This is a genomic window from Microcystis sp. 49638_E5, from assembly GCF_021300285.1.
Taxonomy (GTDB): Bacteria; Cyanobacteriota; Cyanobacteriia; order Cyanobacteriales; family Microcystaceae; genus Microcystis; species Microcystis aeruginosa_C.
Genome location: NZ_JAJTDH010000009.1, coordinates 1 through 50,703 on the forward strand (window position 1 = coordinate 1; position 50,703 = coordinate 50,703).

A 50,703-nucleotide genomic window follows, 5' to 3' on the forward strand; every position below is an offset into this window, starting at 1 on the left:
GGCGGAAGACCCGGAATTTGAAACCTTCTACACTAAAAATATTCTGCTTAACGAAGGTCTGAGAGCTTGGATGGCTCCCCAAGACCAACCCCACGAAAACTTTATCTTCCCTGAAGAAGTATTACCTCGCGGTAACGCTCTCTAAAGATGGCAAGAAAATTTACCGAATAGGGGGAAGGGTGAAGTTAAATCACCCTTCTTTTTTGTTGATTAACGCATCTCAGGCAACTACTACTCATTTTCTGGATACCCATGTAGGATAAACTAGAGAATTTCTTGGAGATTAAGACAATGTTTCGCCAAATTTTATTATCTAGTCTCGGTTTGTTGCTAATTTATCCCCTAGGGAGCGAGCCAGCAGCGGCCAGAACCATGAGAATTAATTGTGAAAGTCAAAGCGGTCGCACTACTCGCTGTCCCGTGAACGCTAGATGGGCCCAAGTCAGATTAATCCGCACTCGCTCCGCTGCTCCCTGTGAGGGTAATTGGGATTTCCAAAACGGCAATATTGTGGTCAGAAATGGTTGTCGGGGCGAGTTTGAGGTACGCATGGACGACCATCACGGTAATGTTGGTGGCGGTTGGGAAGGTAATGTTTATGAAGAATTTCGCCTCCCCAATATCGGTCGTTTTGTCGTTGATCGCCGCAGTTATTATGATAGTGGCAGAATTAGAGAATTTGATGCGATCGTTAATGGCAGTCGCGAGCGTTGGTGGGCCAATTGTCGTGGTGGCGAACTCGGCAGCGGTAGTCGTCGCATCCGCTCATCCCGAGAAATCGATCGAGTAGTGGACTTTGTTTGTGAGGATCGGGGTTAAATATAGAAACCAAAACTCTATCTAAAACCTTGTAAAGTTACTTATTTATATAGCTAGATAGCTAAAATGAGTAACTTTTGCCGAAGATAGATTTTAAGAACGTTATCAGGTAAGCTAAGATGCACTTTAACCGCCTATCCTTAGATTACCTGAATTTCTCCCAATCTCTTGACTTGCCTCGAATAGTGGCTTGAGAAAACTAAAATCCTTAAGATAGCTGCTGTAAGAAACCCGTTTTCTTGATCTGCTGCTACAATTCAAGTAGATTGGAGGAAAATATATGGAGCCGGCAAACACCTTAGATGCTCTAATGCTCAAAACCATCATCAAGGAAAGCGTCCGCGAAGTTATGCGGGAAGAATGGTTTAAATTCTTCGAGATGCTGATTCCCTATGTTGATGATATAGAACAAGCTGACATAGAAGCAACCTTTAATCCTGTTGATTACAAAGACGACGGCTTCGTTGATATTACAGGCTGGTTTAATCGTGAAGATCAGGATCAGTAGATCAGCCAATAAATTTTTGGAGAAACTAGATGCCAATAGCCGAAAATCTGTTTTGACTAAAATTGGTATTCTCAAAACCTGCCTTGAAACTCAAAACGTTTATCCCCCTGAAGAACTTGATATCAAAAAACTTAAAGGTGAGTTAAAAGGATTCTCCAGAATTCGTGTTGGCAAAATGCGAGTTATTTTTGAAATCGGCAAGGAGACAGACGAAATCTTTATTTATGAGATTAACTTTAGAGGCAATATTTACGATTAATTAAGCGATTAGCAACGTTCGGATTTACCAATTATTTTCGATACTTCTTTCCGCAGCCATCTAACTTTCATGAGTTAATTTAGCAAATACTGCTTCTTCTTTGTTAGCAAAGTCTCCAGCTTCGACTGGGGCCACTGCTTTCTTAATTTTCTCGCCAGCAGCCAGAATAATCACCCGATCTTGACGATTACTAGACTTCTGACATAATTAACTTTTGAGAGTTCAAAAATGGGAAAATAGGGATGAAGTTGCCTAAAATATCTTTATACTTAGGGTCTGCTGAATAAATCTAGAAACCTTGTTGGATAAGACTTTTGGACTTTTTTGACCTCAAAAAGTGCCAGCCATTGGAGGGATCGGGGGTAAAATTCAGGTACTTTTTCCCTGAAAATTAGGTAACTGACTACCTCAAAATCGGTAAAACCCCACACCCCACACCCCACACCCTGCCCCCACCAACAAACTTTTTCAGCAGACCCTACTTAGTTCTCCTGACTACTGACTACTGACTACTGGCTCCTCTCTCTGAGGATTACCGGTCACTGATTACTGATTACTGATTAGAGAATACCCGCATTAGAAAGACCGAGAACCAGTCCCGCACCGAGAATATGGCCAAAACTCATGGTAGCCAATAATTCCGGCAGACCGAAGCTTTTTTTCGAGGCTAACTGCGGCAAGGGTAAAGCAGGGCCGGCCCCAGTATTTTGGATAGCAAAATAACCGATAACGAAGGCTACTAGGTTAGCTAACGTCATGGTAATGCCGACGGATAAATTCCAGGGAATGGTTTGAGCAGTGGCTAAAAGTAAGGCGGAAGGGATCATTTGCGCTCCAGTCTTGATAAGATTTTGTTAACCACAGGGCATTATAAAAAGCTCTTGACCCGAAACTGCTTTTTGTTTGAATACTTAACAGTTTTTGTAACGTTTTGCGAATAAGATTAAATGCGAATTAAAATTTGCGGCATTACCCAACCGGACCAAGGACGAGCGATCGCCAATTTAGGAGCAACGGCCTTAGGTTTTATCCTCGTACCGAGTTCGCCTCGTTACGTCAAAATCGAGCAAATTAACGCTATTACCGCCGCAATACCCGACAAAATTGATTTTATCGGGGTTTTTGCCGACGAGCAACCGGAAATTATTCAGCAAATAATTATTAAAACCCCCTTGACAAGTGTGCAGTTACATGGTAAGGAATCTCCCGAATATTGCCAAAGGTTGCGGCAATTATTACCCGACCGGGAAATTATCAAAGCTTTGCGGATCAAAGACAGAGAAAGTTGGGAAAAGTCGGCAATTTACTTCAATAGCGTCGATACTTTACTTTTAGATGCCTACCATCCCCAATTGCTCGGCGGTACGGGACATACCTTAGACTGGCAAGCCTTAGCCAGTTTTTCGCCCCCCTTGCCCTGGTTTCTGGCCGGAGGACTCAACCCCGATAATATTAGTGAAGCTTTAACTCGGCTGCACCCCCAGGGTATTGATGTCTCTAGCGGCGTTGAGCGATCGCCTGGTGATAAAGACATCAAAAAAGTCGCCCTCTTGTTAGAGCGACTGCAAACATTCAGTGATCAGTGATCAGTTAGAAGGTTTTAGGGTGTTGGGGTTTTAGTTGAATTCCCCCATTTCCCTGACTAGAAGAAATTGGGTTTATGACGGATCAGGTTAAGATACTCCTCGCGGGTTTTCTGCTCGTCTTGGAAGACTCCTAACATGGCGCTGGTGACAGTCCAGGATCCCGGTTTCTGCACCCCGCGCATTACCATGCACATATGAGTTGCTTCCATGACTACCGCAACCCCTTGGGGGTCGAGAATTTCTTGAATCGCTTCGGCAATCTGACGGGTGAGGCGCTCTTGCACCTGTAAACGACGGGAATACATTTCCACAATGCGGGCCAATTTACTTAATCCGACCACCTTTTGGTTAGGAATATAGGCAACGTGGGCCCGACCCATGAAGGGTAACATATGATGTTCACAGAGACTAAAGAAGTCAATATCGCGCACTAATACCATCTCATTATGACCTTCATCGAAGATCGCACCATTAACGAGGGTTTCCAGGGATTGTTGATAGCCTTGGGTGAGAAACTGCATCGCTTCGGCCACCCGTTTGGGGGTTTTTAATAAACCTTCTCTTTCGGGATCTTCCCCCACCGAGATCAGGATATTTCTGACCGCATCCATCATCTGTTCTTTGTTTTCGTCGGAAGTTGGATGAATTTGAGCGGTTTTGCCATTGTGGGTGTTGCGATCAGGGCGACTGGTTACGCGTGCTTGGATAGCGTCGGTTAGATTACCGTTTAAACCGTTAGAAGAAGCTATGGTCATAATGAGGATGCCTGTAGGCGAATTGATCGATAAATAGGAGTATTTTGGGTTATAATGCCCCCGCACTGGGCATAATGGTCATCGTGTCCACTACGGCCTGTTTGGGCAGTAACACCGCTTGCAGAATGGCCTGAGCGATGATATCCGGGGTTAACATGGCCGAGCGATCGAAATCTGCTTTGACGCTATCGCTGTCCCAGATGGGAGTATTGACAGCCCCGGGGGTGATAATCGTGACGCGAATGGCGTTAGCCCGCTCCTCGAGGGCTAAAATGCGAGAAAATGCCACTAATCCCGCTTTGCTGACACTATAGGCCCCCCAATCGGGGAAAAAATTATCGGCGGCGATCGAGGAAACATTAACGATCATGCCTCCCCCCTGTTGACGCATGGCAGGTAAAATTCCTTGCACACACTGATAAACGCTGGTTAAATTCAGATCGATCACCCGCTGCCAGTCTGACAAAGGTGTTTCGGCCAAGGGATTTGTGTAACCCATGCCGGCATTATTGATCAGAATGTCGATCGGTCCGGATTCTTGGGCGATTTTAGCGATACTAGGAGCTACTTCCGGGATATCCGCCAAATCTAAGGGGTAAGCTTGGGCTGATACGCCTAAATCTGCCGCCATTCCCGCCACGGTTGCCAATTTTTGCCGATCACGACCGATTAAAACCAGATTAATTCCCGCCTTGGCGAAAGCGAGGGCGGTTTCTTTGCCGATGCCGCTGCCGGCTCCGGTGATCAGCGCTCGCTGTTGACGAATAACAGAGTTCATGGTATAGTTTGAAGTCTCTTAATTCTGGGTAGTTAGGTCAAAATTTTGGCGGTCAGGGGAACCCTAGAAAAGTTTAAGGGAGTTGGGTTGGATCGGAGCAATTTTTCTCGCACCAAAACTGCTGCGGCCACCCCAGGCGGGGGGGAGCATTGACTATCAAGTAGGTTCAAGATTAAGAATCGTTACAAAATTTTACCTAGCCAATTATAGCACTGTTAAGTCAGGGATCACTAATCTTTGTGTATATTCAGATAGATATCTAACCAGGGAGAGAAAAAAGCGGCCTGGTGGGCGAGAATTCTTGAGGCTGTCTTGGTCGAAAACTCCCTCTCCCGGCGCTCAAAACTACTCACCAGAGGAGATGACGGCACTGGGTTGAGTGCGATTGACAATCACCACTCGATCGCCGATAACGGGACTTCTAGCGAGGAGAATTCCCTCGTTATCCTTCATTTCCAAGCGGCGAAAATCGAGACTTTGGCAACGTTGAAAAACCGAATTAGCCAATTTATCCTGTTGTGATGCCTCCAGGCTATACCAATTATTGCCCAAAATAACTACTAGACGACTGGCCAAAAAATCTGCCTCTACGGTAGAAATAATCCCGGCGGGATAACGAGTAGTTAAATCGGTAATTTCCTCTTGAATGGCTGCGACTAAACTTTGTTCGGGAGTTAATCGGGGTTTTGCTTTAGTAATCGGGACGGGAATCGGTGCCTCTGGTGCGGTTAATTCTGGGGGAGTTTCGATAATTTCCCTAGCTGCCGGTGGGGGACTAGAGACAACTTCAGGCATATTTTCGGCAATTTCCCCTGGATTTTTCGGTAAACTGATCACGGCGACTAAGAGGATAGTGACTAAACTTCCTGTTAACAAACCGGTGATTAACCAATCGGGAATTTTTTCGCTAATTCCCCCGGGTAAAAGTCGGCGAATTTTGTTCAAAATTGCCGTCCACCACCCTTCCACCTGCTCGAAATCTGGTAAAATATCGTCGATTCCCTCGACTGCTTCGATGGGAGAATCTGGGGTTAAACTTTGCTCAACTCCTGCAAATTCGTCTGGTTTTAAAGCAGCGGCTAACTGTTGCGTTGAGTTAAGAAGATTATCAACAGCAACTTTTGGGGGTAACACTGTCCCCGTTCCCGTGTTAAGTTGGGAAACGATCAAATTTAACTGCTCGATCGCCTCTTGTAGTCGGATCACCGTTTCTGCTTGGCTGAAATTCTCTCGCTCGTTTGGTTGAGTCATAATCTTTCTTAACCCGCTGCCATTCTTTTTCAAAATATCATTCTATGCGTCGTTTTCTCGGTTTTTTAACCAGTATTTTCCTTGTCTTCCTGACTGCTTGTGGTAGTGTCGCTCCCCCGCAAGAATTTGCCCCTGACGGAGAAATCGTCGCCAAAGCCCTTTTATTACAATTTCGTCACACATCCGATCGCCTTAGTCAATCTTTACAGATCGATGATCCGCAGGTAAAAATTGCTAAAATTAATGTCACCAGTCTGGAACCGATTTATGTGGGCAAGTTACCCGCTTATCACTTGCAGGGGGATTACGATCTAACTCTGCGATTGCCCCATCAAAAAGATACCAAACAACACAACAATTTTGATCTTTATTTACAAAGACAGATCGAGGGTAAAACTTGGCGTTTACTGGAAGAAGTTGCCTCACAATGGCGCAGCTATTTAGTCAAATAACCAGAAAAAGCCAGGGGGTTTTGCTATAGTCTATGATTATCAGCAATGACAATCCTCAAAGGGAAAATTTAGCGATTATGATTACCTGTCCTCGTTGTCAGCAGAAGGTCGATAGTCAAGCCTTGCAATGTCCCTACTGTGCTAATATTTTAAAGGCCTATGGTCATCCCGGCATGACCCTGCATCAAGCTGTCACGGGCGAGTTTTTATGTCAAACTTGTCTCTACCATGGCGATGATAGCTGTAATTTTCCCCAACGTCCCTACGCTACCAGCTGCACTTTATACAAAAATAGCCAAATAATAGCCGAAAAAATTCCTCCTCTCCCTCTCCCTAGGGTTTTTAAAAATTGGTGTCTCAGGAATAAGGGATTATTGCTATTATTAACCCTGATTTTGGGCAGTATTGCCCTGGCTTTTATAAACTCACGTCGTTAATTTTCTTGCTGGCGATCAAGCCTTGATATAAATCTAGATCGAACCAGAAAGTTGTGCCAATTCCCACTTCACTAATCAAATTAATTTGACTATAGTGTTTTTCAATAATATTTTTGACGATCGATAATCCTAATCCCGTCCCTTCTAGAGTATGAACGCGATTTTCTACCCGATAGAATCGATCAAATATGGCACTTTGATCCTCGGCATCAATGCCAATACCAGTATCGGATACTTCCACGCGAATTTTGGGAGTTTCTTGGGGATTATCTCTGCTTATTTTATAGGCACGAATCACCACTTTACCGCCGGCAGGAGTAAATTTTAGGGAGTTACCGACTAGATTAGTTAATACCTGTAAAAGTAGATCATAATGACCTAAAATTGGTAGTAAATTGGCTTCAATTTCCGAGCTTAATTCTAGTCCTTTATCCCTAGCATTGAGTTGATAGGTTCTTAGGGTTTGTTCGATTAATTGTCCGATATCGAGCGCATCTAAGTTATAGTTACGCGAGGATTCTAACCGAGAAAGATCGAGAACATCATTAACTAAACGAGTTAAGCGATCGGTTTCATGATTGGCGGTTTCTAAAAACTCTCTTTTTTCTGTATCGCTGAGATCCTCACCAAATTCTGTCAGGGTTTCAATAAAAGATTTGATGTTAAATAAAGGGGTTCTTAACTCATGGGAAACATTGCTGATAAATTGACTTTTTGCCTCATTTAATTCTGTTTCTCTAGTGATATCCTGTAGCGTCATGGCAATTCCCCGGACATTCTCCCGATGCTGATCGAATACCTGAGTTAACAAAAGGCGAATTGTCCGGGGTTTCGGGTTAGTTAAAGATAATCTAAATTCTGCTGGGGAATAGTTATTATTTTCCTGATCAGTAACAGCATTTTTCTGATTTTGATTAGCCGATTCTTCTGGCTGGAGGGTTTCTCCTGCCGCAATTTGATAGAGAGGTTTAGTTAGTCTAACCGTTAACTCCGAAGGAAAAAGATGTAGAACATTTTGACCGATAATTTCCCGATCTTCCCAGCCAAATATCTCCCGAGCTGCGGGATTAATTAATAATAATTGAAAATTAGTATCTAAGAGAATTGCTCCATCAGCAATAGTGGACATTAACGTATCTAATTTGGCTTTTTCGGCGGTCATTTCTTCGATATTTTGTTCTTCGTATCGTTCTAACTTTTCCGCCATTTCATTAAAACTGAGAATTAATTCTCCTAACTCTCCTCCCAGGGGTAAATCAACGCGCTGCTTAAAATTTCCCGCTGCAATATTTTTGACCCCGACTAATAACTCCTTGATCGGTTTGGTGATAGTTAAAGCATTAAAAACCGCCCCGAGAATCACCATAGCCCAGATCGAGACAAAAACGGCAATAGTCACATCACGGGTTAGATTAGAAGAAGCCACCACAATAGCGTTAGGATTGATCCCGATCGCTAATACTCCCAAATATTTGCCCTCATGATTTAAGGGAACAAAGACATCGGTTACTTCACCGTCGGGGGTTTTATGCTGACGGATGAGGGGAGTTTCCCCATTTTCGCCATAATTTTCCGGTAATTGAATGCGACGCTCGATCGTCAGGGAGTTCTTAACTTCGGCGGTAGAATAGGGAATACCGAAAAATATTTCACCCTCCTCGTTAGCGTAGATCAAATAACGCACACTGGAGGTACTACTATAAAAACGGGCTGAAAAACGGGCTAAATCGGTTAAATTGTCCTCAGCAATCAGAGGGGAGACATTAGCGGCTAATAACAGCCCTAAATCCCGGCCAAAACGGGTATCATTGAGACGGACATCCTGCTGGATCGTGTTAACCGCCCAAAAGGTTAAACCACTCATCAACAAAGAAACGGCTAAAGTAGCCGCGGCCATTAATTTAGTTTGGAGGGTGAATTCAGACCACCAACGGGCGATCGCTTCTCGGAGAATGGGCAGAAAATTAAACACGGTTAGGGAGGATTAATCGGTGTTCTTGAGGAGTCTATCGCTCAAATCGCGGGTTAACACGATCATCTTAACTCATTATTAAGCTGGTAGCGGTTAAGCTGGCAGTAATCTCACCTAAGTCTCCGAGAAAGTCAAGAAATGTCCAAAAGCGCCAAGAGTTCTAATTTTAGCTACCCCCGGTACCTCTGTGGTGTAAATGCTGAACACACCTAAATTTTGCCGTTGACTAGAGGTTTCGATCGCTGGTTTTAAGATTTGATTTTTGATCACATTTCTGGCTGCCACTGGTAAAGAATCGATCGAGTCACAGAGACTGATTTTTTCGCAAGCGATTTTGTCGGCATGAGCGAGAAGTTTTTCCGAGGCGTATTCGCTGTAAAGTTCTTGGGGTGGATTGGTAAATCCCATAATCCCCGCTACCACCCCCAATGCGATCGCTCCCTTGAAGAAATTACCCCCCATAGCTACTTAGCTCCTTGATTTTGTCTTCTCCACTCTATTTTGACAAGACATTTTCGATCCGGCTAGGGGGCAGTGTTAATTTCTTAAACCAATACCGGGTGCATAGCACTCTAGTACATTTCCCGTGAGACTGCAACTAATTAACAGATAATCGCAGTGAGAACAGGCGGTGCTAACGAGATGGTGTTCTAAAATATGCTGTCTTTCGGCAAAATTTCCACAATTAGGACAGCGTACTTGTTGCAGGGTGATCATAGCAAACCTCGTTAATTAGTTATCTTTTGTATATAAAGCTAGTTTTTCTTGATCCCAATCGGTTTAAGCCTATTTTTTCCTTGATCCCCATTATGGAGTCGCTAATCTGATCTGGCTAGTAATTTTTACTAAACTTTGCAATTTTTCTTGAAAAATTTAATAATTTCTTTCTAGGGTTTTTTACCGTGATCGGATATGTGTCGGTAATTTTGGGGAAGAGAAAACCAGAAAATGAACTCTTAAACTGCCGATCCCTTACTGCTATAATTACGGCTGATATTATTGATTATCCTATGAAGTATGCTCTGGTTCACGAGTGGTTAACCCCAAAGGCGACGGGGGGATCGGAATTAGTGGTTAAGGAGATTTTACAATGTCTAGAGGCGGATTTATACGCTTTGGTCGATTTTGAGTCCACTAATCCCGATAGTTATCTCTATGGTCGCTCGATCGGGACAACTTTTCTGCAAAACTTCCCGAAAGCGAGAAATGGCGTACAAAAATACTTACCTTTTCTTCCCCTGGCGATCGAGCAGTTAAATTTAGAGGATTATGATGTGATTTTATCCTCCTCCCATTGTGTGGCTAAAGGGGTGTTAATTCGACCGGATCAGGTGCACATTTGTTATTGTCACACTCCGATGCGTTATGCTTGGGATTTAACTTTTGACTATCTGGCTAATAGTAAGTTAGGACAGGGATTACCCGGTATTTTCACCCGTTATCTCTTGCATGGGTTGCGTCAGTGGGATGTGATTTCTGCTAATCGTGTGGACTATTTTCTGGCTAATTCCCACCACACCGCTAGACGAATTTGGCGCTGTTATCGACGGGAGGCAAAAGTTATTTATCCTCCCGTACAAATCGAGCGTTTTCCCTACCAAGAGAAAAAAGAAGATTTTTATTTAGTAGTCTCTCGTTTGGTTAGTTATAAAAAAGTCCCTTTAATTGTGGAAGCGTTTAATCAATTGGGATTACCCCTAGTGGTTATTGGAGATGGTCCACAAATGGCTTTAATTCGACAGTTAGCCAAGGATAATATTCAGATTTTAGGGGCAGTATCCGATCAAATGGTAGCAGAATATATGTCGAAAGCAAAAGCGTTTATTTATGCTGCTTGTGAGGATTTTGGTATTGCTTTAGTGGAAGCGCAAGCTTGTGGTACTCCCGTGATTGGATTTGCTGCCGGAGGTGCTTTAGAAACCGTGCGAGATCTGCGGGAAAATTCTCCCCAGGGAACAGGATTACTTTTTGGGGAACAAAATCCCCAATCCTTGCAGGAAGCGGTTAAATATTTTGTCGATCATGCGGATAAAATTGACCCAGAAAATTGTCGGCAACAGGCTAATAGATTTACTCCTGAAATCTTTCAAAGTAACTATAGTTTATTTGTCGAGGAACATTCAATATCTAAAAATTATTGCTAACTTTAATTAGAGCAGTTATCCTAATGGTGAGCTAGGAAGTTTTCGTTTTAGGGAGTCGGTCATCGATCGTTGATAAAAAATTAGGTTATACAATATTTTGATGAGAAACGCTGTAAAAGAGGGCGAATGCAATTCGCCCCTACAATATTTTGATGAGAAACGTTGTATTTCCTCAATGGTGGGAGTGCATCACCTGCGCTCAAAATGTAATATTATGGATATTTCTCTAACGTGGAGATCTAGCCAACGCTGATAGCTTACCGTGGTGATTGTGATGACAGAAAAGCGAGGATTATAGCCGTGCCTTGGAATCGAGTTAATCAATGGGTAGAAAGACGCTCTTTAGTGGCCTTAGAATCAGCTTATCAGAGAGCGCTGAAAATTAAAGCGATCGAAGATAAACATTTTGGGGGACAAAAAATTTCCCCGGCTGCCGTGGGAGGAAAAAGTGTTTATGATTACTTTCAAAGTACCCTAGAGCGAGAATTATTACAGATACGTTTCGATTTAACTCAAGTGCGTCTGGGTAATTTTATCAATCCGCAAACTAACCCAGAAAATAATAACATCCTAGAGACTTTAAAGGCGATCGAGGATATTATCGGTAAATATCGCCTAGATTTAGGGGAATTGCTGCCCCCATTACCGAATAATCAAACCCCAAATCTGCCTAATGCCAATCTCACCAGTGATAAACCCAGGGATAAAGATAACCAGATAATTTCTCCTGCAACCAGTAATAAATTTTTTAACTTCCAGCAAGAATTAACCCCCGAATACGAACAAACCGTTATTAAACAACTCCGTACCCTGCGACAACAACAACGGATTGCTATCCGTTTTATCCTGATTATTATTTTAGTTCCTCTCTCGGTGCAGTTTATTAGTAAAAACTTCGTTTTTAGCCCTGTCTTAAACTATTTTGGTGTGGATAGAGCGAAAATATCAGAAGTTTATATTTCTCAGGAAATTGGTGAAAAATATCTCAGGGAATTTGCTAGACTTCAAGAAATACAAGAAATCAAGCACGTTTTAGGAGTAGCAAAAGTAGGACATGAATCAGAAGAAACCTTTCGGGAACAGGTGCAAGAATTATTCAGAGAAGCGGGTTATGAAAGTCAAGATGGTTGGAAAAACTTGCTCTCCGATATTACTGGAGTAATAGCCTTTATCGCGATCTTAATTTTTGGTCGTCAACAATTGGCAATTACGCGAGCCTATCTTAGTCGTTATTTTCTCAGCTTAAATGATATCACCAAAGCCTTTATCTTTATTCTCTTTACCGATATATTTGTCGGGTTTCACTCGGCGGAGGGTTGGACGGTAATCTTAGAAACTTTGTTCCGGCACTTTGGTTGGCGCGAGAATATTACATTCATTAGCTTGTTTGTGGCCACTGTTCCCGTTATCCTAGATACCATCTTTAAACTATTAATATTTAATTATCTGACTCGTAAATCTCCCACCGCCGCAACTATCCTAGAAAAGATGAACCAGTAACGCCCTATGATCCTCAGTATTGCCGATACTTTCATTAAAAGACCCGTTCTGACCACAGTTTGCTCGATTTTAATCGTTTTGATCGGAGCGATCGCTGTTCCCTTTTTACCCCTAGAAAAACTGCCCCAGTTGGCATTTATTCAGGTGGCGGTAAATGCCAACTATTTGGGAACCGATGCCAAAACCGTACAGGATAACGTTACCACGGTACTCGATCGCCAGATTAACGGGACAGAACAGATTGTTTATATGCAGTCCCAGAGTACCAACACCGGACAAAGTACGGTGAATGTCTTTTTCCCGGTGGAAATGGATCGTAACATTGCCCAAGTCTTGGTACAAAACCGTGTCAGTACCGCCGCCGCTAGTTTACCTGAAGAAGTGAACCGGCAGGGGGTGACAACCAATACCCAATCCCCCAGCGTTACCCTTGCCTACGGGATTTCCGCCAAACCGGACGAAAAGGGCAATTATCCCTACGATACAGTCTTTTTAAGTAACTTTGTTGATCGAGTCATCGATGCCGAGATTCGCCGGATCGAGGGGGTTGGTAGTACAACCATCATCGGGGAAAGGGAATACGCCCTGCGTTTTTGGCTTAATCCCGATGCTTTAGCCGCTAGGGGCGTATCGGCGGAACAAGTAGTACAGGCGATCCGAGAACAGAATATTCAGGTGGGTGCGGGGACAATTGGCGGTGATCCCAGTCCCGAAGAGCAGCAATTCCAGATCGCCATTCGCGCCGTTGGTAGGGTTGCCACCGGGGAGGAAGCAGAAAATATCGTCGTCAAAGTCGGTGAAAATGGCGATTTAATCCGAATTAAAGACGTGGGACGGGCAGAAATCGGAGCCGAAAGCTACAGTACCGCCGCCTATTTCGACAAATCCCCCGCCGTCGTCTATATCGTCTATCAGTTACCCGGTTCCAACGCTTGGAATACTGCCAAACTGGTGAAAGAAAAAATGGCGGAACTAGAACCGAGTTTCCCCCCGGGGTTAAATATCGCCATTACCCTCGATAATACCGCCTTTGTCGCCGCTTCCCTGGAAGAAGCCTTTAGCACTCTGGTGGAGGCGATTTTACTGGTTATTCTCGTCATTTTTATCTTCCTTCAGGATTGGCGCACCACGATCATTCCGGCGATCGCTATTCCCGTATCTTTGATCGGAACCATGGCCGTCGCCCTGGCTTTAGGCTATTCTCTCAATAACCTCTCCTTGTTTGCCGTCATTCTGGCCACCGGTTTAGTGGTGGACGACGGCATCGTGATTGTAGAGGCGGTATCGGAAAAATTACGGCAGGGAATGCGGCCATTTCAAGCTGCCCTTGATGCCATGGGCGAGTTAACCTCGGCGGTTATCGCCAGTTCTCTTGTACTATTAGCGGTTTTTATTCCCGTCACCTTCTTCCCCGGTACGGTGGGGATCGTTTATCGACAATTTGCCGTCATCATCTCCGCTTCAATTATCATCTCCACCTTTAACGCCCTCAGTTTTTCCCCCACCATGTCGGCGATTATCATGAAAGCGCCCCAACGCACCCGCGGACCCTTGGGACTGTTTTTCGAGGGCTTTAATCGGGGTTTCAACGCAGTTAAAGAGGGCTATCGACGCTCGATCGAATTTCTGATCCGCATCCGTTTTTTAGTGTTACCCTTCTTTATCGCCGCCCTCTTTCTCACAGCTTGGAGTTATAGCACCACTCCCCAGGGTTTTATCCCCGAAGAAGACCAAGGTTATGCCTTCGTTTTGGTGCAAGCACCCGCCGGGGTTTCCTTGCGCTACACCGATCAGGTTATCCGTCAGATTAACGAAGAAATTCTCGACGGTATCGAAGAAATCGAACACTTTGTCGGTATGGCGGGCTTTAGTTTTGCCGGAAGTGGTAGCAACCAAGGGCTATTTTTTGTCAAGTTAAAAGAATGGTCGGAACGGCCCGGCGAAGATAAGTCGGTTTTCGGGGTTCTGCGGAAAATTAACCAGCAATTAGCCACTAAAGTCCCAGATGCTCGCGCTTTCGCCGTTAATGCGCCCCCCGTGGATGGATTAAGCTCTACCGGCGGTTTCGAGTTATTTATCCAAAACCGCGCTTCTTTCCCCATGGACGCTTTGATTGCCAACGCTAATAAAGTCATGGCCGAGGCCCGAACAAGACCGGAATTATCGGGAATTTTCACCCAATTTACCACCGACACGCCGATGCTGGAACTTTCCATCAATCGCAACCAGCTACAGGCCCAAAACGTCGATATGCAGGCCGTTTTCGGAACCCTGCAAACCTATCTCGGTTCCAACTTCGTTAACCAATTCGTCTTAGGCGATCGCTTGTATCGAGTCTTTGCCCAAGCAGAAGCGGATTATCGTTCTAATCCCGAAGATATTAACCGTCTTTACGTCCGTTCCCGTACCGGGGCCAATATTCCCCTATCGGGTTTAGTTAGCGTCAAACGCTTCACCTATCCACCGATTATCACTAACTTTAACCTCTATCCCTCGATTAACGTTCAGGGTAGTCCCGCCCCCGGTTTTAGTACGGGACAGGCGATCGCAGTGATGGAAGATGTTTGTCGGAAAGTCCTGCAGCCCGGTTTCGGTTACGCTTGGACGGGTACAGCTTTCCAAGAAAAAACTTCCGCCGGGGCTGCCCCAGTTATCTTCGGATTAGCCTTTATCGTGGTTTTCCTCGTCCTTGCGGCCCAGTACGAAAGCTACATTGACCCGATTATCATCATGATTACGGTTCCCCTAGCGATCCTAGGTGCCATGGGGGCCTTACTGTTGCGGGCGAATTTCCTACAAGTGGGTAGTCTCTTCCCGGCGGTGAATAATAATATCTATGCTCAGGTGGCTTTGGTCATGTTGATCGGTTTAGCGGCTAAAAATGCGATTTTAATCGTGGAATTCGCTAACCAGTCCCGTACTTTGGGTTTAAGTATTCCCGATGCGGCAGCCCGGGCCTCGACGGAACGCTTAAGACCGATTCTGATGACGGCTATTTCCGGTTTAGTCGGTTTCTTGCCCTTGGTTATCGCTTCCGGCGCCGGGGCGATGAGTCGTTGGTCCCTGGGAACTGCAATCTTAGGCGGTTATCTGATTTCCACGGTGTTGAGTTTATTTCTCGTCCCGGTGTTGTATGTGCTGATCAAACAGTTCGAGGCCCGATTCCTCTCCTCGAAACCCCCGAAAAGTGGCGGTTCTGGCGGCAAAAAAACCCCTTCTCTCGATGGGGAAAGAAATACATCAGAAACCCCGATAGAAGAAGGGGCCATTTCCTCTTTGAAAATCTCTCCTCAGTCCCCGAATGACTAGGGTGTTGGATTTTGGGGGTTAGGTGTTCGGTCGTCGGTCGTCGGTCGTCAGTAGTCAGTAGTCAGTAGTCAGGAGATTATTTTTATTTATTCTTCCCACTCCCCAATTCATAATTCATAATTCATAATTCATAATTCCCATATCTGATAACTGAAAATAATGAGTCTAGAATCTACTGCTAACGAGGCGATCGCTCATAATTTAGAGCAATTCCTGCTAGTTTTGACCATTTCCTTGAGTGTCGCCACTTTATCGAGAACCGTTGCCTTCCTCCGCAAAATTCCCTACACCCTGCTGTTAGTTATTGTCGGTATGGGTTTAGCTTTTTTAGATTTGCGTTTGGTCAATCTTTCCCCGGAATTAATTCTGGAAATTTTTCTGCCTCCCCTCCTTTTTGAAGCCGCTTGGAATATTCCTTGGGCTAAATTAAAGGAATATTGGGTTACTATCGTCCTTTTTGCCGTTATCGGGGTGATTATCTCCGTTTTGGGGGTTGCCTATCCCCTACATATTTTTGCCAATTTACCCCTATCGATCGCTTTTCTCTTGGGGGCTGCCCTAGCTGCCACCGATCCCGTCTCTGTAATTGCCCTATTTAAAGAATTGGGGGCCAGTAAAAAACTGACGATCCTGATGGAAGGGGAAAGTCTCTTTAATGATGGGGTCGCTGTGGTGGCTTTCGTCCTCTTGGTGGGGATTCCCTTGGGAGTCGATACCTTTTCCGTACCCGTCACGATCGCTCGTTTCTGCACCTTTGTGGGGATTGGCATCGGTGTGGGTTGCGTGATCGGTTTCGGCATTTCCTACCTTACCCAACGCTTCGATCTGCCTTTCGTGGAACAGTCTCTCACCCTAGTTTCTGCATACGGAACCTATCTCGTCACGGAAAAATTAGGCGGATCCGGTGTGATTGGGGTGGTAATTGTCGGGATTATTCTCGGTAATCTCGGTTCGCGCATTGGTATGAGTCCCCGCACGCGCCTGGTAGTTAGCGAATTTTGGGAATTTATCGCCTTTTTTGTCAATTCCATCATCTTTTTACTGATCGGCGATCAAACTCGTTTTGAGAGTCTTGGTAGTCACTTAACCGGGATTTTAATAGCGATCGCTGCTATGGTGGTTTCCCGTCTGTTCTCAATTTTTGGACTAGGGGCAATTAGTAACCTAATTACGGGCAATAACATCAATTTCAAGGAAAGAACGGTGTTATGGTGGGGAGGATTGCGCGGTTCGGTTTCGATCGCCCTAGCGTTAAGTGTTCCCACGGCTATCCCCTACCGTCAAGAAATTATTGACGTGGTTTTTGGGGTGGTTTTATTTACTTTATTGGTGCAAGGATTATCTATACAATGGCTGTTAAATGCCCTCAATCTTATCGGTGATCAACCGATTCGCGCCGAATATTCGGCCCTAATTGCTCGTCAAATTGCTTTAACTAGGGTGTCTAATTATCTGCAACAACCAGAACGTTTTCCCGATATCGATCCCGAATTTTATCGCTATAAAAAAACTCTGGTGGAAGGACAATTAAAGTCCTTGCGGGATCAGTTGCAAAAATTACTACAGGAACATCCACAATTAAAAGATGTGGTGGCCGAACAATTTCAAGATACTTTACTCGATATCGAAGCTAATACCTACGCAGAATTAATTCGAGCCGGTCGTTTAAATGAAAATCTCGTTCCCCTTTTAGTGGAGGTAGAAGAAGAAAAAGAGAGGGTTTAATGATCAAGTCATGGAAAATCAAAGAATTTTTGCTAAAAATTGCTGAGTTCGATCGGATTGGGGATGATTAAAAAATTCTGCTGGGGGGGCAATTTCCAAAATTAAACCCTGATCCATAAATACCACTCGATCGGCCACTTCTCGCGCGAATCCTACCTCGTGGGTGACACAAACCATGGTCATCCCCGATTTGGCTAAACTTTGCATCGTTTCCAAGACTTCTCGCACCATTTCTGGGTCTAAAGCTGAGGTGGGTTCATCGAATAACATCACCTTCGGCTGCATGGCCAAAGCGCGAACGATCGCCACCCGCTGCTGTTGTCCTCCCGATAACTGAGGGGGATATTTAAGCGCTTGTTCGAGAATACCAACTTTTTCGAGGAGTTTTCTCGCTATTTCCTCCGCTTGCGCTTTTTTCCAACCGCGCACCCACATCGGACCGAGGGTGACATTATCTAATACCGTCAGATGGGGAAAGAGGTTAAATTGTTGAAAAACCATGCCAACTTCCTGACGGATTGCCTCGATATTTTTGAGGTTGTGAGACACAGTTATTCCGTCAATAATAATGCGGCCTTTTTGATAGGATTCCAACCCGTTAAAAGTGCGAATAAAGGTGGATTTTCCTGAACCGGACGGTCCCATAATCACGACAACTTCCTGTTTATTAACGGTGAGATTGACTCCCCGCAAAGCATGAAAGCGGTTATCATACCATTTTTCCACCGCTTCGGCAATTATAATCGGTTCACTGTTGTGAGAGTCCATATTTTTGAGAGTTTATTGATTATCTGTATCGGGAAACCACTGTTTCTCAAGAATTTGTCTCAGAGAGTAGGGACAAATTATCGGTAAATTTTTTAATCCTGTCTTTTTTTCGGCAATTAAGCGAGCGTTTTCATAGATATTCTCTAACTCTAGTTCTAGAAATTTGCTTAAATTGGTGGTGAGCTTATCTTCTAATTGTACTCGAAAAGTGATAATGTCTGCCGCCCAATGATTACTATTTCTTTCTCTTTCTGTTGTCCAAAATTGATAGAGTAACAGATGGATTATTATTTGTAAACTTAAACTTTTAACAGCAGTTTTTTCGCTTCGTCCCAAAGCTGCCAACTCCTCGATTAAATGTTCGTAATCTAACTGATCTAACTGACGATTTTTTAATAACTCGATCGTCTCGCTTAACCAGCGATCATACTCCCGTTCATAAAGCTGTTCTAAAGCAAGCATTGTCCTTGATTAAATGGGGACAGAAGAAAAATAACCCGTTCCTAGGAATGATAGCACAAAAGATATGAACGGTACGGGATTAGTGTAAATATTTGTGAATTAATAATGATGACAGTAAAAAATGCTTGACCATGAGGTAAAAAAAAGGTTAAATTATGGTTAGGCTGAGAACCCACACATCCTAGATAATGAGGCTATCATGGAGATCGATAAACTCAAAGCAATTGCTCAAAAAGTTGAAACCTCTCGTTCTCAAATCCAAAACGAACAGGCAACCAAAACAGCTTTTATTATGCCTTTTTTGCAAGCATGGGGTTACGATGTATTCAATCCCATGGAAGTTCACCCCGAATATAGTGCAGATTTAACTGGATTAAAAGGGGAAAAAGTAGATTATGCTATTTGTTTGGACAATCAACCGATTATTTTGATGGAATGTAAAAGCTGTCATCAAAATCTTGAGCATCCTAAACATAGTTCCCAACTGCATCGATATTTTAACGCAACTGGAGCTAACTTTGGAGTTTTAACTAATGGGATTATCTATCGGTTTTATACGGATATCGTCAAGGATAATATCATGGACGATAAGCCATTTTTTGAGTTTAACATTCTCGACTTTGACGACTCTTCTGTTAACGAATTAAAACGATTTTCTAAATCTAGCTTTAATTCTGACGAACTAGAAGAGGTTGCTCGCAATTTATTGCACACAAAAGAAGTTAAAAAAGTGATTGCCCAGCAATTAAATGATCCTTCCCCCGAATTTGTTAAGTTTTTTGTTAGTCATGTGTATTCTGGGGTGAGAACTGCATCGGTTGTCGAAAAATTCAAAGAAATTATTAAGCGTTCTCTCAAAGAGTATATCAATGATATCATCAAAGAAAAATTTGAGGAAGTTTTAGGAAAAGAACCTGAACCAAATCCTCCTGATACACCAGCATTAGAAGATACTCCACCAGAAGAAACAGGGGAAGATAAAATTAATACGACCCCCGAAGAATTGGAAGGATTTTACATTATTAAATCAATTCTACGGGAAGAAATCAATACCGCACGCATTCAATTCAAAGACACTAGAAGTTATTTTGGTATCAACTTAGATGGAAAAGTAACCAAAACAGTCTGTCGTCTGCGCTTCAATGAAAAAACTGGCAAGAAATCAATCAGTATTCCCGATAACGTCGAAACTGGCAAAGAAGCAACCACCAATATAGACAGTCTTGATGAAATTTATGGAGTCGCTGAATTTCTGAAATCTCGTATCCGCTATCTGACTCAAGATATTTATAAAAGCAAGTCAGAAAAAACGGAAAGTATAGTCATTTCAGATAAGTCTGATACAGTCTAGGCCGACAAAACCCTTATGAAATCTCGGATTGATATTCTCAATCTTAATTGAAATGACTATATCTAAAATAATTAGCCCCTATCTCTTTAACGACCGATAGGGGTTTTTAATGATATAATTTTTAGTAATCGCTGATTATCGTTGTAAAATTTTATCTAGGTATAGGAAGTTACGGTTAAGTAAGTGGTCATGAAAAGGAGACGGGAAACAGGAGATAGGAAAAAGCTGATAACTAGAAGTTCATTAAAACTTCAACACATTTGAGGAGATAACTTAGTTTTTTGTCACCCTTTTCAGCTAAACTAAGTTTATGACTAAAAGCCTAGAAAACATTACCATTCATCAGTTTAGAGGACTGCGAGAGCTTGAGCTAAAGAATCTCGGACAGATTAACCTGCTTGTGGGAATTAATAATTCGGGAAAAACCAGCGTTCTCGAAGCGTTATCTATTTATTGTCATCCCCTAGATCTAAAAGTTTGGCTAAATACTGCTAGACAAAGAGAACAAGAGTACAGAGTTTCTCGGACTCCTTATCTAGATTCCCTACAGTGGTTATTTACCCACGAGGCAATGATTGAGCAAGAACAACTTAATCACGGGGTTATATCAATCACAGGAAATGGCTCCTTTAAAGTTCAGAAAATCGAGGCAATTTATGAAGAACTCGAAGGAATTATTTTAACTGACAGTCCCGAAGACAAGCTTAATCCTAATGAGATAATTAGCGAAGAAAATGAAGATTTAATTGATAATAATGAAGAGTTATGGGAAACAAGAAAAGGTATAAATTTATCGATAACAGTATTTCTTGCTGAAGAACAATTAAGTTTAATTAATTATCCCCAAAATCCCCTGAAAGAAAACTATCAACTTTGGGAAAATAGCCCTCTCTCTAGACTATCGGGAAAAAAAGAACCTAGCTTACTAACTTCTCTGGTTAGTCCCGCTTCTCATCGTTCTGATATTGGTCAATTTCGGTTACTTTCAGAAGTGAGATTTGCCAATTTTAAAACAGATGTTATCGATTTACTGCGTCAAATGGACAGTAATATTTCTGACTTAGAAATTCTCTTACCTCCTCATTCTTTATCTGCCAGATTTAATATTTATATTCAACATGAAAAATTGGGACTTGTCCCCGTTAGTACCTTTGGTGATGGGGTGCGTCGCTTACTTCATATCGCCCTCAAACTTGCCAGTGTTAAAGGTGGAATTTTATTCATTGATGAATTAGAATCAGCTATTCATACAGAGGCACTGCAAAGTTCTTTTAATTGGTTAGTTAAATGGTGTCAAAAAATGAATGTACAACTGTTTGCTACTACCCACAGTCTAGAAGCTGTTGATGCTCTTTTAGAAGTCACCGAACCAGAATCAGATTTAGTGCTTTATCGTCTCGAACCAAAGGAAAATTATACTAGAGTAGTTAGACATGATTGGACTCGATTAAAAAGCTTACGAGAAGACTTAGGACAGGAGGTTCGTTGGTGAGTCGAGAACATATATTGATTGGAGTGGAGGGTAATCATGATCAAGCTTTTCTGGTGAAAGTTATGTGTAAACTGCTGGGGTTTTCTAAATGTGAAGAACTCTCAAATCTAGAGCCAATTTGGAAAAAATTTATTCCGAAATATCCTCCTCCTAAAACTGGAAAACTTTACATCAGACTCGATATGCCATCTATTCTTTATACTGAGACTTTATCCGTGGCAATTTATGCCGGGGGTGGCAGTGAATTAATTAAAAATTTAACCAATAAACTTGCCGATATGGATTATAACAATGAATTATCAGCTTTTGCCATTATTGCCGATGCGGATAAAGATAACCCAGCAGAAGTTGCTCGCAAATATCATCAGGGTTTTCGGGAATATTTTCCCGACTTTCCCAGGGTAGTAGCTGCTACGGGAACTATTCAAGAAAACAGACCAAGAGTCGGATTATATATACTGCCTAATAATGTTGATCAAGATGTCTTAGATACCCTACTTTGTGATTGTGGAAAAATCGCCTATCCTGAATATATGAACAGAGCAAAAGCATATATTCAACAATTTTCCGAGGAAGAAATTAGTCAAATTGGCTGGAAACCTTTTGATAAAGAAAAAGCCACTATTGCCGCCATTGCTAGTATTCTTAAACCTGGAAAAACCAACACCGCAACCATTTCCGATGATCGATGGATTAGCGAACAAACTGCAACACAAATACCATCACTACAAAATCTCTTAACTTTCCTGAAACAACTACTCAAAATGGAGTCGATATAATTATATTTATCTGCTGAAAACTTGGGGAGTTACGAACTAATGCTTAATTCTCTCAATATAACTTTTGCCTTTTGCATGAGTGCCTCTTGCCTATTACATTATCTATGTCACAACTAAAGAAAAGTGGTATAACTTAATTGTGTCAAAGCTTAGAAAAAAAGCGAACTTCTCTAGGGAGAAATTCGCCGTAATTTCCAGAAACTCTGAATTTATTAATTAGGCACGAGCTTCGAGACGACCGTAGAAAATGCCGCGAATTTTCACTTCTTCAGCATCTTTTGCCCCTAAATCGGTGTCGGAAGGCTGCTCACTTTCAAAAACACCAGCAAACTCGCCGGTAGAAGCGTCAACTTTAGTTACCTGTAAAGACATAGTACCTTTACCCAGTTCCGTTGCTTTGACGTTAGCGCGTTGGAAATCTTGACTATCAGCACTAGCGGGTAAAGCGACAGCATTATCATAACCCGTCACCACACCCCGACCTTTGGGATCCAAGAAACCAGCGCCACGATAGGAAGGAACTTTAAAGTCGCCTTCAAAATCGGTGGAACTGTTAATCGAGTTAAAGCCGGCTTCGGTTTTGCCGGTGAAACCTTTAATGGTAAAGAAGAGGGGAACTCTTTCACCTCCGGGTAATTGTACGGTAATGGGTTGGAAATCGATACCGTCTTCTTCCTTGAGGGTTAAAACACCGTCTTCACCTACGGTTAAACTCGCTGTCATCTGTTCTAAACTGGTGGTATCTCTGGTTAGGAGTTTACCCTGGATAAAAGTGGCTGCTTCCCGCTTATTAACGGGTTCACCCTTGACAAAATATTCTTGGGGTTCCAAGCATAAATCTGTCACCACATAACTCTCGCCGCGTTCTAAGGGGAGAGTACCCCGGGTGAACTCGGAAATCTGGGGACATTTGTTAGCTAATCCCGTGTTTAAAATTTCATCATAGGTTAGCTCGTTTCTATTCAGGACGGCACTAGGCGCGTCGCTACAAGCTGTCAACACCCCCAAGCACAAGGCTAAAAAGGCAACTAACAAGGCACGAAATCTCATCTATGTCAACCTCTCTTTGTCAATCTTTACAATTACTACCCTTGATCCATAGCCTGATGAATTATCGAATCGGTCGGGCCAATTCACCGAAACTCAGTTTATCAAAGATCCGTGACCATTGAGAAGATGGGGGACAGGGAGAGGAGAGACAGAAGGCAATAGGCAATAGGCAATAGGCAATAGGCAATAGGCAATAGGCAATAGGCAATAGGCAATAGGCAATAGGCAATAGGCAATAGGCAGCTTTGTTCTCCCCACTCCCCACACCCTACACCCTACACCCTACACCCTACACCCTACACCCTACACCCTACACCCTACACCCTCTTTCAAGTCAGAAGGCTCTAAGAAACTCATAGCTGATGACTGATATGATCGGTGTGACTGTTTTCAGGTGCAGAAATTTCGATGAATAGCCGATTGCCGGGAGATAATAGCCAATTAGATAGCCAACTGCATTCCCTTGTAACGACGGTGACAGCGATCGCCGAAGAACAACAGGGAGATTGTAACGGTTTGTTAAGGTTGCTGCGAACTTTAGAAAATTTACATCGGCAAATTCGCGAGCAGATGTTCGAGCCATCTTTACCCAATACTCGTAAGGACTTATACGGATTACTCCGGGATATCGAGGAAACCGGGGGATGGCCCTATATAGAACGGATGAAGTTACAAATGTTAATGGAAAAATTATTAATCAGTGAAGCCGGTGCGCTCGATCCGGCGGCAAAAACCGATGATCGGGAAAAATGAGTGTCCAGAGAGTACGGAGCGGGTTACAGTATTGGGAAAATGGATATTTTAGGGGTAGTTCGTAAATCATGACCACCGTGAACCCGATTAAATTTGGAACCGATGGCTGGCGCGGGATTATCGCCGCCGATTTTACTTTCGATCGAGTCGCTCTGCTCGCTCCCTTGGCGGCTCAGGTTTTAGCGGATAATTATGGTCAGATCACGGGTTCGCGGACGATGATCGTCGGCTATGATCGGCGGTTTATGGCGGAGGATTTTGCTCAAACTGCGGCGGAATCGCTGCAAAAAGCCGGTTTTGATGTGCTTCTCTCCCAATCCTACGCTCCCACTCCCGCTTTTAGTTGGGCAGCTCGCTCAGAAAATGCTCTCGGTGCGATCGTCTTAACCGCCAGTCATAACCCAGCTAAATATCTCGGTTTGAAGGTTAAAGGTTATTTTGGTGGTTCTGTCTCGCCGGAAATTACCCAACAAATTGAAGCTTTATTATCTAATCCGCCCCAATTTAAGGCCAATGCAGGTAAATTAAGCACTTTTGAACCGTGGTCAGGTTATTGTCAGGGTTTACGCCAAAAAGTTAATATTACCGCTATTGCCGAGGCGATCGAATCGGGACAACTAAAAGTTTATTCCGATGTCATGCACGGTGCGGCGGCTACCGGTTTAGAGCGTCTTTTGGGGGTGGGGATCACGGAATTACGCGGCAATCGCGATCCTTTGTTCGGTGGCGGCTCTCCGGAACCTTTACCGAGAAATTTGACGGAAATCATCGATAAACTGGCTCACAGCGCAAATTTAGCCCCTTTGCGAGTAGGTTTGGTCTTCGATGGCGATAGCGATCGAGTGGCGGCGATCGATGGTCAGGGGAATTTTTTAAGCACCCAAAATCTCATCCCGATTTTAATCGAGCATTTAGCCGGCAAAAAGGGAATGAGAGGGGAAATTGTCAAAACGGTGAGCGGTTCCGATTTAATCCCCAAATTAGCCAGTTTATACGGTTTATCGGTCTTTGAAACCCCGATCGGTTATAAGTATATCGCCGATCGAATGTTGACCACTCCTGTGTTAATTGGTGGGGAAGAGTCGGGAGGTGTCGGTTATGGTACTCACATTCCCGAACGGGATGCTTTATTATCAGCTTTATACGTTTTGGAAGCAGTGGTAGAATCGGGCCAAGATTTAAGCGATCTTTACGCGCAATTACAGGATAAAACTGGTTTTTATTCTCAGTATGATCGCATTGATTTACCCCTAGCTAATATGGAAGCTCGCGATCAGTTAATTACTGCTTTGGATCAGGAACCCTTAAGGGAAATTGCCGGTAAACAAGTGACTGATTGTAATCCTATAGACGGTTATAAATTCCGTTTAGAAGATGGCAGTTGGTTGTTAATTCGCTTTAGTGGTACAGAACCGGTTTTGCGTCTCTACTGTGAATCTTCAACCCTCGATCGAGTTCATGAAATTCTCGCCTGGGCAAAATCTTGGGCTACTTATATCTAAACAATAGAAAAAGGGTTTCTTGAAGAAACCCTTTTTCTATTCTATTATTTTTTAACGCATTCAATAATGCAAATATCCTCTTGAGTTGGAATAATTCGATTTAATTTTAATCCCGCTTGACTCAACAATTCCTCAAATTCTTCTGCGGTTCTTTCCTTACCTCCCGGACACATAACTAACATATTTAGGTCTAACATTTTAGCGGCCGAAGGATTATTACCCGAAGGAACAACCATTTCCAAGACCAAAACTTTACCATTGCTATCTAAAGCTTGACAACAGTTTTTCAAAATAGCAATCGCTCGTCGATCATCCCAATCATGAATAATATGTTTTAATAAATAGCCATCTCCTCCCGATGGTACGGATTCAAAAAAATTACCGCCAACGGGTTGACAACGATGGAGAATGCCGTGTTTTTCTAAAGTCGGTTGACAATGGGAAATTACATATTCTTCATCAAAAAGAATCCCTTTGAGGTGGGGATATTGCTCTAAGATTGTCCCCAACATCTCACCGTATCCCCCACCTACATCTACTGGGGTTTGAAATTCTGAGAAATCATACACAGCTAAAATAGCCTTCTCCTCCGAAAAAGAAAAACTATTCATCGACTGTTCAAAAATCTCTGCATCTAGCGGATGAGTTTGAAAATATTCAAAGACTCCCATCCCAAAGACATCATCAAAGGATGGTTGTCCCGTTTTAATACTATGTAACACATTTCCCCAGGCTTGATAATGGGGGGCTTCTCCTAACATAATTGCTGTCGCTTTTACTGACCGGGGATGGTCACTAGATAAATGTTCGGCTAAGGGAGTTAGTATAAACTGTTGAGATTCAGTTTCTTGAAAAATTCCCACACTAGCTAACGCTCGCATCAGTCGGTATAAAGCAGCAGGATTAGTCTCAGTTAGGGAGGCCAATTCTTGACAAGATTTCGCTCCTTTGCTTAAATGCTCGGCTAGACTCAATTTAGCCGCAGCATAGATGGCCTGAGATAGCCAGTAACCCGAAACCATTTGGGTTAATTGAAGATGAAGAGGGAGTTCAGGTAAGGACATAAGCAACTTTTGTGGGAATATAATTAAACATTACCATATAGAATAAGCTGCCCGGGCATTTAAATCGTCTGTTGAGATGAGGCACTTTTGCAAGGGTCAACAGGAAAGGGATTGGGGGAGATTCAATTAATTTCTAAGTGCGAGTAGAGAGATAAACACAAAATTTCAATCCAAAATTTAAAGCGGGTTTCCATTCAATTAATTTCTAAACGCAAGTAGAGAGTTTTGTAAAGATTCTTAAAGCCCGGGGAATTCAGGGGTTTCCATTCAATTAATTTCTCTAGCGAGTAGAGAGTCCCTGAGTATCAAGAGGGGGTTTACTACATCGTGTCAGGGGTTTCCATTCAATTAATTTCTCTAGCGAGTAGAGAGACGGGGTCGGTCGGGTTGAGGGTTACAAGCGCTCTCTTTCCATTCAATTAATTTCTCTAGCGAGTAGAGAGCAATAAAAAACCCGCTCGGAGGCGGGTCGTGTAAACAAAACACTTTTTATATAAAAATATGCTACCACAAAACTCAAACCGTGTCAAGATCGACTTTCCATTCAATTAATTTCTCTAGCGAGTAGAGAGAAATCACTTGTTTTGATAATTTCTGGGAGGAATTCGTTTCCATTCAATTAATTTCTCTAGCGAGTAGAGAGCAGAGACTTGCCTAATTAATAAATACACAGAAAATGTTTCCATTCAATTAATTTCTCTAGCGAGTAGAGAGGGTCCTAAAGATGATTTGCGCTACTCCTTTTGTACAAAATGTTTCCATTCAATTAATTTCTCTAGCGAGTAGAGAGCAACCAAGACTGTTTTGAGGGAAACCACGGAATATTGTTTCCATTCAATTAATTTCTCTAGCGAGTAGAGAGCCTATTAGAGGAAATGATCCAACTATGGACAATCCAAGTTTCCATTCAATTAATTTCTCTAGCGAGTAGAGAGTATTATCTTCCCAGAATTCAACGAAGATGACGAAAATCCTCCTAAGTTTCCATTCAATTAATTTCTCTAGCGAGTAGAGAGCGCAGATTCCCCGGGGAAGAATTCACGATCGAAATTTGTTTCCATTCAATTAATTTCTCTAGCGAGTAGAGAGTCTAAAAATGTCCGAATTAAGAAAGTTAGCGTCTGAAGTTTCCATTCAATTAATTTCTCTAGCGAGTAGAGAGAATTAAGCTTTTTTACCAGTTGGGGAGGTGATAATGAGTTTCCATTCAATTAATTTCTCTAGCGAGTAGAGAGTGGTAGAAATTCACGACGGTTCAAACTATGAAGGTCGCAAGTTTCCATTCAATTAATTTCTCTAGCGAGTAGAGAGGACAATTGAACAGGAGGCGATCGACGTTTTTTATTGGGTTTCCATTCAATTAATTTCTCTAGCGAGTAGAGAGAAATGAAAACTCTAAAAGAAATGGTAAGAAATGCTGTCAAGTTTCCATTCAATTAATTTCTCTAGCGAGTAGAGAGAAAAGACATAAAGCAACAGCATTCTACGGATAATGGGTTTCCATTCAATTAATTTCTCTAGCGAGTAGAGAGCAATATAAAAGGTCTGCACTTCAGAAGCACTGTCAAGTTTCCATTCAATTAATTTCTCTAGCGAGTAGAGAGGCTGCAAATCTATAAAGAATGCACGGATAATCCTAATTGGTTTCCATTCAATTAATTTCTCTAGCGAGTAGAGAGTATCAATGACTTCGCCGATGCTAACGGTATAGAGATGTTTCCATTCAATTAATTTCTCTAGCGAGTAGAGAGGAAGAAACTTCCAAGTTAATGCGCGAATGGTACGAATCGTTTCCATTCAATTAATTTCTCTAGCGAGTAGAGAGTTACAGGATAGATTAGATGCTACTGAAAAATCGATCTCCAGTTTCCATTCAATTAATTTCTCTAGCGAGTAGAGAGGACTAAAGAAAAGCGGTTTGCTTTGGTGGGTGCGAGTTTCCATTCAATTAATTTCTCTAGCGAGTAGAGAGATAGCCGATTAGCTTGCGCTCGTAATTTGGGTTTAAGTTTCCATTCAATTAATTTCTCTAGCGAGTAGAGAGTCATTCTGTCTGTGAGTATATCGGTTCTATCCTTTTGTTTCCATTCAATTAATTTCTCTAGCGAGTAGAGAGAGGAGTATCAAAATGTACCGAAATTTAAGCACTGATGTTTCCATTCAATTAATTTCTCTAGCGAGTAGAGAGAGCCGGTAGGCAAACGTCCGAACAGGATTGGGGTTCGGAAGCCAGTTGCGACGGATAAGTTAATTATAGCTAGATACGGTCGCACAGTCAACCCCATAAACCACAAAACCCTTATCCTGTGGTAGATCGAGGGATTTTACCGGAAACCGAGGTTATCTGCTCCCACCCCTGTCGGTCGCTAGTCGATGATACCCTAAAAAGCCAATAATTTAACCCCTCGATCGAGCGGCTAATTTTTCCAGTCCTGATCGGATTTTCTAGCCCTCGGAGTGAAGTAAATTTATATCGGCTTTCCCCTTGACTGAACCGATTGCATCTGTATGACTCAGCACCCCAAATCCCCTAGGGAAAGAACACTGCGTGAACGAGATAGTCGCGAGTTCCAGCGACTTATGCTCCTGATCGCCACCCTCGTCCGACACCCCGGAGTCGGTTATCAAACCCTCGATCCCTCGGAAAATTACCATTCGGGGAAAGATCACAACGCATTAACGGAAGTACAGGAACGGGTGAGAGAACTCGCCGCCACCCTCGCCCTCGGTTGGCCTGCGGAATATCCCTCCATTGCCACCCTGAGAAAAGACATAACGACCCTACGGGATTACAAAATTCTCGATCGCCACATCTATCGCTGGGGGTATTATCTCGGCACCGGGGTTATGAGTCCCGACGAACTTAAAATCGCCTTTGATGCACTCCGCTCCCGGGCCCTCTATCAGGGTGATCCGAGAATCCGTCAGGTCTATCACCAACTCGATCGCCGTCTTCAAGGGTTTACACTCGGCTCCCGGGCTGACTTTCTCTATCCCGTCTGGGAACAACTCGATCGACCGATCAACTATACCGATCCCGAAGAGATGATGGAACGGGGAAAATATCGCCAAACTTTATACGAGAAAATCGACACCCTAGAACAGGCCATTGTCCGGGGAGAGGTAATCGAGATCGCCCGACCGATCGATCCCTATCAAAAGAAATTTACCGGGCCCTTCCCGATCTATCCCCTCCAGTTAATTTACCGTGACATTGGCTGGTATCTCCTCTACGAAACCTATCCCGATGGCTGTCTGGCCATCGGCCGACTCAATCGTTTCGCCGGTCATTGTCGAATCCTCCCAGAACCCTCTCGCTCCCTCGAAGAACAGCGCCACAGCCTCAATAATGCCCACAAACTGATTAAAAATGGCTGGGGCTTGAATTTGGGGGATTTAGCAGCGCAAAAATTGGAATTAGCGGCACAATTAACCCTAATTACCGTTAAAGTTCGCTTTTTTCATCCTGTGAGTTACTTTATCTGGGAGGGAGAAGCGCGTCACCCCCGGCAGCAGTTGACAAATCCCCAGATCGACCCGCAGACGAAAATCCTTAACTCGATCGATTACCACATCGCTCTCCCGTCCCGTTCCCTGGAAGAATTTCTCTGGTGGGTACAGCGCTATCTCGAACAGGCCCAGATTCTCTCTCCCCCAGAAATGGCGGAAAAACACCAGCGATCGGCGCAAATGTTGGTCGATCGATATTCTCCCCCAACAGACGATAATCATAGTAAAAAATTCATACCACCAGAAACTTAGACGGGATAAGCTTTTGAAGCTTTTTAGAAAAATCTTCAAAATATCGTGTTATCTCTAGAGGTTCCTAAGGCATATTGATATACTGAGAACATCGGTCAGCAAGGAGTTGAGGCGTTTATGGCCCTAGGATACTGGCAAGCGAAAATCTGGGGACTACTACACGATCCCGTCTTCAAGGCCCTACATAGCAACTCAGGACGCGGTGATAACAGCTTCTGGAGAGATTTAGAAGTAATGAAGTTGTGGGGAAAACATAACCCCGAAGAATCGACTAAAAAAATTCTCAAACAAATCAAACTAGCTGACTATATCACCTCAGCCAGCGATCGATCGGCGATCGGTAGTTTAACCCAATTCGTTAACTACGATCAACAAACAGGTCTAGAATTGCGTCACCTCCTCTCCGGAGAACCTTTAAATCTCAAATTAGCCGACACAACCCATAAGAAAATCGCTTCTAACCGCACAGATTACTTAAAAGAACAGGAAAAACGGCTATTTAACCAAATTCCCGACAGATTACGCACAGGAATCTCAGAAAACGAAGCTAAAGAACTATTTTGGTGGTTATGGCGCTGTCTCCCCCAAGCGGCGACGAAATTACTCGATGACGAAAATCTGCTTTTAATGCCCGCCGAAACCAGAATACCGGACGGATCGATCTGGAGTCATGCCAGTTTAACGGCGGCCATCGCCGGGACCCTAGCGGGATATGATCTCACCTCCGAGGATGTGGTCAATAAATGGCCGACGGGAAAACAATTATCCCACGCTTATCTCGTTAGTTTTACCTTTTCCCCTGTGCAAGAACTAATCAAAGCCAGCCGCAAAATGCGCGATTTTTGGGCAGGTTCTTGGATTCTGCACTATCTATCTGCTCAAGTCTGCTGGCAACTGGCCCAACAATACGGCCCCGATAGTTTGATCTATCCCTCTCTCTACGCACAACCCTTAATCGATCGATGGTTACTAGAAAAATATCCCGATTTTAAACCCTGGATCGACCCACCGAGCGATCGACAATTACTAACCGCCGGATTTCCCAACATTATTATCCTCGTCTTGCCCAAAGATAAGGTGGCAGCGGCCATGCAAACCGCTAAATCTAGTTTATTAAAAGAATGGAAAGAAATTAGTCGGCAAGTTTTCGAGGAATTGGGAGAACGTCACTGGATGCCCAAATTAAAAGAAAATAGTCATACCTGGGACAGTTGGTTAAATGCCCAATGGCAAACCTATTATGTGGGGGTCCCCATCGGTAGAGAAGACCAACTCCTCACCAGTAGCGAAATTTACCAAGAAAACGAAAATAGTGCCGAAAATCAAGCCGAAGACCCAGAAAAAGCGCAAAGCTGGCGAGATAAACAAAACGAACTTTATAATCTCTACGATAAAAAAGCTCTATTCTTAACAAAAGAGCAGGAATTTCTGCAAAAAGCTGGAAAACTACGCCTTGAGAAATGGAAAAAACATCCCTTTAGTTCTAATGTTGGTTCTTGGTGGAGTAGTGCTTTCGATCAAAACCGTTCGGCCCTTGCTGCCGTCAAAAATGCCCGCGATTGGCAGATTCCCACCGCTTTCGGCCCCCGTTCCACCATTTCTGGACTTGGCCCCGTCGTCCATCCCGATAGTAACAACGATTGGATTAGCGAAAAAGCAAGCAAAGAATATTGGCAACGAAATGCCGGATTATTCGATGGGATCGAACAACTCAACGCCACCGAAACGGTTAAACGCGGATTACACCTAATCCTGCCAAAACTCTTAAAAAATAGCGACCAAGAGCGTCTAGATGCCGCTTATCCCGATTTAACCGTGGGAGTCGCCGGTTATCTCAAAACAGGCGGTGATCTCGACCATTTTCATCACGCTTGTCGCACCATCTCGCGTAGGTTAAGAGAAGACGGGAAAAAGATTCCCCCGGCACTTACCCAACCCTGGGGAATCCCCTACATTGACGATCACATCGAACCAGAATATAAACGTTATCACCCTCGATTTCTCAATGCGGGATGGTTAGTAGAAGAACTAGAGATTACCGATGAAGAAATGGCTAATTATCGCCATCAATTAAGCCAATTAATTGACCAAAACTATCCCAACAATAACCCGGCTGATTGGTATGTTATCGCCGCAGGAGATGGTGACGGAATGGGGGAATGGTTAAAAGGCCAAAAAATGAAACCCTATCGAGAATATATCCCTAAGTCACTTCATCAATACGCCGATCATCCCCCGACCGAAACCGATACCCTAGAAAAAGAAGTACAAAAAGCTTTTGGCGATTTTGTCACCCTCAATAAACGCATGGGTCCATCTACCCATAGCGCCCTCAGTCGCGCCCTTTTAGACTTCTCTAATCAACTCGTTCCCTACCTCACCGAACAACGCTATGCAGGACGCTTAATCTATGGTGGCGGTGATGATGTTCTCGCCTATACTAATCTCTGGGAATGGGATAAATGGTTATGGGATATCCAGCAATGTTTTAAGGGAGAAAAAGACCCCCATGGGGAATTTAATAACGCCGGTGACTATTGGCAATGGGAAGGCAAAAAACCTCCCGAAAATCTCGCCAAACGTCCCCTATTTACCATGGGAAAGCGGGCGACTATCAGTTTCGGTATTGTCATTGCTCATCATTCCGTACCCCTTGCTATCGCCCTAGAAAATCTCTGGGAAGCCGAGAAAAAAGCCAAGGAACACGCCTATAAAGACTTTGACGGCAAAAAAGTCAAAAAAGACGCTGTACAAGTGCGCGTTCTCTACGGCAACGGAAACATCCTAAAATCTACAGCTAAGTTTGATGTTTTTTATCAATGGCAAAAACTCTTAGAATTGAATTTAGATGCCAGTATCTTTGAACAAGCTGCGACAATTTGGGAACAACATCCCGCACCAGTACAAGAAGCGATTTTCCCCTGGACAAAAGCCTTCTGTAACCGTCGCGAGAACTTATCAGAAAAACAAACAGAGCAGATTCAAAAAGACCTAAGCAACTTTCTCAAACATCTTTGGTTAACCACGGAAAATGATCCTAATGATCTTAACGAAGCCGTGCGTAGCTGGATGAAATTAGCGGCTTTTATGACTCGAAAAAGAGAGATTAAGATCGGAGGTTCCATTTAATGTATTGGTACACAATCACTCCCCTAGATGTTCTTCTCCTACGCGATGCCAAACCCTTTAGCCCCGGAGAAAGAGCCTGGGCCGGAAGTACATTTCCCCCCAACGGTCACACGATCGCCGGTGCTTTAAGTGCTTTACTAGATCGCTCTAAAAATGGCTATTTTAGAATCACCGGTCCATTCCTATCTTTTGCTGGAGATACTTTATATCTACCCCGTCCTTTAGGATTCGCCAATTCTGACCCATTAATTCCTATTTCTTGGAGTGATAATTTAACGATTTCAGAAAACCATATATTTTGGGATCGCTCGAAACCTGCCCCCTTAGCTAAGGCTAAACCTAACAAAAATTGCCAAAATCGAGAAAATGAAGCGGAAGAAGAGAAAGAAGGTAAATATCGTCAGTATCTACCTTTTAAAGTTATTCTCGATTATTTAAAAACAGGAGCGATCAACCCTTGCCAATGGTTAGTAAAACACAAAGGAGAAGATAAACCCTGGCGAGAAGAAATTCGTTCCCATAACGCCATGAAACCGGGAAGTAAACAGGTAGAAGATGCCGATGGATACTTTGTCGAAAAAGCGATCCGAATGCTACCCGGTTGGAGTATAGCGATCGGAATCGATGTTAATATTCCCACTCCCACAACTTTGCGGTTAGGAGGAGAAGGACACCGAGTTATACTGGAAAAATGCGATAATTTAGGTCAACAATGGCAAGAGTTAAAACAAAAATCCGAGGAGAACTTTAAACAAATAAATAAAGCGATCGCCTATCTCGTTACCCCCGGTATTTTTGAACGCCGTCACGATAATAATCAAGCCATTTGTCGCTCTTGGCCCTGGGAATGGAAACTCGCCCATACTGTTAATAGTAATCAGAAACCGGGCAATTTAGTCAGTGTCGCAACCGATCGAGCTATCCCCATCAGTTGCCGCATTCAATCAAAAGAAAATACTAGCATTCCCGCCCCCCAAGTCTTCGCCGCCCCCCCGGGTAGTCAATACTATTTAAATCAACCCGAGCGCCTATTTCAAGATCAGCCCGATAGTCCCGAATATCACCAACGCTGGCGCAAATTAGGCTACTCAGAATTACTTTGGATAAACTATAAGGAGAATAGTTAACCTACAGGATCGAGATAGAAGTGCTGAAAATTGCGTTAATGATTTTGATGACAAGCAATCAAAATGGTCATTATCTCACTTAAACAGAGACTTTTAGCTCTCTTAGGTTTGGTGGGTAAAATGTATTCTAAAATACAGTCTTGCTGGCGAGGGAGTGGAAGGAACCACTCCAGACACAGAGGACACAAAAATTGATCGCTTCTATAGTTAAGTTAAACTGATCAAACAAAGAATAAGCGAGCCGACTTTTTGCCCTTACTCGTTTGATTACTCCATGATGCCATAACTTCTGAGGCCAATGCCCTTCAAACTGGTGACAGAAATCATCTACAGGATCAAATAAAGCATCTAAACTAAATATTAGGACAGGTTATCGGAATTTTAGGTTACTTTCAGCTTACTACCCGTCCTTTTACTTATCCTGAACTCAGGTTAATTAATCATGAACTTAATTCACTTCTATCTACTTTCTCCCCTACACACCGGAGGCATGACTCAAGAAGGCAATCTAGTGGGTATTGCTCGTGAATCCCATACCACTTTACCATATATTCCCTCCAGTACGATTCGCGGGAAAATCCGTTCTTTAGCTACCGAAGAAACCCTAAAATTTAAGTTATTCGGTAATGAAATCGATAAAGGTGCAGAAAACTTGGAACAGGGAGACATCTGGATAGGAGATGGTTCGATTCTCTGGTTGCCCATCTCTTCTCTAAGTCACGGTGTCGTCTGGATCACTTCGCCTTTACTTCTCCGTCGTTGGACAAGATTAACTAATCCTCGTCTGACAATTCCCCCCGAATATAGCTGTAGTTTTAAAAGAGCTAACAGGAACGTCTATCTCAAGGATGCCATTCTCAAGGATAATGATCTAAAAGACTGGTCAACTTGGTCAAGTTTTATTCCCCAAAACTCTGTCAGCAGTGGCATTAATCAAGTCTTAGTATTGCCTGATCAGCATTGCACGACTCTCATTCAAATGAGTTTATGGCGACAAGTTAAAATTAAATTAGATGAGCATAAATCCGTCGATGGTGGACTTCGTTATGAAGAAGCTATTCCCCCCGACACCTTAATGTATTTTCCTTGGGGTGTCACCTCTCAAGCTAATCAAACCAAACAAAAATCCCAAGCTGATTTTAAACGGTTATTAGCAAACAATGACATTATTCAAATCGGTGGGCAGGAAAGTTTAGGACGCGGTTTTGTGCAACAATTGTAGAGGTAATTTATGACTGATAATCTTGCCTTAGCTAAATGGTCAGTGGTCGATTATCATCGCATGATTGCGGCGGGAATTTTAATCGATCGGCGTGTAGAATTACTGAATGGAGATATTCTCGAAATGAGTCCAGAAGGCCCTTTACATAAAGACAGTGGAGAAGGATTAGCCCACTTTCTCCGTCAACGTCTCAAGGATAAAGCATGGGTAAGAGAAGTTGGACCCATTACCTTAGAAAACTCAGAACCTGAACCCGATATCGCTGTAGTTTTTCCCCCTCGTTCTCGCTATCGAGATCATCATCCCTATGCTGATGAAATTTTTTGGTTAATCGAAATTTCCGACTCAACTCTCAGTAAAGACTTAACCGAAAAAAAACACATCTATGCCCAAGCTGGTATTGCAGAATATTGGGTAGTTGCCATCAAAAATCGAGAGATTTATGTTTTCCGTCAACCGATAAATTCTGATTATCAATATCAAGAAAAATTTACTACAGGAACTTTATCTGCCGCCGCATTTCCCGATATTATCATTTCTCTTGATGCCCTTTGGTCAGGGAATATTTTTTAACTTTTGGAGCCAAAATAACCGTGACATTCGACCCTAGAACGATTAGCAATCCCGTGTTCAATGCTTTACAAGAATTATATTTAAATACTGGTGATGATAGTCGCCGCAAAGAACAAAAAAAACAAGCTCTTGAACTTTATATCTATCTTTCTACTTGGGGAATGATGCGCCTAAAAGCCGAAGAAACTGCCCTCAATCAAGAAGGAAAAAAAGAGGTCGTTAAAAAGTATTTTCAATGCCTAGAAAAGTTATCTCAAAGAAATAATATTTCTAATTCTCAAGGTTTAACTACTCTTAAGGATTTATCTACCGATGATTATCTAGGATTAACGGGTTTAGGCTTGGAAATCGCCCAAGAATTTAGCTTCTGGGCTAATGCCATCTATCCCGATGTGGAAAGTGGGGACTAACTCAGGTAAATTGTCACCACAGTTTTTATAATTCATTGAACTAGAAAGGAAATTATAATTATTATGTCCCATAGCCCCTTACAACGTCCTAATCCCCCTCAAAAACCCACCCTAAAAAATCCGGCTATACAGCAGCAAAATAACCACCAACCCCCCAAAAAGCCTCCTAGTGGCGGCGGCGGCAATAACAATCCTCCTCAACCCTCACCCTGGTTAAACGCCGAAAACGAACCTCAACCCGACCAATCAGCCAGTTTTGTCGAATATCTCCGTTGGATGCGTGCTGCCGACTATCCACACAAAGATGCGACTAAAACCCAAATTCTGCAAACAGCCCAAGAAAATGCTAACTACACTCAGCGTCTTGAGCAACTCAATCAACGTACTCAACTGTTAGCGAAAGACGGAATCGCTTTTCAAGTCAAATCCACTTGGCGTATTCGTGTCGGTGGTCATCGCGGACCGGAAAGTATTCTTTTACCTGCCTTTGATGCCCTCGGAATGCCCTATATTCCATCTAGTACATTGCGCGGTGTTGCCAGAAACCAAGCCATCCGAGAAATCATGGCGACAAATAATCTGGAATGGAAAGAAGCGGAAAAAGAAATCGCCCCCTATTTTGGCGATATAAACGCCAAAGAGGAAAAAAATAAAACGGGTAAAGTTGTCTTTTTTGATGCCTATCCTTTACCTTCTAAAAACGGGGGGTTAGAAATGGACATGGCTAATAATATTTGGTCATGGAAAGATGATTCTATGGAATATTCTCCTAACCCTAATCCTTTTTTATCTCTCAAAGAACCAACTTTTTTAATTGGTTTACGTCTAGCTAGTAACTGTGAGGATGAAAAGATACTTGAAAAGGTAAAACAATGGCTGAAAAAAGGTTTACAGCTTGGCATAGGTTCACAAGTCAATACTGGTTATGGACAATTGATCTTATCTGGAAAAAACCAAAGATTAGAATCGGAATTTTATCGCTTGGATTTCGAGCTAGAAGGTCAATTAATTCATGGTTATCAACGATTCACCCAATGGCAATGGAATGAGCGACGCAATGAATGGCAAATGCGGAGCGCACCCGTTGCAGAAGTTCGTCCGACAGCCTTTAAATCGATGCTGCGATACTGGTTTCGTGTTTTGGCCTCTGGAGTTTTACCTATTAACGAAGTTCAAAAGATTGAAGCTGAATTATTTGGAGGTATTAATCCTAAAAAATACGGTTATCTACAAGTGAATATTCTTGAGGGTAAAGTTACCCAAAAAGAACCTCGAACCAATGCTCAGGGTAAAAATGATCCTTGTGGTGAACAACGGGGAACTTTAGTCTTATCTTTATCTTCTGAAACCCCAAAAGATAAACAAGAAGATGTTAAAAAATTAGCTAAAAATTTGCTTTGGTTTTTAGCTGATATGGGTGGTATTGGTCAAGGTGCAAGACGACCTAATTATTCTCGCAAAACTCGTGAATACGCCCCCTGGTTTCGTGGTTCGACATTGTATATTGACAGTGAAGAAGATTTTTGGGCAATTGCCAAGGATGTGCAGGGGTTTAAACAACAATTTCAGCAAAGATTGCAAGATTTTTATGGTATTTTGGATAAAATTAGTGAAACCAATATCAATACTAATAATCTCAGAACAGTAGATCAAGTTTCACAAAATCAATGGATTGATGCGGCCGATAGTAACTGTCAAATTTTTGTCTGTGCAGGAAATGAACAAAGAGGTAAACCCCATGCTTTAGCCATTCTTCACAGTGATACTTTGAAAATTACCGGTAAAAATGGTCAAAGAGAATATGATGGTAATCTCTGTGGTAAAGTCAGTGGTGGAGCTAAACCTTCTCCCGTGTGGATTGCTGATTTAGGAAATTACCAGATAGTTACTGTATTCGGCGCTAATCTGAATCCCCGTCAAGAGTTTATCAAACAATTAAGAAGTAATACAAGTCCTCAAAATTTTGCTCAAATATTCCCTTTATAATCTCATGAAATCAATTTTAGTTGCAACGATCGGAACCAGAGATTTAATGTTTCAAGTCACCACTGGTGACTGGTATAATATTGGCGATGATCGTATGAAAGGTGATATTCTCGGAGAACAGATAGAAGTAGTGTCTGATTTAGCTCTGACCGAAAAATCATCTTTTCGAGAAATATCCCAATACCTTTGGGAAAACATTGAATATTATGGCGATCAAGTAAAACCAGTCATTTTGGGTAAGCTTTTGGAAGATAAAATCAATGATCTCGAAAAAGTTTATTTAGTAGTAACTGATCAAAATGAAACAGTAAAAGAAAGAGAAAAAGATACTCTTTACTCAGGAGAATTAATTAAGTATTGGCTAAATAAATTAAATTCTGATTTGGTAGTAAATATTCTCTATATAGGTAGAAATGATGAAAACCCTTCTAACTTCGAGGAAATGTTCCGTTGGTGGCAACAAGTATGGAAAGAAAATATAGAACCTCAACCTGATCAACCCATTTTATTGTGCTTAAAAGGTGGGGTGGGGCAAGCTTCAGAAGCGTCGAGAATTTCGGGATTGAGTTTTTATGGAAACGATATTAAATTCTATGAATTTATTCCCACCCCTTCTAACAATCAAAAGGGAATTTCTTCAGATTACACCGGGCCTTTTTTAGGGACTAACTATCTTTGGGATCGCACTCGACAACAAGCCCTACAATTATTAGAACGCTATGATTATGCTGGTCTTCATAACTTAGTTAAACCTTACTATGAACAAAATAAACAAAAATGGAAAGAAACTTATGCTCTAATTAAATCTGGAGTAAGCTGGAATCAAGGACAATTTGAAGATTTTTTTCAATCCGCTTCTTTTAGTTTCAATAATCAACAAAAAGAGCAGCATCAACAATATTGGTGGATGGCCTATGAACAAGCTTATACCGCAGTAGTTAGACTAAAACAAAAAAATACAACCGAGGCTATGCTTCATAGTTTCCGAGCGGTAGAAGGCTTAATTTATGAGTGTTTAAAACATGAATTTAAAGACTATATGGTTAATTCTGAATATACTTATTCATCTTTACAATCATCTGTGTTGAATAAATATCCTGCTCTTAAAGAACTTTTTGTTAATAATGGCAATCCTGTCTCTGAAATTAAGCTAGATAGTCGCACTCAACAGAGATTAATAGAGAAGTATATTGCTCTCACTTCTCCCCAGGCAAACTTTAAGAATTTAAAAGCTTGGGGTTCTGAAGAATTGCGTAATCATAGAAATCGATTATCTCATAAATTAGGTGGCATTAGTGAGGGAGAATTATATCAAGCTTGGGGAAAAGATACTTACAATCAAAAAGACTGGGAAAAGCGAATTTTAAATTGTCTCAATCTAATCACAGAAAATAAATTTAATTATTTATGGCAAGGAAGTTTATTTGCTTCTATTCATGAGAGAGTCAGAACAGCTATCAAAAATTATAATGTTGTTTAAAGTACAAAATGCAATTAGCCCCTACAATCACTTGGGGTGCTGCCGATAAATGGCTCTCTTATTCTTTGTGTGATCAGTTTAACTTATATAAGACCGATCGATCTTCGTGTCCTTTGTGTCTTTGTGGTTCGTTCCAGTCCCTCGCTGGCAAGACTGTATCTTAGAACACATTTTAGCCACCAAACCCTAAGAGAGCCGATAAATTAGCCAGTCAAAAGACTATTTAAAAATCCAATTCGTCTAACCCCGATTCTGGGGAAGAAAAGCGACTGCGAGGAGATTTTTTCGACTTTCTCAAAAAAGTCGGAATAACTGCGGCCATAAAAAATCCTATTCCCAAAGAAAAAGCCAATAAAATGCCGATGGGTACTTTAATTGACTCAAATTGTAGAAACTTTAAAGAAACTGGTTGGATATTTTGGATAGCAAAAACTGCCATAGTCATAATCCAACCACCGACAATAGCACTAGCTAAAAAATTAGTGATTGTATTCATGCTTGTCCTCGCCAGGTTTGTAGGATATTTTTTAACCTTTTGTAGGCTAAGTAGGTAGGCTTGAAAAATTATCAGATGCCCCCCTTATTAAGGGGGGACTAAGGGGGGATCGGCACCCCCCTTATCAAGGGGGATCCCCCCGCCTTCGGCTTCCCCCCTTATCAAGGGGGGCAGGGGGGATCGAACCTAAAATCCATTTTTAATTTAATTATAACCAGCTACTTAATTTGGGAGTTATACCCCTATTAATTTAACCTCCGTGGGGCGGAAATTACCGTTAATTGACTAAAACGTTACAATTGTCGATCGATCTCGAATAAATCTCGATCGCGATCATATAATTGTAGTCTGATCGCCCTAAGCTAGAGCTAGTAAATATAAATAGCACCCTGTTGATTGATGTTAAAGGTGGTATAACCGGGGGTACTCCCCGGAACTTTGGTGACAGTAATCGTGACTAAATTATCCTGATTGACTTCTACGGCATAGATTAAACTAGAAGAATAGCGATCCGCGGCGGCATTAGCCCGATTAATCAGAATATATGCTGGAATTACGAAACCTCTTAGGGTTGTCTCCGCACCTGGAGATAATAATTGGGGAGAGGAATTAATATTGGCCGATAGGTCATAATTGAGGTCAATATCGGTTTGATTGATAATTTTGATCTCCACGGGACGACTCATATTCACCCTAGCAACAGGTTGCCAAGGACCCGGGTGAAAGGTGGTAGCGGGGGGATTTTGAGCGGGTAAAGAAGGGGGAAAAACTAATCCCAGACTTAACACGAGGGAAAGAGTCAAAAAGCGATCGCATTTCATAGATAAATCCTAGTCTAGGGTTCTCATCCTATTTTAGGGAGGTATCCCCAGTGTTTTATACTTAAAGTAGAAGCTTTTGAAATTGTCTATAGCATTGATTGATCAGCTATCAGGGAAAATCCTAAGCTTCCCTGATTTTGCTCTATAAACAAGGCTAAATACACCGATTTTTCTCTAGAAGTTTCCCTAGTAACCCCTATCAACGGTTTAACTTAGGTTGAGATTGATTATATGCCTACCATCGACATATCGGGAGTATCCCACAGTTACGAGTTATTTTCGCCCCAAGCGGATAAACCGGTTTTAGTCTTTATACACGGTTGGCTGCTGAGTCGTCACTACTGGCAGCCTTTGGTAGATATTCTCTCCCCAGACTATCCCTGTCTAGTTTATGATCTCCGGGGCTTTGGCGACTCCCAAAAAATCACCTCTAACAGTCCTCCTAGCAGTTATAACCTTGAATCCTACTCCCAAGACGTTATTACCCTTCTTAACCGCTTAAACCTCGATGCTGCTTGGTTAGTCGGTCATTCCCTCGGTGGTAGTGTTGCTTTGTGGGCCGCGGATAGCTGTCCTGAACGCATTAAAGGGGTAATCTGTATGAATGCCGGCGGCGGCATCTATCTAAAGGAGGAATTTGAGCGATTTCGGGAAGCCGGAAGACAGATCTTAGAGAGAAGACCGCCTTGGTTGCCCCGTGTTCCCTTGATTGATGTTTTATTCTCGCGGATGATGGTCAAGCAAACCCTAAGTAAAAAATGGGGCAAACAGCGAGTGATTGATTTTGTCCGGGCCGATTACCAAGCGGCCCTAGGGTCACTTTTGGAAACCACCACTATCAGCGAAGTTCATCTCTTACCACAGATTGTCTCCCGTCTCCCGCAGCCGGTCTATTTTCTGGCGGGGAAAGAGGATACGATTATGGAAGTTAAGTACGTTAACCATCTGGCCAGTTTTCATCCTTTGTTTGAAACTGGCGGCAACGTGATTGAGTTATCCGGTTGTGGTCATTTTGCCATGCTCGAACAAACAGCAGCGGTGGCCCAAAAGATGATGGCTATTTTAAATCAGCATCGGTGTTAGGGGGTTAAGTGTTGAGGTTTTAGTTGAAATTCCCCCATCACCCCATCACCCCATCACCCCATCACCCCATTCCATCCACAGATACTGTTATGAAGTGAAAATTTATGTAACAATGACTCTATAAGGGCGATTTTTTAGTGATCGCCGAGGCCGTCTATTAATCGAATCGATGTCTTTGAAGAACGTAGCCCCAAACTGGAAACCTGACTTTTCTTACCCATTCTTGCCACTACTAGCGGAATTTTTCTCCCTTTTGTGTTATCCGCGGGAATTTTTGAGCTATTGCTAAGATTGGCATTTTGTCACTTCCCGTTAGTTAAATCCAACAAAAGAAGTTGTTTAGGAGCAATTTATGTTACACCGCAAGATTTATCAATTCTGTATGGATGGTCAGGAAGTCTGCATTTTCTTGCGCGATCAGCAAAGATGGATTGATAATGCTCGTATTATCGATCTAGAAAGCGATCTCGTCACCATTCGCTACGAAACAGAAGAAGAAGACGAGATTAGTTCTTGGGAAGAAATGGTGCGTTTAGAAAGTATCGGTGCGGTGAGCAGAAAACTGGCATCGGTGTCGCGGACGAATCCTGATATTAATGTCTCGGAAGATTGTCCGGAAGCAGAACAACTTTATCCCCATTCTCCCGATAGCTTAGATTAATTTAGTCGATTTAAATGACAGTGGCTAGAAGTCCCGAGGTTTTAACCATGGCCAAGGGACTTTTAAGGGATAGAAGGGAAGAGAGCCAGTCAGAATCATCACTTGTTGTAAAGTTATCCTAAGTAGTCGTGAAGAATTAATTTCTTGGTTAGGATAGGCAAAAGACAAGAAGTAGTTAGATATGTGTAATTGATTGTGTCTAGCTACTTAAAAGCCGCCGGATTTTCTCTATTATAAGCTGGAGGAGCAAAATGAATTCTAATCCCTACTTCGCTGCCAAGGATATCTATCAAAAATTTGGGGCAGTAGTAATAGTTTTAATTAGTTGTTGGTTAGTAACTTTTCCCGCCTTCGCTGGCTCTGCCCCTCTAGAAGTTAAAATTAGTCTAGGCTCCGGGCAAGGAGAATTAAAATTCTTTCCTAGTCAATTAGACTTTATTGCTGGACAAAAATACAAATTAATCCTCGATAATCCCAGTCCCACTAAACATTATTTTACCGCTAAAGACTTCGCTGATGCTAGTTGGACTCAGAAAGTTGAAGCGGGAAAAGTGGAGATTAAAGGGGCAATTCACGAACTAGAATTAAAACCTAATGCACAGGCAGAATGGGTGATAGTTCCTCTCAAAACCGGTAAGTATAAATTAATCTGTACTATTCCAGGTCATGCTGAAGCGGGAATGGTGGGAGAAATCGCCATTAATAACCCATGAATTTAAGAAAAATTGTCTCCTTTGCTTTCCTATTATTTATTCCTCTATCGGTGATCGCTGGTCGTCTTAATTGGGGAGATCAAGCTATTTTTATCACTGCAGCTTTATCGATCATTCCCCTGTCAATTTGGTTAAGTACGGCTGTGGAAAGAGTTGCCGTAGTCACCGGGCCAACTTTGGGAGGATTAGTTAATGCTATCTTTGGCAATACTACCACTTTAGTTATTGCCTTAATTGCCCTAAAAAAAGGCTTGGTGGACATCGTACAAGCCAGTATTACCGGCAGTATTCTCAGTGATTTATTATTATTTATGGGCATGGGAATGCTCACGGGAGGAATTCGCTACAAAGAGCAAGAATTTAAACCGATTTTAGCGCGGGTAAATGGTTCTTCCATGACTTTAGCAGTAATAGCGATCGCTTTACCAACTTTGGTAATATATACTTCTAAGGTGGTGGAAGTTGCCGATATTCTCAGTCTTTCCCTAGTCACCGCTACGGTTTTATTAATAGTTTACGGGTTAACTTTATTATTTTCCCTCAAAACCCATAGCTATCTCTACGAAGTGGGATTAAGTAATGAAAATACCCCTGACAATCAGGTTAGTGAGGAAGAAAAAGCTCAAGTCTGGATTTGGTTACTTGTGCTGCTTACTTCCACCGTAGCTGTAGCCTATGAGTCAGATTTATTTGTTAATGTAGTGGAATCGGTGATGGAAGGATTTAATCTCACTCCTCTCTTTATCGGGGTAATTTTCATTCCTTTAATTAGCGATGTTTCTGGAATAGTTACCGTCATTCAATTAGCCCTAAAAAATCAGATGGATTTAACGGTTTCCGTGGCTATGGGTGATAGTTTATTGGTGGCTTTATTCGTAGCACCTTTATTAGTTTTTATCGGTCAATTTTGGCAGCAACCGATGGATTTAAATTTTAATCCCTTTAACGTGGTGGCTTTGATTGTAGCGGTGGTTGTCACTAATTTAATCAGCTTTACTGGTCGTTCCAATTGGTTAGATGGAACCCTATTACTAGCCACCTATTTAATCTTGTCCGTGGCTTTTTATTACCATCCCGCCTAGCCAAAAAAGAGATTTAGGTATTTTCTGAGATTTCTGTCTTAAAATGGATCGATATCACCTTACTGCCGCAGGATTGCTGATGATGAAAAGAGGATTTTGGTTTGTCGTCGGGTTAGTAGTAACGATAATTCTCCTTCCTTCCCTAGTTCTTTCTAATTCCATCGGTGAACAGGGAATTTATGCTGATCGCCTGCGGGCGGAACCCTATAATTTATTAGGGCGAAAAATTGCCATCGGTCAAGTGGAAATCGGCCGACCGGCTCAGTTCGGTTATGATAAAGTGGCAGCTTGGCAGCCTCCCTATAAATTAGCTGGTGTTTTTTTTCGCGATCAAATTGCCAAACCCAACACCTATCTCGATAATCACGCCGCTATGGTGGCAACGGTGATGGTCAGTGATGATAAAAAAATCCCCGGAGTGGCCCCAAAAGCGAGATTATATTCGGGGGCGGTGGGTTCTTTGCGACGCGGCGGACAACCGGAAGAATGTCTTACCAGTCAAAATATTGCCCGACAAAATAGCGGTGATGTGCGAGCAATTAACTTTAGTTTTGGGGAATCTTTGCAAAGAGATCAGCGACAGGAACCAAAATTAGATGGTCAAGCTTTATTAACTCAATGTGTTGATTGGTCATCGCGAGTTGAGGATGTTCTTTATGTAATTGCTGGTAATCAAGGTAAGGGAGGAATTCCCATTCCCACCGATCATTTTAACGGCATTACTACCGCTTATACAGCGACAAGAGAAGGAAAATTCACTAAAGTTGATTTTGCTAATATTAGTGCTTTGCCGGTGGGTATTGGTCGCAGTTTAATTAAACGGGAAATTAATGATGGTTCGCGACGGTCAATTAATTTAGTTGCTCCCGGCAATAAAATAGAGCTTTATGACCTCAAAGGTAAATTAAATACTGTTAGTGGCACCAGTTTCGCCGCTCCTCATATTACGGCATCGGTGGCACTTTTACAAGAATACGGCGATCAACAAATTAATCAAAAAAATCCCCATTGGAGTCTCGATTCTCGTCATCATCAAGTGATGAAAGCAGTAATGCTTAATGCTGCCGATAAAATTAAAGATAAGGGCGATGGGTTACGATTAGGTATGAGACGGACGGTCTTAACTAAAGACCAAAAAACTTGGTTAGAGTCCGATGCTTATAAAGACCCGAAAATTCCTTTAGATATGCAGATGGGGACGGGACATCTTAACACTTTTCGCGCCTACCAACAGTTTAGTAATGGTCAATGGTCCGCCGCAGAATCTATTCCTGCTATTGGTTGGGATTACGCTACAGTTACCGCTAATAGTTATCAAGATTATGCCCTAGAGAAGCCATTAAAAGCTAATAGTTTTGTTTCGATAACTTTGGCTTGGGATCGTTTGGTAGAACTAATCGATACTAATCGCAATAATCTCTATGATCTCGATGAAAGTTTCCAGGATCGCGGCCTGAATAATTTAGATGTTTATCTTTTACCTGCCCAGGAGGATAATAATAATAAATACACCTGTGCTTCCCTGAGTGATAGCGATAGTTTAGAGCATATTTTTTGTCCTGTCCCCATCTCTGGAAACTATAAAATTCGGGTTCAATATCGTCAACAAGTTAATGAAAAAGAACAAGCTTTTGCTCTCGCTTGGTGGACGGTTCCCGAATAATAAAAATGATAGTAAGTGAGTAAGTGAGTAAGTGAGGAGAGGCGCTCATGCAACAGGCACTCATGCAAAAGAGGGAATAGATAATCAGTTTTTAATAACCAGATTCTCTCCCCCATGGCAACTCCTACAGGACCTTGATTTTTCCTTGGCACAGCTGCCAGCGGTTATTTAGAGGTCTTCCCGAATAATAGTCCCAATAAGCTTTTTATTATCCAGAGTAATGCTAAGGTTGCAATGGTCAACACAGCCCATCTTGGTAATACATTTAGTAGATAGGCTATTACTCCAAATCCAATAATAAAAAGAAGCAATGATTTCAAAGCAGAGATGAGGGGAGAGGCTTGTGTTTTATAGCTGCTGGGACTACTTCTTTGGGACAGGAAATAGTATATATTCAGAATTTGTTTGAGAAGCTGATAAGATTGAAGTCTCAGCAGTCGCTTACCAGTCTTACTAGATTCTATGATATCACTCAAAATTATCGCTGACCGAGTGCCTAAACTTTTGAGAATATTAGAAGGTATATCTTTCACTATTGTTTCTGAACCAACTCCATATTCACCCAGGAAGTATTCTTTTTCTTTCCCTTTTAAATCTTTTAGGGAACGTTGAGCAATTTTTGCAGCAGCTAAGGGAGTTACTGCTTTGTCAAAATAGCCACCAACATATTTGTAGTTTGGCTCAGGAGTTGAGTCAATTTTTTGTTGATTCCATTCCAATTGTTCAGAAATTGCGTCTTTGAATACATTCCCTAAATTTTCCTTAAGAATAGCACTATGTCCTAAACTGACAAGCTTATTTAAGAATTCTTCTAATTCTTCTTTTGCAAGGGTTGTATTAGGTTGAGCAAGTTTAATTAAGTCTTGAATTAGCTCATTTTTTTCTGTTTGTGTTTCTGTGGGAAAAGATTCATCAACGGGAAAAGATTCATCAACAAGTCGCTTGACGTATTCTTGAATTTTCTCTTCCTGAGTTCCTGAGAATTGTTCTAGTTTAATTTGGCGACTTACAACTCCAGAGAAGGCTTTTAAGGATTCTGAAGTTAATAACCCATCAACAATACGGTTGAGTCCATCTAACCGTCCCCAAAGTATATCATTAGAACGCCAAGATTTCTTAAAAAAGCCTCCAAAAGCACGAAATTGATCTCCAGCTAATTTTTCTTCAAGTCCCTTATCTTTGCCAAATCCTTTATCAGCATCATTGGGAGAAATACGAACAAGTTTAATTAGACTGTTGTTTTGGACATCGGACAAATATTGATAGGGATATATTACTTGATCAATTAGCTGAAATTTCTCAAATTTGCCAATTGCTGATTCTACATTCTCCGATTGTTCAGTTAACAACTTCGCAGAAGCTTGTTCTATTTTTTCTAATATTGTTTCACCTTTGGTTATAGTTAATGCTTCCCAATCTTGATCTAGAGCCATAACTTTAACCCTGTTCCGTAATTGTCCCCGGATAAAATTGATTTTGTCAAAATCTAGCTCTTTGAGATTTTCTACGGTAACATCGGCTAAATCTTGACTATCTAAGATAAGACGCAACAACGTTAATAGATAATCATATATTTTTTTGCGCTTCAAATTTACAGATTCTTGATTATTGTCCTCTTCCTCTTCTGTGATGAGTTGATAAAATTTTTGTCGAACAGGTTCGGATTTTATCACTTCTTTGATAACCTGATCAATGACTTTGAGCAACTCTAGCAGCCAAGTGATTTTATTGGCTAAATTTTTCAACTCTGTATATTTGGTAATATCATCTGTATCTTTAGTAATAGCATCAGATATCAGAGAGTAAATTTGGGACAAGAGAAAGTTATGTTTTCTAATAGCATATTGAATATCTAGATTTTCAACATCTTGAGCTAGGGAGTTTAAAGTTTCCTCTCGCTTTTTAATTTCCTCAGAATTATTAATAAATTGGGTCAATAAACTGGCACTTTTTTCTAATAGTTCTTCCTGTTCTTGTTCTTTTCCAACAAAATATTGATTGTCAAAAATTACGGAGAGAACACTATCTCTTAAACTGACTAAACGACACCTCCAATAACGATTTTTGGCTTCTGTTGTTTGTTCAGATACTTCTTCATCAACACTTTTTAATAACAAATTATAGCGACGAATTTTGTCGTTAATACCTTTGATTTGTTGAAGATCTTTGCTAATACTTTCATATCTGGGTAAACTGATTAGAGAACCTGTGATGACTTCCCAAACAGTAGGTTGCTCCATTTCTTTAAATTTGGTACTGTCAACAAAGCTTTCCGGATTGGGATCGAGATAAAATAATTGACGATTGACAGGACGATCTGCTGTACGATAATAAATGGCTTCAGTGGTATAACTAAAAGGACGATTATCTAGAACTCCCCCATCAACAAAATAGATTTTATATCCCTCTTTTGGAGGTTCTTGCGGAAGGATGCGATTTCTCAAAAGCTTTCCCCATTCTTGTAGTTGGTTATCTACCTTATTATCAGACTTGATTTCGACAGGTACTACGGGAAAAGCCAGGGGAAAACAAGAGGTGATTCGACAGAGTTTAGCTAAGGCTTGTTGAGTATCTTTATCTGTCGTAGAAAAAGGATCTCCAAAATCTTGATCTTCTCGATATTTAAGATGAAAAACGCAACGATTATCTTTTATTTCGATGACTTTTCCAGTGTTGTCAAAGGTTTTATAGATTCTTCCTAAAACATCAGTGCCAGTGATAAACAAATCTAATTCGTTAAACTCTGAATACCATTCTCCATCAGGAGCAGATTGTTGGTTATTTCCAGCTTTTTCAAAAGCTTTAAAAAGTTCTTCCTGATAGTATCCCTCGCCGTTTAAAAGAGAGTTGACATTGGTCTGATTATTTTCTTTTTTGATCGGACGCAGTAATTTATTTATATCTCCACTTTCTCGCCAAATATCTCCAAATTCCTTAAAGTCAACTACAATTTTTTCGTAGCTATTAGCAACTGCATAGCTCAAGAGAACTCCATTAATTCCTCCCGCTGAAGTTCCCGATACAATATCAACAACAATATCTGAATCTGTCAGTGCTTTAATTAATTTATAAATCCCCCGACCCCTTGTTGCGTTATAAAATTCTCGACAAACACCATTCATATAAACTGCTAGAGAAACCCCACCATAAAGCACTAATCCTAAGCGAGTTTCCCTACGAAAATCTGGTTTTTTCAAGCAAGTGGCTGACGAAGATTGTGTGTTTTGACCAGGTGTTGCAGTCATAGCAAGTCTCCACAGTTATTTGGCGTTCTAAAAGGGACAGATACAGTTGGGAGTCGTTTGTGGCGGTTTTTGCGATCAGGGTTGGGACGCTCTACCACATTTCCCAATATAAAAGGATACACACCACCCCGCCACAAACGTTGTATCCTACACTATATTTTAATAAATCTTTACATTTATCCTGGTATTTGAGGTTGCCGGAAAACAGAAGTCAGAAAACCAGCTAAAGCGATGCAGTGGGAAAAAGCGAAAAACTGCACAGCTAATCAGGTTCTTGACTGGTAAAAATCCCCAGATATGGAAATCGTTGCTATGATTACGATTATCTCCCATGAAAAATATTCACCAGAAGGAACCTGAATTAACGGCAAATTATAGCGCGGTGCTTCTAAAAGATAATACTCTTTGATTGGTATCATTTAAGGTTCTTCCGAACTTACCATGTAAAATCAACTAGCAAAATGCCAATTTAATAAACATCTAAGACTAAAGTTTTTAAAGTTTCTAAATCCATAGCCTCTCCTTTTAATCACC

Annotated in this window: 44 protein-coding genes, 1 pseudogene and 1 CRISPR repeat array; of the genes and pseudogenes, 29 read left to right on the forward strand and 16 right to left on the reverse strand. The window is 42.0% G+C overall.

The window, feature by feature from the left end; all coding sequences use genetic code 11:
* The 4 genes and pseudogenes from LW728_RS03400 to LW728_RS03415 form a co-directional block, all read left to right on the forward strand.
* Positions 1 to 145 (forward strand): annotated as a pseudogene (locus tag LW728_RS03400) (photosystem II protein D2); the annotation flags it as partial.
* Positions 146 to 291: 146 nt separating this feature from the next.
* Positions 292 to 819: a DUF3011 domain-containing protein gene (locus LW728_RS03405; protein ID WP_002800616.1), complete on the forward strand. Its 528-nt coding sequence runs from the start codon at positions 292 to 294 to the stop codon at positions 817 to 819.
* Between the two features lie 280 nt (positions 820 to 1,099).
* Entirely contained in the window at positions 1,100 to 1,327 is a 228-nt protein-coding gene (locus tag LW728_RS03410; RefSeq protein ID WP_002756856.1) for a hypothetical protein, read from the forward strand.
* Entirely contained in the window at positions 1,308 to 1,586 is a 279-nt protein-coding gene (locus LW728_RS03415; RefSeq protein ID WP_002773465.1) for a type II toxin-antitoxin system RelE family toxin, read from the forward strand. The genes LW728_RS03410 and LW728_RS03415 overlap by 20 nt, the downstream gene beginning before the upstream one ends.
* A 60-nt stretch (positions 1,587 to 1,646) precedes the next feature.
* Here LW728_RS03415 and LW728_RS03420 read toward each other — a convergent pair whose 3' ends face one another.
* Both LW728_RS03420 and psaK read right to left on the reverse strand, forming a co-directional pair.
* Entirely contained in the window at positions 1,647 to 1,760 is a 114-nt protein-coding gene (locus LW728_RS03420) for a hypothetical protein (RefSeq protein WP_002800612.1), read from the reverse strand.
* A 386-nt stretch (positions 1,761 to 2,146) separates the two neighbouring features.
* A complete protein-coding gene (psaK, locus tag LW728_RS03425; protein WP_002756861.1) occupies positions 2,147 to 2,413 on the reverse strand; it encodes a photosystem I reaction center subunit PsaK in 267 nt (88 codons plus the stop codon).
* A gap of 120 nt (positions 2,414 to 2,533) precedes the next feature.
* On the opposite strand from psaK, the gene LW728_RS03430 reads away from it, so the two are divergent.
* Positions 2,534 to 3,172 carry a phosphoribosylanthranilate isomerase gene (locus LW728_RS03430; RefSeq protein ID WP_287765194.1) on the forward strand — a complete coding sequence of 213 codons (639 nt, stop codon included), beginning with the start codon at positions 2,534 to 2,536 and terminating at the stop codon, positions 3,170 to 3,172.
* A gap of 56 nt (positions 3,173 to 3,228) precedes the next feature.
* Here LW728_RS03430 and folE read toward each other — a convergent pair whose 3' ends face one another.
* The 3 genes from folE to LW728_RS03445 all read right to left on the reverse strand — a co-directional run bounded on the left by folE (position 3,229) and on the right by LW728_RS03445 (position 5,956).
* Positions 3,229 to 3,927: a GTP cyclohydrolase I FolE gene (gene folE / locus LW728_RS03435; RefSeq protein WP_002800609.1), complete on the reverse strand. Its 699-nt coding sequence runs from the start codon at positions 3,925 to 3,927 to the stop codon at positions 3,229 to 3,231.
* A gap of 49 nt (positions 3,928 to 3,976) precedes the next feature.
* Positions 3,977 to 4,705, reverse strand: a complete 729-nt coding sequence (locus tag LW728_RS03440) for an SDR family oxidoreductase (RefSeq protein WP_287765196.1) — start codon at positions 4,703 to 4,705, stop codon at positions 3,977 to 3,979.
* Between the two features lie 345 nt (positions 4,706 to 5,050).
* Positions 5,051 to 5,956, reverse strand: coding sequence for a hypothetical protein (locus LW728_RS03445; RefSeq protein WP_002800605.1), 906 nt, complete (start codon positions 5,954 to 5,956; stop codon positions 5,051 to 5,053).
* 44 nt (positions 5,957 to 6,000) lie between these two features.
* Between LW728_RS03445 and LW728_RS03450 the strand changes: the two genes are divergently transcribed.
* Together LW728_RS03450 and LW728_RS03455 are read left to right on the forward strand one after the other, a co-directional pair.
* Positions 6,001 to 6,408: a hypothetical protein gene (locus LW728_RS03450; RefSeq protein ID WP_287765198.1), complete on the forward strand. Its 408-nt coding sequence runs from the start codon at positions 6,001 to 6,003 to the stop codon at positions 6,406 to 6,408.
* Positions 6,409 to 6,485: 77 nt separating this feature from the next.
* On the forward strand, positions 6,486 to 6,845 hold the full coding sequence (locus LW728_RS03455) for a hypothetical protein (protein WP_002800603.1): 360 nt from the start codon (positions 6,486 to 6,488) through the stop codon (positions 6,843 to 6,845).
* Here LW728_RS03455 and nblS read toward each other — a convergent pair.
* The 3 genes from nblS to LW728_RS03470 form a co-directional block, all read right to left on the reverse strand.
* Entirely contained in the window at positions 6,826 to 8,817 is a 1,992-nt protein-coding gene (gene nblS / locus LW728_RS03460) for a two-component system sensor histidine kinase NblS (RefSeq protein ID WP_287662522.1), read from the reverse strand. The genes LW728_RS03455 and nblS overlap by 20 nt on opposite strands.
* A gap of 114 nt (positions 8,818 to 8,931) precedes the next feature.
* The gene (locus LW728_RS03465) at positions 8,932 to 9,279 is read right to left on the reverse strand and encodes a DUF4359 domain-containing protein (RefSeq protein WP_002800601.1); all 348 of its coding nucleotides are present in this window, start codon (positions 9,277 to 9,279) and stop codon (positions 8,932 to 8,934) included.
* 75 nt (positions 9,280 to 9,354) lie between these two features.
* The gene (locus LW728_RS03470) at positions 9,355 to 9,534 is read right to left on the reverse strand and encodes a hypothetical protein (protein WP_002800600.1); all 180 of its coding nucleotides are present in this window, start codon (positions 9,532 to 9,534) and stop codon (positions 9,355 to 9,357) included.
* Positions 9,535 to 9,827: 293 nt separating this feature from the next.
* Between LW728_RS03470 and LW728_RS03475 the strand changes: the two genes are divergently transcribed.
* The 4 genes from LW728_RS03475 to LW728_RS03490 all read left to right on the forward strand — a co-directional run bounded on the left by LW728_RS03475 (position 9,828) and on the right by LW728_RS03490 (position 17,495).
* Complete coding sequence (locus LW728_RS03475; protein ID WP_287669197.1) at positions 9,828 to 10,961, forward strand: glycosyltransferase; 1,134 nt, start codon at positions 9,828 to 9,830, stop codon at positions 10,959 to 10,961.
* A gap of 300 nt (positions 10,962 to 11,261) precedes the next feature.
* Positions 11,262 to 12,461, forward strand: coding sequence for a proton extrusion protein PcxA (locus LW728_RS03480; RefSeq protein WP_287765201.1), 1,200 nt, complete (start codon positions 11,262 to 11,264; stop codon positions 12,459 to 12,461).
* A 6-nt stretch (positions 12,462 to 12,467) separates the two neighbouring features.
* Positions 12,468 to 15,770 carry an efflux RND transporter permease subunit gene (locus tag LW728_RS03485; protein WP_287765204.1) on the forward strand — a complete coding sequence of 1,101 codons (3,303 nt, stop codon included), beginning with the start codon at positions 12,468 to 12,470 and terminating at the stop codon, positions 15,768 to 15,770.
* A gap of 159 nt (positions 15,771 to 15,929) precedes the next feature.
* Positions 15,930 to 17,495, forward strand: coding sequence for a cation:proton antiporter (locus LW728_RS03490; RefSeq protein ID WP_287669190.1), 1,566 nt, complete (start codon positions 15,930 to 15,932; stop codon positions 17,493 to 17,495).
* 18 nt (positions 17,496 to 17,513) lie between these two features.
* Here LW728_RS03490 and LW728_RS03495 read toward each other — a convergent pair whose 3' ends face one another.
* Positions 17,514 to 18,263: an amino acid ABC transporter ATP-binding protein gene (locus LW728_RS03495; RefSeq protein ID WP_002762440.1), complete on the reverse strand. Its 750-nt coding sequence runs from the start codon at positions 18,261 to 18,263 to the stop codon at positions 17,514 to 17,516.
* 12 nt (positions 18,264 to 18,275) lie between these two features.
* A complete protein-coding gene (locus tag LW728_RS03500) occupies positions 18,276 to 18,725 on the reverse strand; it encodes a DUF29 domain-containing protein (protein WP_002800591.1) in 450 nt (149 codons plus the stop codon).
* A gap of 199 nt (positions 18,726 to 18,924) precedes the next feature.
* On the opposite strand from LW728_RS03500, the gene LW728_RS03505 reads away from it, so the two are divergent.
* From LW728_RS03505 to LW728_RS03515, 3 genes are all read left to right on the forward strand, one after another.
* On the forward strand, positions 18,925 to 20,076 hold the full coding sequence (locus LW728_RS03505) for a type I restriction endonuclease (protein ID WP_287669185.1): 1,152 nt from the start codon (positions 18,925 to 18,927) through the stop codon (positions 20,074 to 20,076).
* A gap of 310 nt (positions 20,077 to 20,386) precedes the next feature.
* Positions 20,387 to 21,568 (forward strand): AAA family ATPase, encoded by a 1,182-nt coding sequence (locus LW728_RS03510; RefSeq protein WP_287669182.1) that lies wholly within the window; start codon positions 20,387 to 20,389, stop codon positions 21,566 to 21,568.
* On the forward strand, positions 21,565 to 22,347 hold the full coding sequence (locus tag LW728_RS03515) for a DUF3226 domain-containing protein (protein WP_287765206.1): 783 nt from the start codon (positions 21,565 to 21,567) through the stop codon (positions 22,345 to 22,347). The genes LW728_RS03510 and LW728_RS03515 overlap by 4 nt, the downstream gene beginning before the upstream one ends.
* 216 nt (positions 22,348 to 22,563) lie before the next feature.
* Here LW728_RS03515 and LW728_RS03520 read toward each other — a convergent pair whose 3' ends face one another.
* The gene (locus LW728_RS03520) at positions 22,564 to 23,397 is read right to left on the reverse strand and encodes a photosystem II manganese-stabilizing polypeptide (protein WP_002800587.1); all 834 of its coding nucleotides are present in this window, start codon (positions 23,395 to 23,397) and stop codon (positions 22,564 to 22,566) included.
* A 408-nt stretch (positions 23,398 to 23,805) separates the two neighbouring features.
* Between LW728_RS03520 and LW728_RS03525 the strand changes: the two genes are divergently transcribed.
* Together LW728_RS03525 and LW728_RS03530 are read left to right on the forward strand one after the other, a co-directional pair.
* Positions 23,806 to 24,150: a hypothetical protein gene (locus LW728_RS03525; RefSeq protein WP_002773423.1), complete on the forward strand. Its 345-nt coding sequence runs from the start codon at positions 23,806 to 23,808 to the stop codon at positions 24,148 to 24,150.
* Positions 24,151 to 24,218: 68 nt separating this feature from the next.
* Positions 24,219 to 25,652 carry a phosphoglucomutase/phosphomannomutase family protein gene (locus tag LW728_RS03530; RefSeq protein ID WP_287765209.1) on the forward strand — a complete coding sequence of 478 codons (1,434 nt, stop codon included), beginning with the start codon at positions 24,219 to 24,221 and terminating at the stop codon, positions 25,650 to 25,652.
* Between the two features lie 44 nt (positions 25,653 to 25,696).
* Here the strand turns inward: LW728_RS03530 and LW728_RS03535 are convergent, their stop codons facing one another.
* Entirely contained in the window at positions 25,697 to 26,716 is a 1,020-nt protein-coding gene (locus LW728_RS03535) for a methyltransferase (protein WP_287765211.1), read from the reverse strand.
* Between the two features lie 536 nt (positions 26,717 to 27,252).
* Positions 27,253 to 28,904: direct repeats of the CRISPR family, unit length 36 nt; unit sequence GTTTCCATTCAATTAATTTCTCTAGCGAGTAGAGAG.
* Between the two features lie 320 nt (positions 28,905 to 29,224).
* Between LW728_RS03535 and LW728_RS03540 the strand changes: the two genes are divergently transcribed.
* The 8 genes from LW728_RS03540 (at position 29,225) to LW728_RS03575 (ending at position 40,405) form a co-directional block, all read left to right on the forward strand.
* The gene (locus LW728_RS03540; protein ID WP_002800580.1) at positions 29,225 to 30,478 is read left to right on the forward strand and encodes a helix-turn-helix transcriptional regulator; all 1,254 of its coding nucleotides are present in this window, start codon (positions 29,225 to 29,227) and stop codon (positions 30,476 to 30,478) included.
* Between the two features lie 117 nt (positions 30,479 to 30,595).
* Positions 30,596 to 33,607 carry a type III-B CRISPR-associated protein Cas10/Cmr2 gene (cas10, locus tag LW728_RS03545; protein WP_287765214.1) on the forward strand — a complete coding sequence of 1,004 codons (3,012 nt, stop codon included), beginning with the start codon at positions 30,596 to 30,598 and terminating at the stop codon, positions 33,605 to 33,607.
* On the forward strand, positions 33,607 to 34,734 hold the full coding sequence (locus tag LW728_RS03550; RefSeq protein ID WP_287765215.1) for a type III-B CRISPR module-associated Cmr3 family protein: 1,128 nt from the start codon (positions 33,607 to 33,609) through the stop codon (positions 34,732 to 34,734). Before cas10 ends, LW728_RS03550 begins: the two co-directional genes overlap by 1 nt.
* A gap of 442 nt (positions 34,735 to 35,176) precedes the next feature.
* Entirely contained in the window at positions 35,177 to 35,956 is a 780-nt protein-coding gene (gene cmr4, locus LW728_RS03555) for a type III-B CRISPR module RAMP protein Cmr4 (RefSeq protein ID WP_008200464.1), read from the forward strand.
* Positions 35,957 to 35,965: 9 nt separating this feature from the next.
* Entirely contained in the window at positions 35,966 to 36,529 is a 564-nt protein-coding gene (locus tag LW728_RS03560) for a Uma2 family endonuclease (protein ID WP_287669167.1), read from the forward strand.
* Between the two features lie 20 nt (positions 36,530 to 36,549).
* Positions 36,550 to 36,939: a hypothetical protein gene (locus LW728_RS03565; protein WP_287765217.1), complete on the forward strand. Its 390-nt coding sequence runs from the start codon at positions 36,550 to 36,552 to the stop codon at positions 36,937 to 36,939.
* A 63-nt stretch (positions 36,940 to 37,002) separates the two neighbouring features.
* Positions 37,003 to 38,925, forward strand: coding sequence for a type III-B CRISPR module RAMP protein Cmr6 (gene cmr6, locus LW728_RS03570; RefSeq protein WP_287765219.1), 1,923 nt, complete (start codon positions 37,003 to 37,005; stop codon positions 38,923 to 38,925).
* A 4-nt stretch (positions 38,926 to 38,929) separates the two neighbouring features.
* Positions 38,930 to 40,405 carry a hypothetical protein gene (locus tag LW728_RS03575; protein WP_287765221.1) on the forward strand — a complete coding sequence of 492 codons (1,476 nt, stop codon included), beginning with the start codon at positions 38,930 to 38,932 and terminating at the stop codon, positions 40,403 to 40,405.
* A gap of 223 nt (positions 40,406 to 40,628) precedes the next feature.
* Here LW728_RS03575 and LW728_RS03580 read toward each other — a convergent pair whose 3' ends face one another.
* Entirely contained in the window at positions 40,629 to 40,901 is a 273-nt protein-coding gene (locus LW728_RS03580) for a lipopolysaccharide assembly protein LapA domain-containing protein (protein WP_002804354.1), read from the reverse strand.
* Between the two features lie 368 nt (positions 40,902 to 41,269).
* A complete protein-coding gene (locus LW728_RS03585) occupies positions 41,270 to 41,722 on the reverse strand; it encodes a hypothetical protein (protein WP_287765223.1) in 453 nt (150 codons plus the stop codon).
* Positions 41,723 to 41,953: 231 nt separating this feature from the next.
* On the opposite strand from LW728_RS03585, the gene LW728_RS03590 reads away from it, so the two are divergent.
* From LW728_RS03590 to LW728_RS03610, 5 genes are all read left to right on the forward strand, one after another.
* Positions 41,954 to 42,805, forward strand: a complete 852-nt coding sequence (locus LW728_RS03590; protein WP_287669155.1) for an alpha/beta fold hydrolase — start codon at positions 41,954 to 41,956, stop codon at positions 42,803 to 42,805.
* 352 nt (positions 42,806 to 43,157) lie between these two features.
* Positions 43,158 to 43,466: a DUF6679 family protein gene (locus LW728_RS03595; protein ID WP_002735547.1), complete on the forward strand. Its 309-nt coding sequence runs from the start codon at positions 43,158 to 43,160 to the stop codon at positions 43,464 to 43,466.
* A gap of 251 nt (positions 43,467 to 43,717) precedes the next feature.
* On the forward strand, positions 43,718 to 44,179 hold the full coding sequence (locus LW728_RS03600) for a cupredoxin domain-containing protein (RefSeq protein ID WP_287765225.1): 462 nt from the start codon (positions 43,718 to 43,720) through the stop codon (positions 44,177 to 44,179).
* Positions 44,176 to 45,261 (forward strand): calcium/proton exchanger, encoded by a 1,086-nt coding sequence (gene cax, locus LW728_RS03605; protein ID WP_002800565.1) that lies wholly within the window; start codon positions 44,176 to 44,178, stop codon positions 45,259 to 45,261. Before LW728_RS03600 ends, cax begins: the two co-directional genes overlap by 4 nt.
* Positions 45,262 to 45,304: 43 nt before the next feature.
* Entirely contained in the window at positions 45,305 to 46,924 is a 1,620-nt protein-coding gene (locus LW728_RS03610; RefSeq protein ID WP_287765228.1) for a S8 family serine peptidase, read from the forward strand.
* Positions 46,925 to 47,088: 164 nt separating this feature from the next.
* Here LW728_RS03610 and LW728_RS03615 read toward each other — a convergent pair whose 3' ends face one another.
* Both LW728_RS03615 and LW728_RS03620 read right to left on the reverse strand, forming a co-directional pair.
* On the reverse strand, positions 47,089 to 50,169 hold the full coding sequence (locus LW728_RS03615) for a patatin-like protein (protein WP_287765230.1): 3,081 nt from the start codon (positions 50,167 to 50,169) through the stop codon (positions 47,089 to 47,091).
* A gap of 159 nt (positions 50,170 to 50,328) precedes the next feature.
* Positions 50,329 to 50,502 (reverse strand): S26 family signal peptidase, encoded by a 174-nt coding sequence (locus LW728_RS03620; protein WP_370445071.1) that lies wholly within the window; start codon positions 50,500 to 50,502, stop codon positions 50,329 to 50,331.
* Between the last annotated feature and the right edge of the window lie 201 nt (positions 50,503 to 50,703).

Coding starts and splice junctions, on each gene's coding strand:
- LW728_RS03525 (WP_002773423.1), top strand. CDS start 23,806: ATGAATAGCCGATTGCCGGGAGATAATAGCCAATTAGATAGCCAACTG.
- LW728_RS03590 (WP_287669155.1), top strand. CDS start 41,954: ATGCCTACCATCGACATATCGGGAGTATCCCACAGTTACGAGTTATTT.
- LW728_RS03535 (WP_287765211.1), bottom strand. CDS start 26,716: ATGTCCTTACCTGAACTCCCTCTTCATCTTCAATTAACCCAAATGGTT.
- LW728_RS03550 (WP_287765215.1), top strand. CDS start 33,607: ATGTATTGGTACACAATCACTCCCCTAGATGTTCTTCTCCTACGCGAT.
- LW728_RS03430 (WP_287765194.1), top strand. CDS start 2,534: ATGCGAATTAAAATTTGCGGCATTACCCAACCGGACCAAGGACGAGCG.
- cmr6 (WP_287765219.1), top strand. CDS start 37,003: ATGTCCCATAGCCCCTTACAACGTCCTAATCCCCCTCAAAAACCCACC.
- LW728_RS03465 (WP_002800601.1), bottom strand. CDS start 9,279: ATGGGGGGTAATTTCTTCAAGGGAGCGATCGCATTGGGGGTGGTAGCG.
- cmr4 (WP_008200464.1), top strand. CDS start 35,177: ATGAACTTAATTCACTTCTATCTACTTTCTCCCCTACACACCGGAGGC.
- LW728_RS03450 (WP_287765198.1), top strand. CDS start 6,001: ATGCGTCGTTTTCTCGGTTTTTTAACCAGTATTTTCCTTGTCTTCCTG.
- LW728_RS03470 (WP_002800600.1), bottom strand. CDS start 9,534: ATGATCACCCTGCAACAAGTACGCTGTCCTAATTGTGGAAATTTTGCC.
- LW728_RS03475 (WP_287669197.1), top strand. CDS start 9,828: ATGAAGTATGCTCTGGTTCACGAGTGGTTAACCCCAAAGGCGACGGGG.
- LW728_RS03615 (WP_287765230.1), bottom strand. CDS start 50,169: ATGACTGCAACACCTGGTCAAAACACACAATCTTCGTCAGCCACTTGC.
- LW728_RS03455 (WP_002800603.1), top strand. CDS start 6,486: ATGATTACCTGTCCTCGTTGTCAGCAGAAGGTCGATAGTCAAGCCTTG.
- LW728_RS03490 (WP_287669190.1), top strand. CDS start 15,930: ATGAGTCTAGAATCTACTGCTAACGAGGCGATCGCTCATAATTTAGAG.
- LW728_RS03600 (WP_287765225.1), top strand. CDS start 43,718: ATGAATTCTAATCCCTACTTCGCTGCCAAGGATATCTATCAAAAATTT.
- LW728_RS03620 (WP_370445071.1), bottom strand. CDS start 50,502: ATGGGAGATAATCGTAATCATAGCAACGATTTCCATATCTGGGGATTT.
- LW728_RS03500 (WP_002800591.1), bottom strand. CDS start 18,725: ATGCTTGCTTTAGAACAGCTTTATGAACGGGAGTATGATCGCTGGTTA.
- LW728_RS03585 (WP_287765223.1), bottom strand. CDS start 41,722: ATGAAATGCGATCGCTTTTTGACTCTTTCCCTCGTGTTAAGTCTGGGA.
- LW728_RS03610 (WP_287765228.1), top strand. CDS start 45,305: ATGGATCGATATCACCTTACTGCCGCAGGATTGCTGATGATGAAAAGA.
- cas10 (WP_287765214.1), top strand. CDS start 30,596: ATGGCCCTAGGATACTGGCAAGCGAAAATCTGGGGACTACTACACGAT.
- LW728_RS03505 (WP_287669185.1), top strand. CDS start 18,925: ATGGAGATCGATAAACTCAAAGCAATTGCTCAAAAAGTTGAAACCTCT.
- LW728_RS03540 (WP_002800580.1), top strand. CDS start 29,225: ATGACTCAGCACCCCAAATCCCCTAGGGAAAGAACACTGCGTGAACGA.
- LW728_RS03530 (WP_287765209.1), top strand. CDS start 24,219: ATGACCACCGTGAACCCGATTAAATTTGGAACCGATGGCTGGCGCGGG.
- LW728_RS03510 (WP_287669182.1), top strand. CDS start 20,387: ATGACTAAAAGCCTAGAAAACATTACCATTCATCAGTTTAGAGGACTG.
- LW728_RS03410 (WP_002756856.1), top strand. CDS start 1,100: ATGGAGCCGGCAAACACCTTAGATGCTCTAATGCTCAAAACCATCATC.
- LW728_RS03595 (WP_002735547.1), top strand. CDS start 43,158: ATGTTACACCGCAAGATTTATCAATTCTGTATGGATGGTCAGGAAGTC.
- psaK (WP_002756861.1), bottom strand. CDS start 2,413: ATGATCCCTTCCGCCTTACTTTTAGCCACTGCTCAAACCATTCCCTGG.
- LW728_RS03485 (WP_287765204.1), top strand. CDS start 12,468: ATGATCCTCAGTATTGCCGATACTTTCATTAAAAGACCCGTTCTGACC.
- LW728_RS03520 (WP_002800587.1), bottom strand. CDS start 23,397: ATGAGATTTCGTGCCTTGTTAGTTGCCTTTTTAGCCTTGTGCTTGGGG.
- LW728_RS03560 (WP_287669167.1), top strand. CDS start 35,966: ATGACTGATAATCTTGCCTTAGCTAAATGGTCAGTGGTCGATTATCAT.
- LW728_RS03405 (WP_002800616.1), top strand. CDS start 292: ATGTTTCGCCAAATTTTATTATCTAGTCTCGGTTTGTTGCTAATTTAT.
- LW728_RS03440 (WP_287765196.1), bottom strand. CDS start 4,705: ATGAACTCTGTTATTCGTCAACAGCGAGCGCTGATCACCGGAGCCGGC.
- LW728_RS03575 (WP_287765221.1), top strand. CDS start 38,930: ATGAAATCAATTTTAGTTGCAACGATCGGAACCAGAGATTTAATGTTT.
- LW728_RS03445 (WP_002800605.1), bottom strand. CDS start 5,956: ATGACTCAACCAAACGAGCGAGAGAATTTCAGCCAAGCAGAAACGGTG.
- cax (WP_002800565.1), top strand. CDS start 44,176: ATGAATTTAAGAAAAATTGTCTCCTTTGCTTTCCTATTATTTATTCCT.
- LW728_RS03580 (WP_002804354.1), bottom strand. CDS start 40,901: ATGAATACAATCACTAATTTTTTAGCTAGTGCTATTGTCGGTGGTTGG.
- LW728_RS03495 (WP_002762440.1), bottom strand. CDS start 18,263: ATGGACTCTCACAACAGTGAACCGATTATAATTGCCGAAGCGGTGGAA.
- folE (WP_002800609.1), bottom strand. CDS start 3,927: ATGACCATAGCTTCTTCTAACGGTTTAAACGGTAATCTAACCGACGCT.